General features: G+C 45.7%; 57 protein-coding genes (2 of these 57 cut by a window edge). 32 read left to right on the plus strand and 25 right to left on the minus strand.

Annotated features, from left to right (window positions below; translation table 11 throughout):
- On the plus strand, positions 1–76 hold the 3' end of the coding sequence (locus J7623_RS30820; protein ID WP_291928948.1) for a hypothetical protein. Its footprint begins 1,052 nt before the window's first position; only the last 76 of its 1,128 coding nucleotides appear in the window; its start codon lies beyond the left edge, outside the window; its stop codon occupies positions 74–76.
- Here the strand turns inward: J7623_RS30820 and J7623_RS30825 are convergent.
- Positions 65–634: an NAD(P)H-dependent oxidoreductase gene (locus J7623_RS30825; protein ID WP_291928951.1), complete on the minus strand. Its 570-nt coding sequence runs from the start codon at positions 632–634 to the stop codon at positions 65–67. The genes J7623_RS30820 and J7623_RS30825 overlap by 12 nt on opposite strands.
- Positions 635–689: 55 nt before the next feature.
- On the minus strand, positions 690–2,243 hold the full coding sequence (locus tag J7623_RS30830) for a hypothetical protein (RefSeq protein ID WP_291928954.1): 1,554 nt from the start codon (positions 2,241–2,243) through the stop codon (positions 690–692).
- A 153-nt stretch (positions 2,244–2,396) separates the two neighbouring features.
- Here J7623_RS30830 and leuC point away from each other — a divergent pair, with 153 nt between their 5' ends.
- From leuC to J7623_RS30855, 5 genes are all read left to right on the plus strand, one after another.
- Positions 2,397–3,806, plus strand: coding sequence for a 3-isopropylmalate dehydratase large subunit (gene leuC, locus J7623_RS30835; protein WP_291928956.1), 1,410 nt, complete (start codon positions 2,397–2,399; stop codon positions 3,804–3,806).
- A 68-nt stretch (positions 3,807–3,874) separates the two neighbouring features.
- Positions 3,875–4,627, plus strand: a complete 753-nt coding sequence (locus J7623_RS30840) for a class I SAM-dependent methyltransferase (protein ID WP_291928959.1) — start codon at positions 3,875–3,877, stop codon at positions 4,625–4,627.
- Positions 4,628–4,642: 15 nt separating this feature from the next.
- Positions 4,643–5,242, plus strand: a complete 600-nt coding sequence (leuD, locus tag J7623_RS30845) for a 3-isopropylmalate dehydratase small subunit (protein ID WP_291928962.1) — start codon at positions 4,643–4,645, stop codon at positions 5,240–5,242.
- Positions 5,243–5,318: 76 nt separating this feature from the next.
- Positions 5,319–6,398, plus strand: coding sequence for a 3-isopropylmalate dehydrogenase (gene leuB / locus J7623_RS30850; RefSeq protein WP_291928965.1), 1,080 nt, complete (start codon positions 5,319–5,321; stop codon positions 6,396–6,398).
- Positions 6,399–6,424: 26 nt separating this feature from the next.
- Positions 6,425–7,930: a 2-isopropylmalate synthase gene (locus tag J7623_RS30855; protein ID WP_291928968.1), complete on the plus strand. Its 1,506-nt coding sequence runs from the start codon at positions 6,425–6,427 to the stop codon at positions 7,928–7,930.
- 131 nt (positions 7,931–8,061) lie between these two features.
- Here the strand turns inward: J7623_RS30855 and J7623_RS30860 are convergent, their stop codons facing one another.
- Positions 8,062–8,739 (minus strand): M15 family metallopeptidase, encoded by a 678-nt coding sequence (locus J7623_RS30860; protein WP_291928970.1) that lies wholly within the window; start codon positions 8,737–8,739, stop codon positions 8,062–8,064.
- Positions 8,740–8,885: 146 nt separating this feature from the next.
- Between J7623_RS30860 and J7623_RS30865 the strand changes: the two genes are divergently transcribed.
- From J7623_RS30865 to J7623_RS30905, 9 genes are all read left to right on the plus strand, one after another.
- Complete coding sequence (locus J7623_RS30865; protein ID WP_291928973.1) at positions 8,886–9,668, plus strand: glucose 1-dehydrogenase; 783 nt, start codon at positions 8,886–8,888, stop codon at positions 9,666–9,668.
- A 75-nt stretch (positions 9,669–9,743) separates the two neighbouring features.
- Entirely contained in the window at positions 9,744–10,490 is a 747-nt protein-coding gene (locus tag J7623_RS30870) for a hypothetical protein (RefSeq protein WP_291928976.1), read from the plus strand.
- A 27-nt stretch (positions 10,491–10,517) separates the two neighbouring features.
- On the plus strand, positions 10,518–11,369 hold the full coding sequence (locus J7623_RS30875; RefSeq protein ID WP_291928978.1) for a fumarylacetoacetate hydrolase family protein: 852 nt from the start codon (positions 10,518–10,520) through the stop codon (positions 11,367–11,369).
- A gap of 5 nt (positions 11,370–11,374) precedes the next feature.
- Positions 11,375–11,704, plus strand: coding sequence for an L-rhamnose mutarotase (locus tag J7623_RS30880; protein WP_291928980.1), 330 nt, complete (start codon positions 11,375–11,377; stop codon positions 11,702–11,704).
- 120 nt (positions 11,705–11,824) lie between these two features.
- Positions 11,825–12,652 carry an amidohydrolase family protein gene (locus tag J7623_RS30885; protein ID WP_291928982.1) on the plus strand — a complete coding sequence of 276 codons (828 nt, stop codon included), beginning with the start codon at positions 11,825–11,827 and terminating at the stop codon, positions 12,650–12,652.
- 20 nt (positions 12,653–12,672) lie between these two features.
- Entirely contained in the window at positions 12,673–13,455 is a 783-nt protein-coding gene (locus J7623_RS30890; protein ID WP_291928985.1) for an SDR family oxidoreductase, read from the plus strand.
- A 60-nt stretch (positions 13,456–13,515) separates the two neighbouring features.
- Complete coding sequence (fucP, locus tag J7623_RS30895) at positions 13,516–14,820, plus strand: L-fucose:H+ symporter permease (RefSeq protein ID WP_291928988.1); 1,305 nt, start codon at positions 13,516–13,518, stop codon at positions 14,818–14,820.
- Positions 14,821–14,890: 70 nt separating this feature from the next.
- The gene (locus tag J7623_RS30900) at positions 14,891–15,652 is read left to right on the plus strand and encodes an MbnP family protein (RefSeq protein ID WP_291928990.1); all 762 of its coding nucleotides are present in this window, start codon (positions 14,891–14,893) and stop codon (positions 15,650–15,652) included.
- Positions 15,645–16,691, plus strand: coding sequence for a cytochrome c peroxidase (locus tag J7623_RS30905; RefSeq protein ID WP_291928993.1), 1,047 nt, complete (start codon positions 15,645–15,647; stop codon positions 16,689–16,691). Before J7623_RS30900 ends, J7623_RS30905 begins: the two co-directional genes overlap by 8 nt.
- A gap of 107 nt (positions 16,692–16,798) precedes the next feature.
- On the opposite strand, the gene J7623_RS30910 is transcribed toward J7623_RS30905, so the two are convergent.
- The 4 genes from J7623_RS30910 to J7623_RS30925 form a co-directional block, all read right to left on the minus strand.
- Positions 16,799–17,377, minus strand: a complete 579-nt coding sequence (locus tag J7623_RS30910) for a DNA-3-methyladenine glycosylase I (RefSeq protein ID WP_291928995.1) — start codon at positions 17,375–17,377, stop codon at positions 16,799–16,801.
- A complete protein-coding gene (locus tag J7623_RS30915; RefSeq protein ID WP_291928997.1) occupies positions 17,365–19,566 on the minus strand; it encodes a DUF4954 family protein in 2,202 nt (733 codons plus the stop codon). Before J7623_RS30915 ends, J7623_RS30910 begins: the two co-directional genes overlap by 13 nt.
- Positions 19,567–19,692: 126 nt before the next feature.
- The gene (glmS, locus tag J7623_RS30920; protein ID WP_291928998.1) at positions 19,693–21,528 is read right to left on the minus strand and encodes a glutamine--fructose-6-phosphate transaminase (isomerizing); all 1,836 of its coding nucleotides are present in this window, start codon (positions 21,526–21,528) and stop codon (positions 19,693–19,695) included.
- Positions 21,529–21,794: 266 nt separating this feature from the next.
- Positions 21,795–24,164 carry a prolyl oligopeptidase family serine peptidase gene (locus J7623_RS30925; protein ID WP_291929000.1) on the minus strand — a complete coding sequence of 790 codons (2,370 nt, stop codon included), beginning with the start codon at positions 24,162–24,164 and terminating at the stop codon, positions 21,795–21,797.
- Between the two features lie 102 nt (positions 24,165–24,266).
- Between J7623_RS30925 and J7623_RS30930 the strand changes: the two genes are divergently transcribed.
- Complete coding sequence (locus tag J7623_RS30930; RefSeq protein ID WP_291929003.1) at positions 24,267–24,803, plus strand: histidine phosphatase family protein; 537 nt, start codon at positions 24,267–24,269, stop codon at positions 24,801–24,803.
- A 113-nt stretch (positions 24,804–24,916) separates the two neighbouring features.
- Here the strand turns inward: J7623_RS30930 and mgtE are convergent, their stop codons facing one another.
- Both mgtE and J7623_RS30940 read right to left on the minus strand, forming a co-directional pair.
- A complete protein-coding gene (gene mgtE / locus J7623_RS30935; RefSeq protein ID WP_291929006.1) occupies positions 24,917–26,293 on the minus strand; it encodes a magnesium transporter in 1,377 nt (458 codons plus the stop codon).
- Positions 26,294–26,350: 57 nt separating this feature from the next.
- Complete coding sequence (locus J7623_RS30940) at positions 26,351–27,229, minus strand: bestrophin family ion channel (protein WP_291929009.1); 879 nt, start codon at positions 27,227–27,229, stop codon at positions 26,351–26,353.
- Positions 27,230–27,354: 125 nt separating this feature from the next.
- Here J7623_RS30940 and J7623_RS30945 point away from each other — a divergent pair, with 125 nt between their 5' ends.
- From J7623_RS30945 to hutG, 6 genes are all read left to right on the plus strand, one after another.
- Complete coding sequence (locus J7623_RS30945; protein WP_291929012.1) at positions 27,355–27,759, plus strand: SET domain-containing protein; 405 nt, start codon at positions 27,355–27,357, stop codon at positions 27,757–27,759.
- A gap of 258 nt (positions 27,760–28,017) precedes the next feature.
- On the plus strand, positions 28,018–28,497 hold the full coding sequence (locus J7623_RS30950) for a MarR family transcriptional regulator (RefSeq protein ID WP_291929014.1): 480 nt from the start codon (positions 28,018–28,020) through the stop codon (positions 28,495–28,497).
- A gap of 25 nt (positions 28,498–28,522) precedes the next feature.
- Entirely contained in the window at positions 28,523–30,091 is a 1,569-nt protein-coding gene (hutH, locus tag J7623_RS30955; RefSeq protein ID WP_291929017.1) for a histidine ammonia-lyase, read from the plus strand.
- Positions 30,069–31,742: a urocanate hydratase gene (hutU, locus tag J7623_RS30960; protein ID WP_291929020.1), complete on the plus strand. Its 1,674-nt coding sequence runs from the start codon at positions 30,069–30,071 to the stop codon at positions 31,740–31,742. The genes hutH and hutU overlap by 23 nt, the downstream gene beginning before the upstream one ends.
- A gap of 118 nt (positions 31,743–31,860) precedes the next feature.
- Positions 31,861–33,090 carry an imidazolonepropionase gene (gene hutI / locus J7623_RS30965; protein ID WP_291929021.1) on the plus strand — a complete coding sequence of 410 codons (1,230 nt, stop codon included), beginning with the start codon at positions 31,861–31,863 and terminating at the stop codon, positions 33,088–33,090.
- Positions 33,091–33,093: 3 nt separating this feature from the next.
- Entirely contained in the window at positions 33,094–34,098 is a 1,005-nt protein-coding gene (gene hutG / locus J7623_RS30970) for a formimidoylglutamase (RefSeq protein ID WP_291929025.1), read from the plus strand.
- Positions 34,099–34,159: 61 nt separating this feature from the next.
- On the opposite strand, the gene J7623_RS30975 is transcribed toward hutG, so the two are convergent.
- Positions 34,160–34,990, minus strand: a complete 831-nt coding sequence (locus J7623_RS30975) for a CHAD domain-containing protein (protein WP_291929028.1) — start codon at positions 34,988–34,990, stop codon at positions 34,160–34,162.
- 80 nt (positions 34,991–35,070) lie between these two features.
- Between J7623_RS30975 and J7623_RS30980 the strand changes: the two genes are divergently transcribed.
- Positions 35,071–35,658, plus strand: coding sequence for a hypothetical protein (locus J7623_RS30980; protein WP_291929030.1), 588 nt, complete (start codon positions 35,071–35,073; stop codon positions 35,656–35,658).
- Between the two features lie 125 nt (positions 35,659–35,783).
- Positions 35,784–36,392, plus strand: a complete 609-nt coding sequence (locus J7623_RS30985; protein WP_291929032.1) for a hypothetical protein — start codon at positions 35,784–35,786, stop codon at positions 36,390–36,392.
- A 43-nt stretch (positions 36,393–36,435) separates the two neighbouring features.
- On the opposite strand, the gene purU is transcribed toward J7623_RS30985, so the two are convergent.
- The gene (purU, locus tag J7623_RS30990) at positions 36,436–37,305 is read right to left on the minus strand and encodes a formyltetrahydrofolate deformylase (protein ID WP_291929034.1); all 870 of its coding nucleotides are present in this window, start codon (positions 37,303–37,305) and stop codon (positions 36,436–36,438) included.
- Between the two features lie 44 nt (positions 37,306–37,349).
- On the opposite strand from purU, the gene J7623_RS30995 reads away from it, so the two are divergent.
- Positions 37,350–37,823: a metallophosphoesterase family protein gene (locus tag J7623_RS30995; RefSeq protein ID WP_291929037.1), complete on the plus strand. Its 474-nt coding sequence runs from the start codon at positions 37,350–37,352 to the stop codon at positions 37,821–37,823.
- 22 nt (positions 37,824–37,845) lie between these two features.
- Entirely contained in the window at positions 37,846–38,898 is a 1,053-nt protein-coding gene (locus J7623_RS31000; protein ID WP_291929040.1) for a DUF4421 domain-containing protein, read from the plus strand.
- Here J7623_RS31000 and J7623_RS31005 read toward each other — a convergent pair.
- The 3 genes from J7623_RS31005 to J7623_RS31015 all read right to left on the minus strand — a co-directional run bounded on the left by J7623_RS31005 (position 38,895) and on the right by J7623_RS31015 (position 42,534).
- Positions 38,895–39,476 carry a TIGR00730 family Rossman fold protein gene (locus tag J7623_RS31005; RefSeq protein WP_291929044.1) on the minus strand — a complete coding sequence of 194 codons (582 nt, stop codon included), beginning with the start codon at positions 39,474–39,476 and terminating at the stop codon, positions 38,895–38,897. The two genes, J7623_RS31000 and J7623_RS31005, sit on opposite strands and share 4 nt — an antisense overlap.
- Before the next feature lie 9 nt (positions 39,477–39,485).
- A complete protein-coding gene (locus tag J7623_RS31010; RefSeq protein WP_291929047.1) occupies positions 39,486–40,103 on the minus strand; it encodes a hypothetical protein in 618 nt (205 codons plus the stop codon).
- A 163-nt stretch (positions 40,104–40,266) separates the two neighbouring features.
- Positions 40,267–42,534: an aconitate hydratase gene (locus tag J7623_RS31015; protein WP_291929050.1), complete on the minus strand. Its 2,268-nt coding sequence runs from the start codon at positions 42,532–42,534 to the stop codon at positions 40,267–40,269.
- A gap of 342 nt (positions 42,535–42,876) precedes the next feature.
- On the opposite strand from J7623_RS31015, the gene J7623_RS31020 reads away from it, so the two are divergent.
- The gene (locus J7623_RS31020; protein ID WP_291929051.1) at positions 42,877–43,098 is read left to right on the plus strand and encodes a PspC domain-containing protein; all 222 of its coding nucleotides are present in this window, start codon (positions 42,877–42,879) and stop codon (positions 43,096–43,098) included.
- Positions 43,099–43,176: 78 nt separating this feature from the next.
- Here the strand turns inward: J7623_RS31020 and J7623_RS31025 are convergent, their stop codons facing one another.
- Positions 43,177–43,578: a hypothetical protein gene (locus J7623_RS31025; protein ID WP_291929052.1), complete on the minus strand. Its 402-nt coding sequence runs from the start codon at positions 43,576–43,578 to the stop codon at positions 43,177–43,179.
- Positions 43,579–43,701: 123 nt separating this feature from the next.
- Positions 43,702–44,517 carry a 3-deoxy-8-phosphooctulonate synthase gene (gene kdsA, locus J7623_RS31030; protein ID WP_291929055.1) on the minus strand — a complete coding sequence of 272 codons (816 nt, stop codon included), beginning with the start codon at positions 44,515–44,517 and terminating at the stop codon, positions 43,702–43,704.
- A 351-nt stretch (positions 44,518–44,868) separates the two neighbouring features.
- On the opposite strand from kdsA, the gene J7623_RS31035 reads away from it, so the two are divergent.
- A complete protein-coding gene (locus tag J7623_RS31035) occupies positions 44,869–45,807 on the plus strand; it encodes an NAD-dependent epimerase/dehydratase family protein (RefSeq protein WP_291929058.1) in 939 nt (312 codons plus the stop codon).
- A gap of 74 nt (positions 45,808–45,881) precedes the next feature.
- On the opposite strand, the gene J7623_RS31040 is transcribed toward J7623_RS31035, so the two are convergent.
- The 9 genes from J7623_RS31040 to J7623_RS31080 all read right to left on the minus strand — a co-directional run bounded on the left by J7623_RS31040 (position 45,882) and on the right by J7623_RS31080 (position 53,754).
- Positions 45,882–47,129, minus strand: a complete 1,248-nt coding sequence (locus J7623_RS31040; RefSeq protein ID WP_291929061.1) for a GTP-binding protein — start codon at positions 47,127–47,129, stop codon at positions 45,882–45,884.
- A gap of 124 nt (positions 47,130–47,253) precedes the next feature.
- Positions 47,254–48,162 (minus strand): sulfate adenylyltransferase subunit CysD, encoded by a 909-nt coding sequence (gene cysD, locus J7623_RS31045; protein ID WP_291929066.1) that lies wholly within the window; start codon positions 48,160–48,162, stop codon positions 47,254–47,256.
- Between the two features lie 55 nt (positions 48,163–48,217).
- Entirely contained in the window at positions 48,218–48,901 is a 684-nt protein-coding gene (locus J7623_RS31050; protein ID WP_291929070.1) for a phosphoadenylyl-sulfate reductase, read from the minus strand.
- 284 nt (positions 48,902–49,185) lie between these two features.
- Positions 49,186–49,602 carry an Rrf2 family transcriptional regulator gene (locus J7623_RS31055; RefSeq protein WP_145671430.1) on the minus strand — a complete coding sequence of 139 codons (417 nt, stop codon included), beginning with the start codon at positions 49,600–49,602 and terminating at the stop codon, positions 49,186–49,188.
- Between the two features lie 223 nt (positions 49,603–49,825).
- On the minus strand, positions 49,826–50,536 hold the full coding sequence (dapB, locus tag J7623_RS31060) for a 4-hydroxy-tetrahydrodipicolinate reductase (protein WP_291929080.1): 711 nt from the start codon (positions 50,534–50,536) through the stop codon (positions 49,826–49,828).
- Between the two features lie 41 nt (positions 50,537–50,577).
- Positions 50,578–51,291, minus strand: a complete 714-nt coding sequence (locus J7623_RS31065) for a DUF5683 domain-containing protein (protein ID WP_291929083.1) — start codon at positions 51,289–51,291, stop codon at positions 50,578–50,580.
- The gene (locus J7623_RS31070) at positions 51,284–52,201 is read right to left on the minus strand and encodes a ParB/RepB/Spo0J family partition protein (RefSeq protein ID WP_291929086.1); all 918 of its coding nucleotides are present in this window, start codon (positions 52,199–52,201) and stop codon (positions 51,284–51,286) included. Before J7623_RS31070 ends, J7623_RS31065 begins: the two co-directional genes overlap by 8 nt.
- Positions 52,185–53,006: an AAA family ATPase gene (locus tag J7623_RS31075; RefSeq protein ID WP_291929091.1), complete on the minus strand. Its 822-nt coding sequence runs from the start codon at positions 53,004–53,006 to the stop codon at positions 52,185–52,187. The genes J7623_RS31070 and J7623_RS31075 overlap by 17 nt, the downstream gene beginning before the upstream one ends.
- A 67-nt stretch (positions 53,007–53,073) precedes the next feature.
- Positions 53,074–53,754, minus strand: a complete 681-nt coding sequence (locus tag J7623_RS31080) for a metal-dependent hydrolase (protein ID WP_291929094.1) — start codon at positions 53,752–53,754, stop codon at positions 53,074–53,076.
- Positions 53,755–54,246: 492 nt separating this feature from the next.
- On the opposite strand from J7623_RS31080, the gene J7623_RS31085 reads away from it, so the two are divergent.
- From J7623_RS31085 to lon, 4 genes are all read left to right on the plus strand, one after another.
- The gene (locus J7623_RS31085) at positions 54,247–55,515 is read left to right on the plus strand and encodes a metallophosphoesterase (protein ID WP_291929097.1); all 1,269 of its coding nucleotides are present in this window, start codon (positions 54,247–54,249) and stop codon (positions 55,513–55,515) included.
- Between the two features lie 113 nt (positions 55,516–55,628).
- Positions 55,629–56,537: a hypothetical protein gene (locus tag J7623_RS31090; protein ID WP_291929100.1), complete on the plus strand. Its 909-nt coding sequence runs from the start codon at positions 55,629–55,631 to the stop codon at positions 56,535–56,537.
- A 111-nt stretch (positions 56,538–56,648) separates the two neighbouring features.
- A complete protein-coding gene (locus J7623_RS31095; RefSeq protein WP_291929104.1) occupies positions 56,649–57,260 on the plus strand; it encodes a porin family protein in 612 nt (203 codons plus the stop codon).
- Between the two features lie 243 nt (positions 57,261–57,503).
- A protein-coding gene (lon, locus tag J7623_RS31100; protein ID WP_291929106.1) for an endopeptidase La crosses the window boundary here: on the plus strand, positions 57,504–57,671 show its start. Its footprint extends 2,235 nt past the window's final position; only the first 168 of its 2,403 coding nucleotides appear in the window; its start codon is at positions 57,504–57,506; the stop codon falls past the right edge of the window.

Consider the following 57,671-nt stretch of genomic DNA (forward strand, 5'->3'; position numbering starts at 1 on the left):
GTTACAGGCAGCATCGGCCATCATCTTCTTTAAAAAATATCGTCAGTACGAACCGTACATAGAATCAACTTCCTGAGCTCATTTTATCACTCAGCCTCACCAGCGATTCCAGTAACAGCGGGAATTGCGTGAGCAGGAATTCATCAGTCAGATTACCTGATTCGTCAAACTTATGTTGGGCATGACCAATCATAATTTCTGGCTTATTCACCACATAAGCATTCAGGAATACCATCACCTGGCGTAAATGATATTGCATTCTTGCAGTACCTATTTGTCCCTGAGACGCGCCCATGATAGCCACTGCTTTTTCAGAGAATGGTTTGTCAGGGTGCCTGGAAACCACGTCTATAAAGTTCTTCAGCGCACCTGGAATAGAGTAGTTGTATTCAGGAGAAACAATGATAACCCCATCGGCTTCCTTGATTTTCTTCACCAGCGGCACTACCTCTCCGGGTAATTGTTCCGTGTGTAAATCGGCATTATAAAAAGGAATATTGTCAAAATGTACCTGCTCAATTTTGATATGAGAAGGCGCCATTTGTTGCAGCGCTTTTAACGCCATGGTGTTGTAGGATCCTTTACGGAGGCTTCCGGAGATAGCAATAAAATGGTACTCTTTTTTAGCAGACATATGCTCAGTTGTTTTATGTCCGCGAATATAGACGTTTATTGATGGAAAAACCTATTTATATGCGCTTCTCTTTATTCACAAACTTCCGGTGAATCACTTCCTGTACAGGGATACTTTCAATTTTACTTTCCAGCCAGGAAATAATGTCCAGGTAAAGAAAGGAACGGCGCTCATAAGGATCCTGTGAAATCTGCTCCAGCCGGCTCTTCAGATCGGCGAAGGCACTGCGCAATGCTTTCGGATTTGCATAAATATAACGGCGCAAAAATTTCATAATTTCTTCCATCACCAATCCCAGGTCTTTGTGCTTCGAGATAAAGTGATACACCGATTTAATCAGGTATTCCACGAGGCTGTAATTTTCCAGCTCATAGTGTGCAATCAGGTGCAGTATGCGGGCAAAGCACTGTATATCGGCCCGCAGGTTACCGATTTTTAAATTGATGATCTTATTAAGATATACAATGGCTTTACTGTTATCTCCGCTACCAAAGTACAAACAGGCTATCTTATAATAAAATACCAGCACCCGGTGTTGATCTATTTTCAAGGTGTGGTTACTGATCTCGGTTTCCAGTTCCGGTACCATCGCCAAACCCTGACTGAACGTGCCTTCCAGGAAGTAGCGGTTGATTTTGGCGGTGTATAAATATACAAACGCTGACGTACGGGTATTCTCGTGGAAGTAATCCTGTTTTTCCTGTATAAACTCTTCCAGGTCCTGCAGGGCCGATTTAAATTTCTCGAAGTTGGAGGTATAAAAATGTGCAGTCAGCAGGTTGTGCTGGGCTTTGATGTACAGGTCCATATCCGTGTGTTGTAACGATGGATAGGTGCGGAACAGGTCCACCCATTTCTGGGTGTAGCGGTAATACATCACGAAGTCCTGCAAAATATAGTAATACCAGCTGGATGCCTGGTACATATACACTTTCTCATAAAAGCTCATGTGCGCATGCTGTAATGCCGGCAACTGGCTTTCAAAAAAGGATTTCACCATTTCCCCGTCACGCTCGTTGCGGGCATGTCCCAGCTTGAGGTACAGGCCGTACATACGTAGCGACAAAGTAGAAAGGCGACTGATATTTGTGAGCTGTTGCTCTATTTGCCTGGACTCAGCGCTTAATACTTCTGCGCGGTTTTCCAGGCTGCGGGTAATATGACGGGATTCTATCAGCTTTTCAAATTCCACTATTTCATATGTCAGCATTACTTCTTCCTGCTCCAGTGCCATGCTTTTGGCTTTGGCCAGGATCTTCAGGCTCTGGTTGTAGAGGCCTTTGTTGTAAAGTACCCGCGCATGATCCAGTTGCTCGCGGAGGTCGATCAGCGGATCTTTCTGCTTGTACAACTGCCGTAAGCTGGACAACAGGTGTTTGTAAAGATGTGCTTTTACATTCGATAACTGTTGCTTTTTAATATCGGTGATCTTCTTTAATATCTGCTCTTCATCGTATTCTTTCATTTTGTCCAGCGTATTGAAAAGCTGGATGAATAGTACATCTTCTTTGGTATTGTTTTTATTAAACGCCAGCTGAAAATTACGTTTTTCGGCTTTTGTTAGTGTTTTTATTAATATGAATAAGGCGTCACTTTGACTGTTGGGCATCGTTATTAAAGTCTTATAAAATGCTGATAAACAATAAGTTAATGTATATCGGAGGCTGTTAAAGGTTGTAATTAAAGCAAATTTAACGATATGTCAATTAATTAATGACCGTTAGATTTGAAGGTATAAATAATTCTAAAAGGAAGCAAAAGGATGGGAAAAACGTTATTTGATAAAATCTGGGATGGCCACATCGTGGTGAGTAAGCCGGGGCATCCCGATGCTGTGTACATCAATACACACTTTATTCACGAGGTAACCAGCCCCCAGGCATTTGACGGACTGCGTAAGCGGAATATCCCGGTATTTCGTCCTGCCAAAACCAGGGCCACCGCGGATCACAACGTACCTACCCTACACCAGGACCAGCCTATCAAAGAAGCATTGAGCCGCCACCAGGTAGAAATGCTCACTAAAAATACCGCCGAATTTGGGGTAGAACTGTATGGTCTGGGACATCGGTTCCAGGGCATTGTGCACGTGATCGGACCGGAACTGGGTATTACCCTGCCGGGCATGACCATTGTATGTGGCGACAGCCATACCAGCACCCATGGCGCTTTTGGCGCAGTAGCATTTGGAATCGGTACCTCCGAAGTAGAACAGGTACTGGCTACCCAATGTATCCTGCAATACAAGCCCAAACGCATGAAGATTGAAGTGAACGGGCAACTGGGCAAGGGCGTACTCTCGAAAGACATCATTCTTTATATTATCTCTAAAATATCCGCTTCCGGTGCTACCGGCTACTTTGTGGAATATGCAGGAGAAGCCATCCGCAGTCTCAGCATGGAGGCCCGCATGACCATCTGCAACATGAGCATCGAAATGGGTGCCCGTGGCGGATTGATCGCGCCGGATGAAACTACCTTTGAATACATCAAAGGACGTGAGTTCGCACCTAAAGGGGCCGACTGGGATCAGTCGCTCGCCTTCTGGAAAACGCTGTACTCCGATCAGGACGCCGAATTCGATAAAGTACTCACTTTCGATGCGGCCGATATTGAGCCGCAGATAACCTATGGCACTAATCCGGGTATGGGAATGGGCGTTACCCGCCATATTCCTGCCCTGGAACAACTGGACGAAAAAGAAAGACCTTCTTTCAAAAAATCGCTCGAATACATGGAACTCCAGCCTGGCGCCGCTTTGCTGGGTAAGAAAGTAGATTATGTATTCATCGGTAGCTGTACCAATTCCCGTATCGAAGACCTGCGTCTCGTGGCCGACTTCGTGAAAGGCAAACAGAAAGCCGATGATGTGGTGGTATGGATTGTACCCGGTTCCAAACAGGTAGAAGCCCAGGCCATAGAAGAAGGCATTGATAAAATATTTGCCGCCGCTGGCTTCCAGTTGCGTGAACCAGGTTGTTCTGCCTGCCTGGCCATGAACGAAGATAAAATACCAGCCGGCATGTATTGCATCTCTACTTCTAACCGGAACTTCGAAGGCCGCCAGGGACCCAATGCCCGCACCTTCCTGGCCAGCCCGCTCACAGCAGCGGCAGCAGCCATTACCGGTAAAGTAACAGATGTGAGGGAGCTGTTAGCTACTAGCCTTTAGCTTTTAGCCAGCGAATTGCAGACCAATTAAAAGAAACACTAAAAGCTAGCAGCTAAAAGCTAAAAGCTATGGATCAATGGAACGCCGATTTATATAAAGAGAAACACGCCTTCGTGTTTGAATATGGGAACAGCCTGGTGGATGCCTGGCTGCAACCACAAGCCGGAGAAACCATACTGGACGTAGGCTGCGGTACAGGCGAACTAACGGCGCAACTGGCACAGCAAGGCGCCATTGTTACCGGCCTGGATGCCTCTCCTGCTATGATACAAAGTGCCCGCGCCAACTTTCCGGAAGTGACTTTTGTAGTAGGAGACGCCACCCGCTTCTCTTTACCGCAACAGTTTGATGCCATCTTTTCCAACGCAGCCCTGCACTGGGTTCGTGAAAAAGAACAAGCCATCGAAAGGATGTATACCCACCTGAAACAGGGTGGCCGGCTGGTACTGGAAATGGGCGGTAAAGGCAATGTGCAGGAGATCCTGACAGCACTGGAAAGAGCGATGTCACAACGCGGATACACCTACGAACCATTCTGGTATTTCCCTTCTCCCGCAGAGTATACCACCCTGCTGGAAAAGGCCGGATTCAAAATAGACCGTGTGCATTTCTTTGACCGGCCTTCCAGGCTGGCAGATCCGGCAACAGGGATCAGCGACTGGCTGGAAATGTTTGGTGGCCACTTCTTTGCAAACGTACCGGAAAAAGATAAAGCCGCCATATTGCAACAGGTGCAGCAGGAGCTGGCACCTCGGTTGATGAGAAACGGTGAGCTGTATGCGGATTATGTACGTTTAAGAGTAGCTGCCACGAAAATTTAAATTGTAAAATTCACCATGAGTAAGATATTTGAACACCTCGTTTCACCTGCGGTACCTGTACCCATCGAAAATATAGATACAGATCAGATCATCCCGGCGCGCTTCCTGAAAGCGACTACCAGGGAAGGCTTCGGAGAAAATTTGTTTCGTGATTGGCGCTTTGATGCGGATAATCAACCGAAGGCAGATTTCGTGATGAACAACCCGATCTATGGCGGTAAAATCCTCGTAGCCGGTAAAAACTTTGGTTGTGGCTCTTCCCGCGAACATGCTGCCTGGGCCATTGCTGATGCAGGTTTTAAAGTAGTAGTGAGTAGTTTTTTTGCAGATATCTTCAAGAATAACGCCCTCAACAACTTCATTCTCCCTATACAGGTGTCTGAAAACTTCCTGGACAATATCTTCAAAGCCATCGAAGCTGATCCTAAAGCTGCACTGGAAGTAGACCTGGAAAACCAGTTCATCAAAATAGTGGCTACCGGCGAAAAAGAAAGCTTCGACATCAACCAGTATAAGAAAACCTGCCTGTTAAACGGCTATGACGATATTGATTACCTGCTCAGTCTCCGCAAGGAAATTGAACAATACGAAACTACCAGACCATTTAATTTTTAATAATCACTAACTGCTAAAGGCTAACCGCTGGCAGCTAATAGTTAAAAGGACAAACAGCTAAACACTAAAACTATATATGGGCGTTGAGAAGAAAATACTAGTAATACCCGGCGATGGAATCGGACAGGAAGTAACCGCATGGGGCCAGAAAGTGCTGATGACAATAGCCAAAAACTATCATCACACCTTCACCTTCGAAGAAGGTATCATGGGCCACGTTGCGATAGAAGCTACCGGAGATCCGCTACCTGAAGAAACACTACAGAAAGCAAAGAATGCAGATGCAATCCTGTTTGGTGCCATTGGTCACGCTAAATACGACAACGATCCTACACTGAAAGTAAGACCAGAACAAGGCTTGCTGAAAATCAGGAAAGAACTGGGATTGTATGCCAATCTTCGCCCTATAAAGCTATTTGATGAACTGCTGGAAGCGTCCAGCATTAAACCGGAAATACTTCGTGGTGCAGATATTCTCTTCTTCCGCGAATTAACCGGTGATGTATATTTCGGTGAAAAAATCAGAACAGCAGACCGCAACACCGCTTCTGACCTGATGATTTATCACCGCTATGAGGTAGAACGTATTGCCCGTAAAGCTTACGAAGCAGCACGTTCCCGCCGTAAAAAACTCTGCTCTGTGGATAAAGCCAATGTGCTGGAAGCCAGCCGCCTCTGGAGAGAAGTGGTGCAGGAAGTAGCGAAAGACTACCCGGATGTGGAAACAGAACACATGTTTATCGACAACGCTGCCATGCAGCTGATCAAAGATCCAAAACGTTTCGACGTAGTAGTTACCGGCAACCTGTTTGGAGATATCCTTACAGATGAAGCCTCCCAGATAGCGGGTTCTATGGGTATGCTGGCATCTGCGTCTGTAGGCGACAGCATTGGCTTCTATGAGCCTATTCATGGATCTGCGCATGATATTGCCGGTAAAGGTATTGCCAATCCGCTGGCATCTATTTTATCTGCTGCCCTGATGCTGGATATTTCCTTTGGTCTGAAAACAGAATCCCAACGTGTGATTAAAGCCGTGGAAGCTACGCTCAGACAAGGTTACAGAACAATGGATATTGCGAACAAGCACATTGTGAACGATTTCGTTATGGGGACCGATGCAATGGGTGCTAAAGTATTAGAGAATCTGAATTAATCATTCATAAAATTATTACACTTATCATGGATAAAAATCGTGTATACGTCTTTGATACCACCTTGCGTGATGGAGAACAGGTCCCTGGCTGTCAGTTGACTACTGTAGAAAAAATTGAAGTAGCAAAGAAACTCGAAGCCTTAGGCGTAGATATTATAGAAGCAGGTTTCCCCATTTCCAGCCCTGGCGATTTTCAGAGCGTGGTGGAAATTTCCAAAGCAGTAACGGAACCGGTAATTTGCGCTTTAACCCGCGCCAATAATAAAGATATAGATGCAGCCGCTGATGCACTCCGTTTTGCGAAACGTAGCCGTATTCATACCGGTATCGGATCTTCCGATATGCACATCAAATATAAATTCAACAGCACCCGTGAGGAAATACTGGAGCGCGCTGTAGCCGCTGTTAAGTATGCCCGTAAATTTACCGATGATGTAGAATTTTATGCAGAAGATGCAGGCCGCGCAGATAACGCTTACCTCGCTCAAATGATCGAGGCGGTGATTGCGGCTGGTGCCACCACCGTTAACATTCCCGACACCAACGGTTATTGCCTCCCGGATCAATATGGTGCTAAAATCAAGTACCTGGTAGATCACGTCTCCAATATCGACAAAGCCATCATTTCTGTTCACTGTCATAACGACCTCGGATTGGCTACTGCCAATACCATTGCCGGTATTATCAACGGTGCCCGCCAGGTGGAATGTACCATCAACGGTATCGGTGAACGCGCTGGTAACACTTCTTTGGAAGAAGTGGCCATGATCCTGAAAACGCATCATGCCATGGGCTATCATACCCAGATCAATTCCAAAGGCATTTATGAAATCAGCAACCTGGTAGAAACCATGATGCACATGCCGGTACAACCTAACAAAGCAATTGTTGGCCGTAACGCGTTTGCACACAGCTCCGGTATCCACCAGGATGGTGTACTGAAGCACCGCGAGAACTACGAAATCCTGAACCCGGAAGATGTAGGTATCAACTCCAACGCCATCATCCTGACCGCCCGCAGCGGCCGTCATGCATTGAAGCATCACCTGAGCCGCCTGGGTTATAACCTGGAGCGTATCAACGTAGATGAAGTGTACCAACGCTTCCTGCTGATGGCAGATACCAAAAAAGAAATCAACGATGCCGACCTGTTGGAACTGATGGGCGATGGCGACGCCAAAACATACGATGAAAATGCGATCAAGGTAACTTTATTGCAGGTAGTATGTGGTGATCCGCTGCGTCCGATGGCTACCGTAAAACTGCGCATCAAAGGGGAAGAAAGAGAAGCCAGTGCTGCTGGTAATGGTCCTGTAAACGCTACTATCAACGCCATTCATAATATTATCAGCGATGACATTGAACTGGATGAATTTAATATTCAGTCTATGCGCGGTGGTAGCGATGATGTGAGCAAAGTGAACATGCGCGTAAAGCATAACGGGCAATCTTACTATGGTTTCGGTATTTCCACCGATATCGTAAATGCCTCCGTTCATGCTTATGTGGATGCGCTGAATAAAATATATTAAGAAGCAGAAAGCATAAAGCGGAAAGCAAAAAGCGATTGAAGCGATTGATCAAGGCGAATGATTAAATATGATAATATCCGCTCTGGTCAATCGCTTCAATCGCTTTTTGCTTTCCGCTTTATGCTTTCTGCTCAGAAAAATATATCCATTAAAGGATATCTCTTATAATCCGGCAAATAGTAATGCCACCATTCGGTGCTGCTGCCTTTGAACCCAAATTGCGTCATGGTGTCGCGTAGTAGTTTGCGATTGGCCGCTACTACCGGATCTGCAGGGTTATAATTTTGATGTGCTTTGAAGGTGAAGTCATCGAAGTCGGTGGGCATGGCTACAGGCTGATTTGTTTTGAGGTGTACCATGCTCAGATCTACGGCTACTCCCCGGTTATGTCCTGATCCTTTCCTGGGATCGGCGGCATACAGGTCGTTCGGAACAATTTTAAACATCGCTTCTGTTACGTGATAGGGGCGATATGCATCGTATATTAATAATCCATAGCCTTTTTTACGCAGTGCTTCCTGCACGGCTTTCAGCGCTTTGGCGGCTGGTAGCCGCAGGTAGATATCTGTTTTGGTATAGAGCCGTTGCTTCGTGAAGTTGTTGGTAGTGGCATACCGCACATCTTTGCGGATGCCTGGTATATAATGTTCCAGGTTTACCAGCCGTTGATTACTGTCTGCTTTGATCAGCTGGTCATATTGTTGTTTGCTGCTTAATACGGCCAGTCCATACTTATTAAGCGGTATATTTTGTGCGGTTGCCTGGCAAAATAAGGCGCACAGGCCAGTGATGATCCCGAATATTCTCATGGGCTAAAAGTCAGGAAAAAGGCCCAAATTCGCACTTTGTTATTGAATTTTGCGAAAATTAGGCAAGAAAGTACAGAATACGGTGAAAATAGGATTGCAATCACCTCGTTTTAATAGGTATTTTAGAACCCTTAAAATTTTTAAAGATGGAACTGTTCAGATTAGATAATAAAGTGGCAGTTATCACAGGTGGTGGTAGCGGTATAGGACAGGCAATAGCGAAGACATTTGGTTCACAGGGTGCACAGGTGCATATTATAGAACTGAATGAGGAAGGTGGTAAAGCTACAGCGGACGACATTAAGGCGGCTGGTGGCCAGGCAACCGTACACGCCTGCAATGTGGCCGACCAGGCTGCCGTGAAAAGCGTGATGGATGGTATTGTAAAAGCAGCAGGAAAACTGGATATATTGGTGAACTGCGCAGGCATCGCCCACGTGGGAAGCCTGGAAAACACTGCTGAACAGGATTTCGACCGGGTATACCAGGTAAATGTAAAAGGTACTTATAACTGTATGTACGCGGTGATTCAACAAATGAAAGCACAGGGCGGTGGGGTAATCCTCAACGTGGCTTCTATTGCTTCCAGCGTAGGTATACCAGATAGATTCGCTTACTCCATGAGTAAAGGAGCAGTATTGACGATGACCTTGTCTGTAGCAAAAGATTACCTGGGTGCTAATATCCGTTGCAACTGTGTATCTCCTGCAAGAGTGCATACACCATTTGTAGATGGATTTATTGCCAAAAACTATCCGGGTAAAGAAGCAGAGATGTTTGAAAAACTGAGCAAAACCCAACCAATTGGCCGCATGGCAAAGCCGGTGGAAGTAGGACATCTGGCCTTGTTCCTGTGCTCTGATGAGGCCGGATTTATTACCGGTACCGATTATCCAATTGATGGTGGATTTATCAGGCTCAATAATTAATAGAATGACCGTGTTAAAGTGCGGACGATTACCCGTATCTTTCAAGATATTCATTCATTAATTTTTATTTACACCATGCAACAATTCCGAATAGGGCTGGCCATTGCAATAGCCGTATTATCTGCTTGTAACTCAGGAAATCAAAATGTAAATGGTACTACCGGCAAAGAGGAAGCCGCTGTACATCCGGCTACTCCGGCAGGTACCATAGACGTTACTATTACGGACCGCGACAAGGATACTTCACAGGTAACCATTAAGTTTAAAATAAACGGTCAGGAGAAAGAAAAGACCTTTGAACAAAGCCTGTTGAAAGATGCTGCAGATGCAGATCTGTTTAAGGTACTCTGGGATGCTCCCAATAGTGCGTATGTAGGCGTTATGAAAGCGAATCATCAGCCACGTTATTATCACGCTTCTATCAGTGATAAAAATGACCTGAAAATATTATGGTTTGCATCTCCCGACAAACGTATCTGGAGTTACATGGAAGATTCTATGGGACTGGGTAAAGTGGCTGCCAGCGGTGAAATGGTACAGCAATATAAAAAGAGCTTCCAGTCAGGAAAAATCCTGGCAGACTTTATTGCCAACATTAAACCAGGCGCTGCTGCGGACAATGTGGAACTGTATGTGGAATATGGTGGGTTTAATAAAAGCATGACCATTCCTGTTCCTAAAGGATCCAAAGCGGTGATTAAGCCAACAGCAGAACAGGATCACGTGTATTTCTCTTTTGTAACAGGCAATAAAGTGGAACCTGTGATAGACCTGCATGTAGAAAATGGAAGGCTCCAGGTAAAAGCATTGAAAGAACTATAGTAAGCATAACAATCAAAAAATATTGAAATGAAACTGATCAGGTTTGGTTTACCGGGAGAAGAAAAACCGGGTGTTGTAACAGATGCAGGCATGTTTGATGTAAGCGCATTTGGAGAAGATTTCGGCGAAAAATTCTTTGGTACCGATGGGCTCAACCGCCTGTCAACATGGTGGGCAGCACACGCTAAAGAATGCCCGCAGGTACCTGCCGGTACCCGTCTGGGACCACCACTGCAGCGTCCTTCCAAAATTATCTGCATTGGTTTGAACTATGCAGATCACGCGAAGGAAACCAATGCACCTATTCCGGTAGAACCTATTGTATTCTTCAAAAGTACTTCCGCACTGGTAGGTCCTAATGATGATGTAGTGATTCCACGTAACAGCCAGAAAACAGACTGGGAAGTGGAACTGGCAGTAGTGATTGGTAAGAAAACCAGCTACGTGGAAGAAAAGGATGCACTGGATTATGTGGCTGGTTACTGCCTGCACAACGATTACAGCGAAAGAGCCTTCCAGATCGAAAGAGGCGGACAATGGGTGAAAGGAAAGAGCTGCGATACGTTTGCTCCCCTGGGTCCATGGTTAGCTACCAAAGATGAAATCGCTGATGTAAATAATCTTCGTTTATGGCTCACCGTTAATGGCCAGAAAATGCAGGATGGTAACACGTCTAACTTCATCTTCAATGTACCATTTGTAGTGTCTTACCTGAGCCAGTTTATGACCCTGCTCCCGGGAGATGTGATTTCTACCGGTACACCGGCAGGCGTGGGGCTGGGTATGAATCCGCAGGTATTCGTGAAACCCGGCGATGTGATTGAATTAGGTATTGATGGCCTGGGTACTTCCAAACAAACAGCAGTAGCTTATAAATAAGGATTATGAAAAGATATTGTCTGGCATTAGACCTGGTAGATGACCCGCAGCTGATTAGTGAATATGAAGCCTATCACCGCAACGTATCCGCTGAAATTAAAAAGAGCATCACAGATGCCGGCATTACCGTGATGGATATTTATCGTGCAGGTAACCGGCTGTTTATGATTATGGAAGTAGACGATACCTTCTCTTTTGAGCGTAAAGATGCCATGGATGCCGCAAATCCGGCCGTAAAGGTATGGGAGCAGCTGATGTGGAAATACCAGCAGGCATTGCCGGTAGCGAAAGAAGGAGAGAAGTGGATTATTATGGATCAAATCTTTGCATTATAAGGTAATTACGAATTACGAATTACGAATTACGGAGTTGTGGGTAGGTTATAGCAAGTAATCTTCCCGTTCATCTTCGCTACAGGCTGTAATTCGTAATTTGTAATTCGTAATTTTTTTTACATGGTTATTGACGCACACCAACATTTCTGGCAATATGAGCCTGTCCGCGATGCCTGGATCGATGAGTCCATGCAGGTGATCCGCCGGGATTTTTTACCGGGAGATTTGACACCCGTGCTTGAACAAAATGGTGTTCATGGCTGCATTGCTGTACAGGCAGACCAGTCGCCGGATGAAACCGCCTTTTTATTATCGCTGGCAGACCAGCATGAGATCATTAAAGGAGTAGTGGGTTGGGTAGATCTTCGTGCTGATAATATTCATGAACAACTGCAACAATATACCGCATATCCAAAGTTGAAAGGATTCCGGCATATTGTACAGGGAGAAAAAGATAACCGGTTTATCCTGGGCGAACATTTTTGCCGTGGTGTGAAAGCACTGGCACAACATCAGTTCACCTATGATATTCTCGTATATCCGAAACAGTTACCTGCTGTAGAAGAATTTGTATTGCAGTTTCCGGAGCAGGCCCTGATCATTGATCACCTGGCCAAGCCCGATATCAAAGCCGGTGAACTCCAGGCATGGGCCGCACATATGCGCCGTATTGCACAGTCGCCGCACGTATACTGCAAGTTAAGCGGCCTTGTTACAGAAGCCGACTGGCAGCAGTGGGAGCCTTCACACTTCAAACCATTCCTGGAAGTGGCGCTGGAAGCCTTTGGAGCAAATCGTTTAGTATATGGCTCCGATTGGCCCGTATGCCTGGTGGCTGCGGAATACCACGAGGTAAAGGGAATCGTAACCGATTTTATCAGCACCTTATCAACAACAGAACAATATCAGATTATGGGAGGAAATGCGCTCTCATTCTATCATCTATAAAAAATAACATCATACTGACTATGGATTTAGGATTACAGGAGAAAGTGATTATCGTTACCGGCGGCGCTAAAGGCATCGGAGAAGCAATTTCCCGGCTGATCACCGCTGAAGGTGGCATTGCAGTAATTGCTGGCAGAAGCACGGCAGACAACGAAAAAACAGTGAATGAAATTATTGCTGCTGGTGGAAAAGCACTGGCTATTACTGCAGAACTGGGAAAAGTGGAAGATTGTAAGAAAGTGATCGCTGAAACTGTAGCTGCGTATGGTAAAATTGACGGCCTGGTAAATAATGCCGGCGCCAACGATGGCGTAGGACTCGAAAACGGTAGCCCGGAAAGGTTTATGGCCTCTCTCCAAAATAACCTGTCTCATTACTACAACCTCGCTCATTTTGCATTGCCTTACCTGAAAGCTACTAAAGGTAATATCGTGAACATTGGCTCTAAAGTAGCCAGCACCGGTCAAGGTAATACCAGCGGTTATGCTGCCTCCAAAGGTGCTATCAATGCACTGACCCGCGAGTGGGCCGTAGAAATGCTGCCTTATTCTATCCGTATCAACACCGTGATTCCTGCAGAAGTATGGACACCACTGTATGAAACATGGATCAACTCTTTACCGAATCCTGAGGAAAAACTGGCTTCTATTACCGCCAAAATTCCGTTGGAAAAAAGAATGACTACTTCAGAAGAAATTGCCAACGCAACCGTATTCCTGCTGTCACCACGTTCATCACATACAACCGGACAAATAGTATACGTAGATGGGGGTTACACTCATCTCGACAGATCCATCAGCTAAGCATTAGGAGCCGACACACGTTATCATTTTACATTCACCTGAAACATTAAATTCTTCGTTATGGCCGGAGGCGCAGTAAGTAACTCTACCTATACCAGCAATACTAATACCGGTGCAAAGCCGGGTAGTTACCTGTTCCCGTTTATTTTAGTAACCAGCTTGTTCTTTTTATGGGCGCTGATCCATAACCTGAGTCCGGTATTGATTCCGCATTTAAAAAAAGCATGTCAGTTAACAGATTTGCAATCCTCACTGATTGACTCCGCTGTATTTGCAGCCTACTTCCTGATGGCGTTGCCAGCGGGAGCTGTGATGCGCCGGTATGGTTATAAAGCAGGTATTATTTTCGGTTTATGCCTGTATGCAATAGGTGCTTTTTTATTTATTCCTGCGGCAAACAGCCGGGAGTATACGTTTTTTTTAGGTGCATTATTTGTAATTGCAAGTGGGCTGGCTTTCCTGGAAACGGCAGCCAATCCATATGTAACGATATTGGGAAACCCTGAAACAGCTACTACCAGGCTTAATCTTGCCCAGTCTTTTAATGGAGTAGGCGCGGTATTAGGGCCTGTATTAGGAGCTAAGTTTATTCTTTCCGGAACAGAACTGACCAAAGCGCAAATGGATGCGATGTCTCCGGTTCAGATGCAGGAATACCTGACAGCAGAAGCAGGAACGGTAAAAGTACCTTACATGATCATCGGTTTGGTGGTATTAGTGATCGCTTTACTTTTCGTGGTGACCAAAATGCCAGATGTGCAGGAAGTAGCCGACGAGTCGATAGATACTAACAAAAGTACAGGAAGTATTTTCAGGCATAAACACTTAATTGCTGCAGTTGCTACACAGTTTTTTTATGTGGGTGCACAGGTAGGAGTAAATGCGTTCTTTATACGTTTTGCAAAATACTCTGCCGGAATACCGGAAAGAGAAGCTGCTATTTTACTTGGCTGGGTTGCTGGTTTGGGCTTTATGATAGGTCGTTTCTTTGGAACCTTCCTGATGAGTAAAGTGAAACCGCAGATACTATTGACTATCTATGGATTGATCAATGTAGCGCTTATCCTGTTGGCTATGGTCACCAAAGGTTATGTAGCTATTGGGGCGGTATTGTTTGTTCCGTTCTTTATGTCTATCATGTTCCCGACTATCTTTTCACTGGGTTTACGCGGTTTAGGAAAGGATACTAAGTTTGGTTCTTCCCTGTTAATCATGTCTATTGTAGGTGGCGCTATTTGCCCTCCGTTGATGGGATTGATTTCTGATGCTTCGAATATTCAGATGGCATATGTGGTTCCATTAATCTGCTTCGCAGTAGTAGTATGGTTCGGCGCAAGAGGCTATAAGCTGGATGCAGCAGCCTAAGATATTATCATTGACTTCTTTTTAATACTTAATCCGCAAAATCATGTAACTTTCTTACAAAAGGAGTTCCATGGGTTTGCGGATTTTTATTTCCTATGCTTGCTGCTGCCTGCTGATAAACGCATTGTTGGCGCAGTCGCAGCAGCCTGCTGCTCCGGCAGTTGCTTCCCTGCAACTGTCTGTCACGCATGTGGTAGGAACGCAGCCACTGGTCCGGAAAACCGTCACTTATATCAACCCCTCCGGCGAGCCATTTACGATTACCCGTTTCCGTTATTTTCTCAGTAACTTCTCTTTGGAAAATGTTAATGGGGAAAGGGTGGTTTTGCCCGTTAGTTATTTTTTGGTAGATGATGGACTCGATATGTCTAAAATAATACGGTTAGACAGCGTGCCTGCCGGCCGTTATAAAAGCCTTCAGTTCCTGATCGGGGTAGACAGTATCCGCAATATGAGCGGCATACAATCCGGCGCGCTGGCCGTTGAATCCGGCATGTTCTGGACCTGGAACAGCGGGTATATTATGGCGCAGATAGAAGGGCATTCCCCTGTGATCAACACACCAATGCAGGAGTTTCTGTTTCATGCAGGTGGTTATAAATCAAAAGACCAGGTGTTGAAATATGTATCTTTGCCGTTCCCACAAACGCTGACCATTGCGGGAAACAAGCAACCCCGTGTACATCTCACCGCTGATGTGGAAAAGTGGTTTTTGCCTGATACCGTCAGTTTTAAAAATACGGTAGTGATCATGGCGCCGGGTGTAAAAGCCAGGCAGCTAGCAAATAATTACCAGCATATGTTCCAGATAACCGGCATTATCTATGAATAAAGGCATCTATATCATCATCATTTTCTGCGGATGGTTGCTACTGGTGCAGGCCGGAACAAAGAAGAAAGCTATCGGTGGCCCTGACCCTTATTTGCTGCAGTTGCCAGCCAATTTTCCTAAGCCGTTGTATGATTTTTCGCGTAATCCACTCACTAAACAAGGCGTAGCCCTGGGGCGGTTTATGTTTTATGATTATCGTCTTTCGAAAGATAGCACTGTTTCCTGTGGTTTTTGTCATCAGCAGTTTGCGGCTTTCGGTCATTTCGATCATGCGCTGGCGCATGGCGTAGCCGGGCAACAAGGCACCCGCTCCGTACCGGTATTGTTTAATATGATCTGGCAAAAAGCTTTCATGTGGGATGGAGGAGTGAATCACCTGGAAGTGCAGCCATTAACGCCACTGACAGATCGCAACGAAATGGCAATGGATTTGAAAGAGCTGCTGGAAAAAATGCAGGCTGATCGGGACTATCGCAGTAAATTCAAAGCAGCATTTGGTTCAGAGGAAATTACCAGTGAAAGAATGTTCAAGGCATTCACGCAGTTTATTGCTACCATGATATCTGCCGGTTCCCGGTATGATAGTGTGATGTTGAAGCTACCGGGTGCTGTTTTTACAGAAGAAGAGAAAGCGGGATATGCTATCTTCCAGGAGAAATGTGCCGGTTGTCATAAAGAACCGCTGTTTACGGATCTTACCTACCGCAGTAACGGGTTACCTTATCTCCCGGCATTAAACGATGTAGGCCGCATGAAAATCACTGGCAATACGGACGATAATCTTCGTTTTAAGGTACCTTCCCTGCGCAATATCCTGAAAAGCGCCCCATACATGCACGACGGGCGTTTCTTCGATATTTACCAGGTTTTTGACTTCTACGATCATGGTGTGCAAGCTACTGTTACTACTGATCCGCTGGTGAAGAAAGGGATTCCATTATCAGATAGGGAAAAGCGGCAATTGTATTTCTTTTTGAATACGCTGACGGACTACACGTTTATTAATAATCAGGGGTTAAGCGAAATACTGATTGATTAACAGTTAGGTTTTAGCAGTTAGCTTTTAGCTTTTAGTAAATGCAGCGAAGATTATCTTAGTTGGTCTTCGCTGCATTTACTAAAAGCTAACTGCTAAAAGCTAAATCACTATTTTTTCTTTTTCGTCTTTTTCCAGCATTCTTCCAAATGATCATCTACCATGCCTACTGCCTGCATATACGCATAACAAATAGTAGATCCGACAAACTTAAACCCACGCTTCAGTAAATCCTTACTCATCGCATCTGATATCGCGGTTTTAGCCGGTACGCCAGACATGCTTTTATAATGATTCACGACGGGTTGGTGGTTGACAAACGACCAGATATATTTATCGAAGCTGCCGAATTCTTTCTGTACTTCCAGGAAGGCTTTCGCATTGGAGATAACGGAATTTATTTTCAGGCGGTTGCGGATGATGCCTTCATTGGCCATCAGTTCTTCCACCTTTTTCTCATCATACTTCACAATTTTTTTCACATTCCATTTATCAAATGCTTTGCGGTAGTTTTCTCTTTTGGTGAGCACGGTATACCAGCTCAGTCCGGCCTGAGCGCCTTCCAGGCAAAGCATTTCAAAGAGATGCTGGTCGTCATGGTTAGGGACGCCCCATTCTTCATCGTGGTAGTCCTGGTACAGTTTATCTTTGGTAGACCAGGCACATCTTGTTTTTTCTACAGTTCCCATTCTCGTATAATTTGGTTAACCTTTGATTTATAGGTCTCAAGATCGGAAATTGTTTGGTTAATGAAGCTATTATCTTCCAGGCTGCCTATTACGGCATTCATTTCTTTTTCGCTTTCATAGGTCATCTGGCGGAAAGGATTTTTGTAGTCTTTTTCCCTGGAACGTTTTATTTGCCCGGTGATCCACTCCATAGTGGCGATAGAATCCTGCATCCATTGCGCCAGGTTTGCAGTGGTCATACTTTTAAGGGGGACTTCCTTGATTTCCAGCAAGCAGGCAACGGCGTGCTGCAGTTTCTCTGCAGCATATTCATTGCCTATTTCCTCGTAAGCTGTATGCAGTTGTGGCCAGCCACTGATTTTATTCTTTTTGATTTTAGTTTTAAGGGTTGCCACTGTTTCTGCTTTCATGAGCTGTCCGCCTATGTTAAGCCAGTCGCTGCGTTTAGCTGTACTAACGGCTGCCTGTAAAGCCAGGAAGGATGGTTTGTTGGCGGCCAGGATATTTTTGATGCCGTATAATACAATCATTTCGCGGAACAGGGGATATGCACGATGTACTTTCAGCAGTTCCACTTCCCGGGAGCTGTTTTCCATCCCTTTGGTGAGGATGGTCAGCTTAGCCACTTCTTCTAAATTATTTGTTAATAATTCTTTTCCCTTTTTACGTATATCCTTTTCCGTTAGTTCCTTTTTTGGCGTGTTTTCCGGCAATGCATACCAGGCTTTCCCGGTGGTAGTTTCCATGATAGCCAATGCCTGGAACATTTCCTCCACGGAGTCGGGCGCCAGGTAATCGTATTCTATCTGTTGAATTTTTTCAGTGCGTTTATCACGATCCACATACTTCCACGAGTTTCTGGCGATGGCATACATATTATAAAGGAACCAGTAGCCAGGCATTACTTTCAGGCGGTTTTCATGCTCATCATTCACTACCAAACTGAATGGAATGGAGATGTGTAGTTCCGACATGTAATTGCCTTTGGAAATAAGGGTGAAGCAGGCAAAGCGGGAATTATGTTTGAGGCTTACACAAAGCCCCGGCCAGAATCCCCTGCCGGCAATGATTTCACCATCAGCACCGCGGGAGTTGTGATTAGAGCCAATGGTAGCACCGGCAGCCATATTACTTTGGCCCATGATCAGTGCGGCGCAAAGGAAAGAGTTGTTATGATGCTGCTCATGTGCGGGGAAGATCAGTGAATTCAACACTTCGCAGCAGGAAATAGTGGCGTTGTTGCCCAGGTAGGAGTTGATCAGCCGGGCGCCATACTTCAACTGTGAGTGGGAAGCCATCACAAAGCGAACGGCCTTTACGCCATAGAAAACGCGGCAGCCGTAGCCCACCACACCGTTCACCAGTTCACAGCCTTCCCCGATTTGCGACGACGCTTCGCTGCTACTGTTGATGGTCAGGTTTTTCAGCTTATTGGCGCCTTTGAGATAGGCATCGGTACCAATAGTAACGTCTTTGATCATTTTACAATTCTTGATCACAGTGCGGTCGCCTACCATACCATAGTAGCCTCGTCTTTTATCGAATTGTTTTTCCGTGAATAATTTAAACTGTTGCTGCAGTTGAACATCGTCGCGGTAGCGGGTCCACAGGTAAGCATCTCCGGGCAGCATACCATCAAATGGCATCACACTTCTGCCGCCATTTTCGTTACACAGTTCCATCCATATACGGCCGCTTTCATTTTCACCTTCTTTCAAAATACCATTCCCGAATTTGGCATAATCTGTTGTAGCCATTTCATTTACATTGGCTACAATCACTTCATTACCGAGTATATAGTGAGAAAGGTAGTTAACATTATGTACAACTACATTGTCGCCGAAATCGCAGGCACAGATAGTACTGTTGTACAAACCTACCGGCATGCGGAGGTTGTGGAATTCGAGATAGTAGGGTTCCAGTTTACCGATACGCACCATCCCAAAAAAGTGGCAGTGCTGTACCAGTTGTGGATTGAATTCATTGGAAACAAAAATAATATTCCAGTCGTCGGAAGTGTTGTCATTACGAACCAGCGCTTCTACTTCATATGCGGTTAATTTCCTGTACTGATCTTGTCTGCTCCATTGTTCATTGCGGAGATAATATTCGTCTTTGCCTTTCGGTAACGTGGTTTCAATGAAATGATACCCCAGTTCGGAGAGGGGTCTTTTTTGGATATTATTCATGAGGATGGTCTTTGGAGCTTTTAGCCATTAGCTTTTAGCTATTAGTAAATGCAGTGAAGGCCAACATATCATCCTCTTCGCTGCATTTACTAATAGCTAAAAGCTAATGGCTAAAAGCTGTTTTAACTATTCTACTGTAACAGATTTTGCCAGGTTCCTGGGTTTATCAACATCCAGCCCTTTTAACACGCCGATATGGTAGGCGAGCAGTTGTAAAGGAATGACAGATACGATAGGAGCTACCAGTTCATCTGCCGCAGGCACAAAAATAACGTCATCCGCCATAGGAGGAATGGTGTGGTCGCCTTCTGTTACTACTGCTATTACCTTGCCTTTACGGGCTTTAATTTCCTGTATGTTCGACACTACTTTTTCGTAGTAGCTGTCTTTAGTAGCTACGATTACAACGGGTAAATGTTCATCTACCAGTGCAATGGGGCCATGTTTCATTTCCGCTGCCGGATATCCTTCTGCGTGGATATAAGAAATCTCTTTCAGCTTCAATGCGCCTTCCAGGGCTACGGGGAAGTTATATCCACGGCCCAGGTAAAGGAAATCGCGTGCGTCTTTATATTTGGCGGCCACCTGTTTAATCTGGTCATCCAGTTTGAGGGCGGTCGCTACTTTTTCGGGAATTTGTTCCAGTTCGTCCAGCAGGTGCTGAAAACGTTGCGGGGTAATGGTGCCTTTGTCTGCTGCCAGTTTCAGCCCCACGAGACAAAGTACCGCCAACTGGGCGGTAAACGCTTTGGTGCTGGCCACGCCAATTTCAGGGCCGGCATGTGTGTAAGCACCGGCATGCGACAAACGTGCAATAGAAGAACCTACCACGTTACAAACGCCCAGGATGATAGCGCCTTTTTCTTTTGCGCTCTCAATAGCAACAAGGGTATCGGCCGTTTCACCGGATTGTGATACCGCAATGATAACGTCACCGGGACCTACCACCGGGTTGCGATAGCGGAACTCAGAAGCGTATTCTACTTCCACCGGTATGCGGCATAATTCTTCAATCATGTATTCAGCCACCAGTCCGGCATGCCAGGAAGTACCACAAGCCACCACAATAATACGTTTGGCATTGCTCAGTACTTCAGCATATTCCCGCATACCACCCATGGTCAGCGTGCCTTTTTTGGCGTCCAGGCGGCCACGTAAACTATCGAAGATGGTTTGTGGCTGCTCAAATATTTCTTTCAGCATGAAATGATCATACCCGCCTTTTTCAATCGCTGCCAGTTCGATGTCCAGCTTTTGAATGTATGGGGTTTGTCTTTCATTGGAAATATTTTTCAGGATCAGTTCATCTGCTTTGATGATGGCGATCTCGTAGTCGTTTACATACACTACTTCTTTGGTGTATTCCACAATGGGAGAAGCATCAGAGGCGAGGAAGTGTTCTCCTTTGCCCACGCCTATTACCAGCGGGCTGCCTTTACGCGCGGCAATGAGAGTATCCGGATTATCTTCATCTATCAGTACAATCACATACGCACCTACTACGCGCTTTAACGCGATACGCAGGGCCTCTTCCAGGGAACACTCATTCTGTTTTTTAATTTCTTCGATGAAGTGTAACAACACTTCTGTGTCGGTATCACTCTGGAAAACATGGCCCTCTTTTATGAGTTCCTGTTTTAGTTGTACGTAGTTTTCGATAATACCGTTGTGGATCATGGCCAGTTTGCCATCACCGGATAAGTGGGGGTGGGCATTACGATCGCAGGGTTCTCCATGGGTAGCCCAGCGGGTATGACCAATGGCGATATGACTACGCATATCCTTGCCTGCCACAAATTCTTCCAGGGCAGCCACTTTATCTTTTCTTTTGTATACCTGCAGCCCATTATTAATAAGGGCTACGCCCGCGCTGTCATAGCCGCGGTATTCCAGTCTTTTGAGGCCTTTCAATACGACCGGGTAGGCTTCTCTCTGCCCGATGTAAGCTACTATTCCACACATAAGGTTTTTGGATTTGTACTAAGGTTTATCATTGCAATATCGCATTAATTGTTAAAATCACATCAGGAAATGTGAATATTGTTTAAGTTAAGATATGGTCAGCATAGCATTCTACATACATTCAATGTAAAATGAAAAAGGGAACACAGGAAACGATTCCGGTAAAGATTAAGATAACTTAATATTCACCGGCATCATTCACTGTGTTCCCTTTTCTATTTCTTTTATCGCGCGTCTACTAAATAAAAAAAATTAAAAATGCTCCATTATTTCAAGAGCGTACTCTCGAATAACAAAAGTATTCTTTTATATTCATCTGTCCAGCTGCCAGGCGTAATAAATCCGTGATCTTCTACCGGATACACTGCCAGCTCCCAGTTGTTTTTCCCCAGTTCAATCAAACGTTGTGATAAACGTACAATGTCCTGGAAGTGTACATTGGTATCTACCATACCGTGGCACATCAGCAATTTGCCTTTGAGTCCATCTGCAAAGTAGATGGGCGATGAACGACGATAGGCGATGCTGTCTGTAAATGGTTCATTCAGTATATTGCTGGTATAACCATGGTTATAATGTGCCCAGTCGGTTACGGAGCGCAAAGCTGCTCCTGCAGCAAATACGCCGGGTTTGGTAAACATGGCCATCAGGGTCATGAAGCCACCATAACTACCACCGTAGATACCGATGCGTTGCGCGTCCACGTGCAATTTCTCTGCCAGATATTTTGCACCATCTACTTCATCATCCAGGTCTTTGCCTCCCATATAGCGATAAATACCGGTCCGCCAGTTACGGCCATAGCCTGCACTGCCGCGGTAATCCATGTCTAATACCGTATATCCTTTATCCGTGAGTAGATTGTGAAACATATATTCACGGAAATAGCTGCTCCACCATTTGTGGGCATTTTGCAGGTAGCCTGCGCCGTGCACAAAGATTACGGCAGCACCGTTACGCTTCGCGGGATCAGGCGTATACAGGCGTGCATACACTGGTTGCTGGTCGCGGGCCATGAAGGTAATCACCTGCGGATCGCGCCAGTTGTAAGTTTTGAACTCGTCCGATTGTGCCAGTTGCGTTACCTGAACGGCTTTCGAACCAGGGGTATTCGGCTGCAGGTACAGCTCCCAGGGCTTGTTGGAGTAAGAGTAACGGAAAGCAATCCACTTTCCATCAGGTGATATACTTACCTCATTGGCGCCCGGAAGGGTAGTAATCCTCTCTGCCTTGCCACCGTTAATGCCTATACGATAAAATTGTTTTTCTCCGGGATGTACTTCATTGGTACTGATATAAAAATATTTTTTATCAGGAGATAACTGCGCCTCCTGTACTTCATAATTACCGCTGGTGAGCTGGGTAACGGCGCCGGTGCTTACATTGCTGGTATACAGATGCGAATAGCCGCTGGCTTCCGACTGGAACCAGCAGGTATTTTCATCTATCCAGCCAATATTGCCGCCGCCTTCCGTCCAGCCGATGCCGGGGCCCGCTACCCAGGCCTCGTCACGTTGACGGTTCACTGTTTTTAAAGTACCCGTAGCAGCATCCAGTAGTACTATCCAGCGATCTTTATTATCGAGTGCGCGGATATCGAGGATGGCATGGGTGCCCCGGTCCGACCAGTAGGGACCATTTATTACTACGCTTCTGACTTGTGGACTGTCTTTCCGCGTATAGTCTTTCACGTAATCCGGCTGGTCTTTGATCCCCGGCAACGTGGCTGTATTAATGGACAACACCGTATCTGCCTGCCGGTCGTAGATGTAGCTTTCATAGCTACCCTGCGGTGTGCCTACCTTTTCGCGGGCAGGGATATCGGTAGTATAGCCGGAAGCGGTCACAAATGCGGGCACCGTAGTACCGGGCGCATCTGCGGGGGCGGTGAAAAGGTGATAGGTAATGAAACGGCCATCCGGGCTGATTTGCAGGTTGCTTAGTTGTTTCCCCTGCAGGTACAGGGGGCGTAACGTTTTATGTTCGTGAGCCGTGTTAAACGCTGTTGCCGCATCTTTTTTAGCTTTTTTATCCCGGATCACTTCCATCAGTTCCAGTTGCTGTGCTTTCAGGAATTGTTGTTCCGCGTTACCGGTTTGTTTTTCGTCTTTTTCTGCCGGTTTATGGCCGTTATTAAAGCTGGTTAGTTGACTAATCAGCCCGGACGCCCGATCCCAGGCATACAGGTCCCGGTTCTGCTGAAACACTACCTGTTTGCCGCCGAAGCTGAATACAGGGTTGAGGGAAGTGGCCGTTGTTTGCGTGATGCGGGTGATCTTGCCGGTTTTTATCTCCAGTAAATAAATATCCCCTTCATAGCTATAAGTCAGTAAGGTTTTATCCGTGTTATACGTACCGGTTGCCTGGGCATTGATCAGGGCCCGGTCGGCAGCTGCTGTTTTGCGGGGTGTATTGTTTTTAATGCCCGTATAGTACAGCGAGTCCGCCAGGTTTTTATCGGGATTCCAACTGAAATAAACGGTTTGGTTATCTGCGCCCCAGAAAACATTATCTGGAGAAGTTCCTATCCATTTTGGATCGCGCATGATCTTTTCTACAGTGAGCGGGCTTGCCTGTTGGGCATAGATGCGGTTGGCTGATAAAAAAATAATGGCGGGTAATACCCATTTTCTCATAGCGGTTCATTAATTTGTTGGGGAATAAATGTAACGGTTTAATCATAAATTGCCGTAACTTTTGGATGGGCGTATAGCCATCCGCTGCTCTAAATCCGCTTTATGCGCATACTGCCAATCTTACTTTCCCTCTTGCTCTTTGTGGCCTGTAAGCCCAAAAGGTCTGCCCGGCAGCCAATACCCGTATCGGAAGATACCACCTTTCTAACCGGTACCTTTTATATTATCAGGCACGCCGAAAGGCATCCCGGCTTTGATTCCACTTTAACACCAGCAGGACAGGAAAGAGCGGGTGCCTTATACCGCCTGCTGAAAGACTCAGGGCTGAATAAAATCTATACTACTCCTTTTAAACGCACCATCGCTACTGCTGATAGTCTCCGGATATACCAGCACCTCGATACCTGTATCTATGCAGCAGATACCAGCGGTGAATCCTTCATCTACCAGGTAACCCGTCATGAGGACTGGGGCAAACGCATCCTGGTGGTAGGACATTCCAATACGATTATTCCGTTGTTACATAGCTTGCGCGCCACAGCGCCACGCGTGGATTCTATCGGAGAACAGGAATATGACAGGATGTTTATAGTGCGGAAGAATAAAGACGGTACTACGCTGAAGGAAATATGTTATTAGAGCAGAAAGCAGAAAGCAAAAAGCTATTGAGGCGAATGATTAAAGCGGATAATAAAAATCGCTTATATCATTCGCCTCAATAGCTTTTTGCTTTCTGCTTTTTGCTTTCTGCTCTACAACAAAATGCCTTTCATTAGCGTATACGCCACGGTAAAGTAAATCAACAACCCTGTTACATCCACCAGGGTGGCTACAAAAGGAGCGGAAGACGTAGCCGGATCCGCGCCGCATTTCTTTAATACCAGCGGTAACATAGAACCGGAGAGGGTTCCCCAAAGCACTACTCCTACGAGCGAAATCCCTACGGTGGCACCTATCAGCACGGTATGATCTCCATAAGTATGGAAGAATGTATTCCATAGCAGGATGCGGATAAATCCAATCATGCCCAGGCAGCCACCTAATATCAACCCGGAAATGATTTCCCTGCGCATTACCCGCCACCAGTCGCCTACGGTGATTTCACCGAGCGCCATGGCCTGTATAATTAGTGTAGAAGCCTGGGAGCCGCTGTTACCACCACTGGAAATGATGAGTGGTACAAACAGGGCCAGTACAACTGCCTTGGCAATTTCGTCTTCAAAAAAGCCCATAGCCGTAGCCGTCAGCATTTCGCCGATAAACAATACCACCAGCCAGCCTACACGTTTCTTGATCAGTTTGAAGATGGGCATGTCGAGGTAAGGCTCATCCAGGGCCTCGGTACCACCTATCTTCTGAATATCCTCGGTATGTTCTTCGTTTGCGATCCACAACATATCGTCGATGGTCACAATACCCAGCAGAACGCCCTGATCATCCACTACCGGTAAGGCTACCCTGTTTTCCATCCGGAAAACCTGTATGGCTTCTTCCTGGTCATCGTTGGCATGAAGTGATACAAAGCGGTCATCCATCAGGGTATGCACCACCGTATCCGGCGATACCAGCAGGAACTCCCGTATCCGGAAGTCATCCAGCAGGTGGCCTTTTTCGTCGATTACATATATAACATCAATCGTTTCACTGTCTTTACCATGCTCCCGGATATAATTCAGTACCTGCTTCACCGTCCATTCTTCCCTGACAGCAATGTAGTCGGGCGTCATGATACGGCCTACACTGTTTTCCTTGTAACCCAGCAGGGAAAGGGTTATCCGCCGCTCTTCCGGATCGAGTAACTTAATGAGTTCTTTTACGGCTTCGCTGGGAAGCTCTTCCAGGAAGGCGGTACGGTCATCCGCCGGCAACTCGTTCATGAGTTCCGCAATCTTACCCGCCGATAAAGTGCGGATCACATCTTCCTGTAATGGAAAGTCCAGGATACGGAAAGCCGCCGCCGCTCTGCTGATCGACAGGTTATTGATGATGACATCGGCCTGATCGGGATCCTCGTGAATCAATTCGGCTATATCCGTTATCAGCTGGTCATCCAGGTATACTGACAGTTCACGGTAACTTTTCTCATCTGTCAGTGTCTGGAATTTTTCCAGTAAAGCTTCATTTTCCATGTACAATTGCCTCTATCTGCGAAAATAAGTTAAAATAGCACGCTGCCGGGACAGTCATTATAATAATTCTGATACATGCAGGCGGATATTGCTGCATATGGTATCAATGGGCAGATCATTGGCATCTTTACCAAAGGGATCCTCAATTTCTTCTGCAATCAGCTCCAGGCTCGCCAGTACAAAGAAGATAAACACTACCATCGGAATGATCAGGTATCCCAGACTGAATACATACGCGAAAGGCATGGTCATGATGTAGAAGAATATAAATTTTTTTATAAAAACACTGTAGGAGAAGGGGATAGGCGTGTTCTTGATCCGTTCACAGGCGCCGCATACATCGGCGAACGTTTGCAGCTCTGTATTCAGCACAATCAGCTGATCGCCGGATAATTGCCCGTTGCGGTACAATTCCATGGTTTTGCTGACAATCAACTGTGTCAGCTGATTAGGCACGTGCTTACTGATGTCCATATGCAGCGATTCCTGTCCGGGCAACACTTCTATCTCATTCGACAGGTAAGTTTTACGCAGGTGATTTTTCAGGCCATAGGCGAAATTGGGAATCATCACTTTGAAAAAGTGGCGGTCGGCCTGGTTCTCCGCTGGTAACATGGCCTGTATTTTTATAGCCAGGTTGCGGCTGCTGTTCACAAGCGCTCCCCATTGCCGGCGCCCTTCCCACCAGCGGTCGTACGCGGTATTGGTCCGGAATACCAGTAACAGGGAAATCACAAAGCTCAGCAACCCATGCATCAATGAAATCTTGGATACCTCACTGTTGGCCGACAACTTCCATACCTCCAGCTCCAGCCATGCAATCAACCCTGAATAGATGGAAAGCGCGATGAACATAGGAAACAGCTTTCTTACTGTGTCCGCTTTATGAATGCGAAAAATAAAGGTAAACCACTCTTTTGGGTTGTAATTGATCATATGTATTGCTTGATATTCCGCAAAAAAAATAATTTCCGGGCCGCAAACCTAAATTTTTTAAACATGATTTTGATAACTTCTTCCTTTAACTTTACTTTACGTCTTCTTTTATTTGAAATTGAGCTATGATTAAGCCATACTTGTACGTTGATAAGTCTAAGGGAAGAGGCAGAGGAGTGTATACCAAAGAAAATATTCCAGCCGGCACGAGAATCGAAACTTCCCCTGTACTTGTCCTCTCTTATGATGATACAGAAATCGCAGATAAAACCAGACTCCATAATTACCTTTTTCTCTGGGGCGCAAAAGAAACACGTTCCTGTGTGGCTTTAGGTTTCTGTTCTATCTATAACCACGATTATCAGCCCAACTGCGAGTATGAAATGGACTTTAAGGAAGAAACCATGAGCATCATTACCCGCCGCGATATTAAAAAAGGTGAAGAATTATCCATTAACTATAATGGTGATGTGACCGATACCTCCCCCCTGTGGTTTGATATCAAAAAGAAAAAAGCTGTAAAAAAGTAAACGGTGCGAATGACGAAAGGCAGGTGCCAATAGCGTAAATTAACGGCCAGCCTGCGTATTTCGTCTTTCTATTACTAAAATATATAAGTGCTTATATATTTTCCTGGATGTGATCAGATTTTCATTTTTCTTTCGTAATATTGTATAAGTACTTATATAAATTTAAACAGGAATTATAAATATCGTCTTTGGAGAAGTATTCGCTTATATCTACTCACAACTCCGTAATTCGTAATTCGTAATTCGTAATTCTTTCCCATGTCGTTCTATCCATCATTAGGCTATCTTGTTTTTGGCAGCCGCCTGCGCCGCCTGAGTGAATACTTCCTTATGGAAGTCAACAAAGTATATGAACAGGCAGGGATTCCCTTTGATGCCAGCTGGTTCCCGGTATTTTACCTGTTGTCCAAACAACAGCCGGTTTCTATGATCGATATCTCTGATCAGTTGGAAATTTCCCATTCCGCCGTTAGCCAGATGGTGACCAACCTTAAAAAGAAAGGACTGCTGAAAACCACGCCCTGCAAGGAAGATGGCCGTCGCCAACTGGTAGCCTTCTCTAAAAAAGGAGAAGAACTGCTGCAACAAATCCAACCTGTTTGGGAAGCCATCACCCAGGCGATGGAAGCACTGGCTACCGAGAATAAACAAAGCCAGCAAATATTGACCGCTATTGCACAAATAGAACAGGCCGTACAACAAACACCACTATCTGAAAGAATCAAACAACAGCTATAATCATACACCAAAAAAATAACTGACCATGAGTGATATTTTTAAGTACGGTATAGACCAGCTCACTGTTGCCACCGCCATTGATATCGCGGCCGGCAAAGTGAAAGGGATCCTGGTACCGGAAGTGATTGCCCGTGTACAAACCAGCTTCGGGTATGTACAAACCATCGTATCACAGCATACAACGGTATACGGTATCAACACCGGATTTGGTCCCTTGTGTGATACCAAAATTTCAGAAGAAGATACCCGCGCCCTGCAGTATAATATCCTGCAAAGCCATAGTGTAGGAGTGGGAAATCCTATCCCGGAAGAAATTGCCCGCATTATGCTTATTACCAAAGTACATGCGCTGGCACAGGGTTTTTCAGGTGCTGCATTGTCTACCCTGGAACGTATCATCTGGCATATCGATCATCAGGTAACACCATTGGTGCCTGAAAAAGGCTCTGTTGGCGCCTCCGGCGACCTCGCGCCATTATCGCATCTCTTCCTGCCATTGATTGGTCTCGGACAGGTATACTATAAAGGACAGCAAACCAGCACCGCTGCCATGATGCAACAGGAAGGTATTGCCCCGGTAGTACTGGGACCAAAAGAAGGCCTGGCGCTGATTAACGGCACACAGTTTATCCTATCGTTTGCAGTGAAAGCGGTTCAACGTCTGCACAACGCCCTGGAAGCGGCAGATATCATCGGCGCTTTATCCCTCGAAGGACTCATGGGTACTGCTAAACCTTTTGATCCCCGCTTACATGCTATTCGCCCGTTTCCCGGTAACCAGCTGGTGGCACACCGCCTGAAAACAATGCTGGACCATTCTGAAATTATGTCGTCGCATGTGGACTGCGGCCGCGTTCAGGACCCTTACTCCCTGCGCTGTATGCCACAGGTACATGGCGCTTCCCGTACCGCCTGGCAGCACCTGATGGAACTCACTACCATAGAACTGAATGCAGTAACCGATAACCCGATTATTTTCAGTGCAGAAGATACCATCAGTGGTGGTAACTTCCATGGTCAGCCAATGGCCTTGCCGCTGGACTACGCCACTGTAGCGGCTGCGGAGCTGGGTAATATTTCCGACAGACGTTGTTATATGATGATTGAAGGAAGATATGGCCTGCCGAAATTGCTGATACAGGACGCTGGTTTAAACTCAGGATTCATGATCCCGCAGTATACCACCGCGGCCCTCGTTACCGAAAATAAAACCCTGTGTTTCCCTGCCAGCGCAGATAGCGTGCCTACTTCCCTGGGTCAGGAAGACCACGTATCCATGGGTTCTATCAGCGGTCGCAAACTGAACCAGGTAATCGGTAACCTCGAATATATACTGGCGATAGAACTACTGTATGCCGCACAGGCAGTAGATTTCCGCCGTCCGCTGAAGTCAGGCCCGGTGCTCGAAGCGGTGCATCAATACACCCGCAGAAAAGTAGCGTTCGCCGACAAAGACCGCATCTTCTCGGAAGACATTGCCGCTTTACACACCATCATCGCAGATCAGTCACTGGTGCGCGTAGCCAACGAAGCTGCGGCCCAACATCAACTTAACTTAAACGGAATTTATAATGACCAGTTCGGACTTTATTAAAACATACGCAGCGCACCCACATTATAAAGCTCCCCGTGGTCCGCAGTTGCACGCTAAATCATGGCAAACCGAAGCGCCGTTGCGCATGTTGCTCAATAACCTCGATGCAGAAGTAGCTGAAAACCCCGATGAACTGGTGGTGTACGGCGGTATCGGTCAGGCAGCACGTAACCGCGAATCACTGCAAAAAATTATTGAAATATTACTGGAGCTGGATGATCATCACTCTTTACTGGTGCAATCCGGTAAACCGGTAGGTATTGTTCGTACGCATCCGCAGGCTCCGCGTGTTATGCTGGCCAACAGTAACCTGGTGCCTAAATGGGCCACCTGGGAACACTTCAACGAGCTGCGTGCAAAAGGTTTGATGATGTACGGCCAGATGACCGCCGGTAGCTGGATCTATATCGGTACACAAGGTATCCTGCAGGGAACCTATGAAACCTTTATGGAGTGCGGCCGCCAGCATTTCAATGGCAACCTCGCCGGCAAGTTACTGGTTACCGCAGGTATTGGCGGTATGGGTGGCGCACAGCCACTGGCCGCTACCATGGCCGGTGCGGTGTTTATTGGCGCCGACATTGATCCTACCCGTATTCAGAAAAGACTGGATACCCGCTACATTGATCGCATGACTTATTCCTACGAGGAAGCCATCCAGTGGGCGAAAGAAGCGCAGGCCAAAGGTCAGGCGCTGTCTATTGGTTTGGTAAGTGATGCCGGTGATATGCTGGAAAGGATGTTGAAAGATAACATCATCCCGGATATCCTGACCGATCAAACTTCTGCCCATGATCCGCTGAACGGCTATGTGCCTAACGGTATCACACTGGCGGAAGCACTGGCGCTGCGTAAAAGCGATGCGGTGAAGTATCGGGAGCTGTCGCTGAAAAGCATGGCCCGCCACGTAGGCCTGATGTTGCAGTTGCAGCAAAAAGGTGCGGTCACTTTTGACTATGGTAACAACCTGCGTGAGTTTGCCCGTGAAGGTGGTGAACCCAATGCCTTCAACTTCCCCGGATTCACCCCGGCGTATATCCGTCCGCTGTTCTGCGAAGGAAAAGGACCGTTCCGCTGGGTAGCACTTTCTGGCGATCCGGAAGATATTTATACCACAGACCAGGCGCTGATAGAGGCGTTCCCGGAAAATACCCACCTGATCAACTGGCTGAAAGAAGCCCGGGAGAAAGTGGCGTTCCAGGGATTACCTGCCCGCATTTGCTGGCTGGGACTGGGCGAAAGAGAAAAAGCAGGCCGCATTTTTAATGAGCTGGTGAGAACCGGTAAAGTGAAAGCACCGATTGTGATTGGTCGTGATCACCTCGACTGTGGCTCTGTAGCGTCTCCTAACCGGGAAACAGAATCCATGAAAGATGGTTCCGATGCGGTGAGCGACTGGACGCTACTCAACCTGATGGCCAATACCGGTGGCGGTGCTACCTGGGTATCCTTCCATCATGGTGGTGGTGTGGGTATGGGTTACTCTCAACATGCCGGCATGGTAGTACTGGCCGATGGTACCGACCGTGCAGCAGATTGCCTGAGCCGTGTGTTGTTTAACGATCCAGCCCTTGGTATTTTCCGTCATGCCGATGCCGGTTATGAAAAGGCACAGGAATGGGGAAAGAAATTTAACATCAATATTTACTAAGCTTTTAGCAGCTAGCTTTTAGCTTTTAGCAAATGCAGCGAAGATTAATATAACAGGGTCTCCGCTGTATCTGCTAAAAGCTAAAAGCTAGCTGCTAAAAGCTAAAAAGCAACAGCTAATGAAAACCTTACTCGGTCCATTTGCACAGATGCTTCCTATGACGGGATTATCGCTGAAAGGCACGTTGCAGGATGAACAGTTAGCGGTAATAGAAAAAGGCGGGGTAGTATTGGAAGATGGGGAAATCATTGCCGTAGCGGATTATAAGTCATTGCTCAAAAAGTATCCGGACAGCGAAATTGCTTTCATCGATACGCCAATGGTGCTGTTGCCCGGCTTTATTGACTGTCATACACATATCTGTTACGATGGTACCCGCAACCGTGATTACGCCATGCGTATAGCCGGTAAGAGTTACCTGGAAATTGCACGTGCGGGTGGCGGCATATGGGATTCTGTCACTAAAACACGTATAGCCGATATCGTTACACTCACGGAGAATACGGTGGCGCGTGCTAACCGTCACCTGAAAGAAGGGGTAACTACCATAGAGGTGAAGAGTGGCTATGGGCTTAACCTGGAGGGGGAGCTGAAAATGCTGCGCGCCATACAACAGGCGGGCCTGCACACCAAAGCTACGCTGATCAGCACCTGCCTGGCCGCACACATGAAGCCACGTGACTACACTGGTTCGGAAACGGAATACCTGCAATGGGTGTCTGACGAACTGCTGCCGTTATTGCAACAGGAGCAGTTAACAAACCGCGTGGATATTTTCATCGAGGAAACCGCTTTCTCAGTGGATGCAGCCACGGTATTTCTGAAGCAGGCGATGCAGCAGGGCTTTGCGGCCACGGTGCATGCCGACCAGTTCAGCGCCGGCGGAGCAGCAGTAGCCGTAAATACCGGCGCCTTATCTGCCGACCACCTGGAGGCCAGCAATGAAAAAGAAATTGCTTTACTCGCAAATTCAAATACAGTTGCTGTAGTTTTGCCGGGTGCTTCATTAGGGTTGGGGATGCAATATGCACCCGCCAGGAAGTTGCTGAATGCGGGCGCCAGTGTGGCCATTGCCAGCGACTGGAACCCAGGGTCCGCGCCTATGGGCGATTTGCTGATCCAGGCAGCCGTAATGAGTGCCGCAGAAAAATTATCCACAGCAGAAGTGCTGGCAGCGCTTACCGTAAGAGCTGCCCCTGCATTACAACTGAAAGATGCAGGTATGATGCTGGCCGGATACGCCGCGGACCTGCAGGCTTATCCAACCAGCGACTACCGTGATATCCTCTATTACCAGGGGAAGATGAAACCTGCTATGGTGTGGAAAAAAGGAGAATTAGTATCGTAATGTATGATAACAAAGGATAGCTATCAGCCAACGGCCGCCAATGTATGGACCGGACGTATAGATGGAACAACGCCCGACCTGTTGCGTTGGCACCAGGTCATCAGCGTAGTGGACCTGTTGCAGGGCGCATTGCCTGTACTGCCACCACAAGGCAAAGGAATTATATTGCTGGGCTTTGCCTGTGATGAGGGGGTGCGCCGTAACAAAGGCAGAACCGGTGCAGTTGCAGGTCCCGCAGCATTGAGGAAAGCCATCGCCAACTTCCCCGTTCATTTCAGTGAACAAACCGTAATACTGGATGCCGGAGATATTCTTTGTGTAGATGGTGAGCTGGAAAACGCCCAACAGGTGCTGAGTGAAGCAGTACATGCTATCCTCACTGCCGGATATCTGCCACTGCTGCTGGGTGGTGGTCATGAAATTACGTATGGTCATGCCAGTGGGTTGCGCCGTTTTGCGGGCAGGCAGAAGGTTGGCTTTATCAACTTTGACGCACATTTCGATATCCGTGTACCAGAGGAAGCTGGTGCCAGCTCTGGTACCGGGTTCTGGCAACTATCGCAGGACTGTAAGCAGTCCGGCACCCCATTTAATTATCTCGCACTGGGTATCCAGAAAAACGGGAATACCCGGCAGTTGTTTAACATAGCGGGAGAAGCAGATGCCACTTACGTGAGCGCAGATGCTTTCCATCTGCAGGATAAAGACACTTTATTTGCTGCTATCCAGCATTTCCTGGGACAGGTGGATAAAGTATACCTGACCACCTGTTTAGATGTATTTGCGGCACCTTTTGCACCTGGCGTAAGTGCTACGGCCTATAATGGTATTATGCCCGGAGGCTTATTCCTCCAGTGCTACCGCCGGATATTGCAAAGTGGAAAAGTAGCAGCTACAGATATTGCAGAATTGAATCCTTCATTGGATATAGATAATCGTACCGCTAAACTGGCGGCCTCCCTGATCTTTGAAATTGTGATGGCTTATTCGGGGGAAGAACCGTTTTAGTCTCGCAAAGAAGCAAAGGAGCGGAGATAATTTTCTTTTGCTTCTTTGCTTCTTTGCGAGACTAAAAGCTAATGACTAAAAGCTCCTTCAACTGCTTCGAACACAGTGCCAGTTGCTCTTTCATATCTACCTGTAGTAATTGTACCAGTTGTGATGCATTCACCGGCAATACAATTTTCTCCTTCTTCAGTTGTGCTATCGTAGCTTTTGTAAATAATAATAATTCACTGGTATCATGCCATTGTCCTAATAGTTCGCCGGCCTTTTTGGTGTGTGGAATCAGCACTTCGGTTTGATGGGAGGGAAGCACCTGTTCCATGATAGTGAGTTGGTAGTATAATGATTTGGTATCTTTCCTTACGCTGTGCCATACGTCGTGATGCGCCCTGCTGGCTGGCGGAGTAATGCGCTGGTGTTGTTGTTGCAGGTATTTTTCCAATGCAATGGTAGCTGCAACTGCATCTATATCAGCAATAGCTTCTTTAAATTTTTCCGGCAGGGTCCCTAACTGCTTCAGGGAGCTATGCTTCACAGTGGCTTGTAGCAGTGTATTAGCCGTAGTTTGTTTATTGCGTAATAATAAATGAGCAAAAGCGAAACGCCATTTGACTTTTAGTTCATAGCTGCGCAGGTGTTTTTCCTGCAGGTGCGTATCCCGGGCAGCCCCACCCACGGCCTGTATCAACCGTACCGCGCGCAGATGCTTACCAGCACCGAAGCTGTAACCCGGTAGTTGCTTTGCCAGGGCAAAAAAGGCACGAAGTTTTTTCACGCCTACCCGTAACACATGCACGGCATCGGCATCGCCGGGAACCTGCTGTAGCGTAGTATAGGCGGCAATAACATTGTCGCATTCCCTGCGGAGATAGTGATATAAAGCAGCGTGTAGCATCTCTCTAAAGATAAAATAAAATTTCCGGCCCTGACCGGAAACTGAATAATTTCAATATTTTTGCGTCAAATTGTTATGTTATGCAACTAATCCCAAAAGTAGCAGTTACCGTACTGCTGGCAATGCTTTGTATTCCCGCCATCGCGCAAAAAATTAAACTGGTAGACGGCGACCTCGCTACCCTGAAAGATCAAAAAGAAATCAATGTGGAATTCACGTATGATCATCTGTCTGTAGGCAAAGACAGCGAAGAAGATTATATAAAGAAGAAAACAACGGAGTACAACAACAAGGAAGCCGGAAAAGGCGACACCTGGGCCAAAGCCTGGAAAGACGATCGTGCCAACAGGTTTGAACCTAAATTTGAAGAATTGTTCAATGAGAATGGAGATCTCAAAGCTGGTAAATTCCCTAATGCAAAGTACACCCTGGTTTTTCACACCACTTTTATTGAACCTGGATTTAATGTAGGAGTAGCCCGTAAAAACTCTTATATCGATGCAGAAATCAGTATTGTAGAAACAGCTAACCCGGGTAAAGTGGTGGCTAAAATATCGCTCGATAATGCGCCAGGTCGTATGATGGGCTTCGATTTTGACACCGGCATGCGGATCATGGAATCTTATGCAGTAGCAGGAAAAAAACTCGCTAAGTTTATAGAGAAATAAAATGGATTAACATCGTATCGCCGGGGCTACAAGATAAGCTCCGGCGATTTTGTATATAAAATACAACTTTCTTTGTAGCGAGATATATTACATAAGTTATAAGTTTGCACAAAACTTATACCTATATGAAATTAATCCCCAGGACCTTGTCTCTGGTAACCCTCCTTGCGATCGGCGTTTCAGCAAGCGCACAAAAGATCAAACTAGTAGAAGGTAGCCTCGGTGTACTGAAAGGTCAAACCCAAATGAATGTAATCTATAACTACGACAGCTTAGGCGTTGGAAAATTTGCCAATGAAGCAGATTACATTGAAAAAAAAGTAACAGAGTACAATAAGAAAGAACCCGGTCGTGGAGATAGCTGGGTGAAAGCCTGGAAGTCTGACAGAGCCCGGAGATTTGAACCTAAATTCAATGACCTGTTTAATGAATATGGTGATCTGAAATTGGGTAAAAGCAAAAAAGCGAAGTATACGCTGATTTTGAAAACTACCTTTGTTGAGCCGGGCTGGAATATTGGAATATCCCGTAAGAAAGCGTCTGTTAATACAGAAGCTTTGATCGTTCCCAATGAAGATCTTACAAAAGTATTAGCGAGAGTAACCATTACCAAAGCACCAGGCGGTACTTTCGGTGGATACGATTTTGATACCGGTACCCGTATAGCAGAATCTTATGCTATCACCGGTAAAAAACTTGCGAAGTTCATTAAGAAGAAAGCTAAGAAAGGCTAATATGGAGAAGGGCTGACAAATGATTGTCAGCCCTTTTTCTTTATCAGAATACAATTGTTTTGTTACCATGTAAAATCACGCGGTGGCTCACATGTGCTTTTACTGCCCTGGTCAGCACCTGCCGCTCAATATCACGGCCCAGCATCACCAGGTCTTCTACGGTATGCTTATGGCTTACCCTTGCTACATCCTGCTCAATAATAGGCCCTTCGTCCAGTTCATTGGTCACATAGTGGGCAGTGGCACCAATCAGCTTAACGCCTCTCGTATAGGCGTTAAGGTAAGGTCTGGCGCCAGCAAACGCGGGCAAAAAGGAGTGATGAATATTAATGATGCGTTGTGGATAAATACTGACAAACTCCGGAGATAATATTTGCATGTATCTTGCCAACACCGTGAAATCAATATGATGCTCTTCCAGCAGCCGGATTGCCGTACGTTCCTGTAGCACTTTGGTAGTGCTGGTAACCGGGAGGTAATGAAACGGAATATCCATAGCGGTGCACTCTTTTTCCAACAACGAATGATTGGAAATAACGAGCGGAATATCAACAGGTAATTCCCCGCTTTTCCATCTCCATAAAAGCTCCAGCAGGCAATGATCATAGGCAGATACCATGATAGCCATCCGCATCCGCTGGTCGCTGTAATTAATTTTCCAGTCCATTTGTAACGGGGTGGCTACCTGCTGCTGAAAAGCGGTTTCCAGCTCGGACTTGTCCAACTGATCGAGCTGGAATTCCATGCGCATAAAAAATAAACCTTCCCGGGGATCGGTACTGTGTTGACTTGCATCAAGTATATTTGCACCCAATTGGTATAGGAACTGGGATACGCCCGCTACTATGCCGGGACGATCAGGACAGCAAATAAGTAAACACGCAGTAGTGTTAGGAGCGTTTTCTTTTGACATATAACTACCAAATTAATATTTCTCCCTTGAAAAAAATAGGACTCATGTCGGATACGCATAGTTATTTGCATCCGCAGGTATTTAAATACTTTGAAGACGTGGATGAAATCTGGCATGCCGGCGATATTGGAAATGTGGAACTGGCAGATAAACTCGAAGCGTTTAAACCATTCAGGGCCGTGTTCGGTAATATCGACGGTGCGGATATCCGTATCCGTTACCCGGAAACCCTGCGCTTTAACCTGGAGGGAGTAGAGGTGATGATGACACATATTGGTGGTTATCCGGGGAAATATGCCCCCGGTGTAAAGGAACAGCTACAACGACATCCTGCCAAACTCTTTATCAGCGGGCATTCCCATATTCTGAAAGTAATGCCTGATGCGGCACTGCATTTGTTGCACATGAATCCCGGGGCATGTGGGCAACAAGGATGGCATAAAGTGAAAACTCTCCTGCGCTTTCAACTGGACGCAGGCAATATTCAACAGTTGGAAGTCGTTGAACTACCTGGCTGATCTAAATTAACCTACAACAGTTATGAATCTACGAATTATAGTATGGGGCATCATATTGCTAACCGGAACTACGCAACTACAGGCGCAGGGAAGGTTTTGGAAATGGTTGAAAACCGAAAATGACACGGCATATATAGAAGACCATACGGAAGATATCACCGCCAGGCTCTATGGGTCGCGTAAATATACCAAGTTTGATATCATTGACCGTAAGCAGAAGAAAGATATTTTATACCGCCCCAATACGCCGTTTAACATCGGTTTTGGCGCTAACTATCGCTTCGTGGGATTGAACCTGGGCTTTAATCTGCCATTCATTAACCGGCAGAATGACAAATACGGCAATACAAAATACATCGATCTCCAGTCACATATTTATCTGCGTAAAATTGTGGTAGACTTTTATGGCCAATATTATAAAGGCTACTATGTTGCCAATCCTGAAAAGGTATTTGGTAAGGAATATGCTGCGCTCCATCCTTACCCGCAGCGGCCGGATATCCGGAACATTGATTTCGGACTCAATGTGCAGTATATTTTCAACGATAAACGTTTTTCCTACCGGGCACCTAACCTGCAGAATGAATACCAAAAGAAAAGCGCCGGCTCTTTCCTCTTAGGCGGCGAAATGTTTTTAGGAAGAATAAAAGGAGATTCTTCTCTCATACCTTCCAATATGGCGGATACCTTTTTCCTGCGGGATGAACACTATTACAAAACGGGCATCTCTTCGCTGGCGGCCAATGCGGGGTATGCATATACTTTTGTTGTTAAACAGCATTTCTTTTTATCGCTGTCGCTTACTTCCGGGTTGGGTGGAAATGTTACCAGTCTTTTCATGGAAAACGGCACTATCAGCCGCAAAGTAGGTGTTCAGTTCAGTAATACCGTGCGGGCCTCCCTGGGCTACAATTCCAGCCGTTACTTTGCAGGGATACACTATGTAGCCATGACCACCCGCAGTGGTATGCCGATACCAAATACCTATCAGACATTTGGTACCGGTAACTTCAGGGTGAGCCTGGTGCGCAGGTTTACGCTTGAAAAGCCGTTATGGAAAACACGTTCTATTTAGCTTTGTTCTTTCGAAATCCACTTGATATCCAATGAAGGTTGATATTGCTCCATTTGCTGCAATAATTGTTCGATATTGTTGCTATGAAGCAATCTATCCTGGTTGGCAGCAGACAGGAAGCCGTTGTTGGTCATGGTGGTGGCTAATGCGATGAGGTGATCATAAAAACCGTTCACATTGAGCAGGCCAATAGGTTTTTGATGCAGTCCGAGTTGGCCCCAGGTAAGCATTTCAAACAATTCCTCCATAGTGCCAAATCCACCGGGCAGTGTAATAACACCATCGGATAATTCATTCATTTTGGTTTTGCGTTCATGCATAGTATCTACCAGGATTAACTCAGTGAGTCCTTTATGTGCCAGTTCTTTTTGTTGCAGAAAATGAGGTAATACGCCAATCACTTTGCCGCCTGCCTGCAAAGCGCCATCTGCAACAGCCCCCATGAGTCCTACTCTGGCGCCACCGTATACCAGCGTCAACTGGCGCTGTGCCAGTGAAGCTCCCAATAATTTAGCCTGTTCCATGTACACAGGTAATTCGCCTGCGCCTGAACCACAAAAAACAACGATACTTTTCATTTGACTTGTTTATAAGGTATTGATTTCCGTCTGAATATTTTCCCGGGCCTGTGCTTCATATAGTTCCCGGAATACGGGCGTATGATAGATAGCTGGCGCTTCCAGGAAATGTTTTAATAGCTTTTTCCGGCCTGGTTTATACAGCAGGTCGGGATAGATGCTGTATTCCTGCCTGATTTGCCGGGAGTAAGTTTTGTATGCTTCCAGTGCAGTTCCCAATATTTGCAGGTCAAAATCCAGGAAATAATCCAGGTCTTTATTGTTTAGGGTATTGATATGTGTTTTAGTAGCCACAATAAACTCGCTGACCAATGTTATTTTATTTTCCGGGTAACCGATTTTCTGCAGGTATCTTTCTGCTGCTTCCGCACTGTCGGCCTCATTGTTTTTCATCAATGGATTATAAACAAGATCATGGAAGAAAATGGCCCAAAGCACTACTTCCGGGTCTTGCAGGTGAGCAACAAATTCTTCCCAAAGCAGGATCATCTGCGTGATATGCGACAAGTTGTGATAGGTGCGTTGTTCCCCGCTATACATCATGGTGAGATATTCATATTGATAGGTAACGAGGGAGGGATCTTCGTTGTGGCTGGCATGCAGTTGAATCCATTTATCGTGCAGCATACAGGTGGGTTTAAAAACAGTTACTAAAGATAATAATGCAAGATAATGTGATAATGTCTATAAAACTATTATAGCGAATGCTCTTCACGGAAATCCGCTTAGATCATTCGCTATAATAGCTTTTTGCTTTCCGCTTTATGCTTTCCGCTTATTTCTTTGCTGCTTATTTCTTTGCTGCTTCAGCGCGGATAACGTTCAACGCACCACCTGCTTTAAACCACTCGATCTGTTGTTCGTTGTACGTGTGGTTTACAGGGAATTCGCTGGTGCTGCCATCTTTATGATGCAGTACAACGGTCAGCTGTTTGCCTGGAGTGAAAGTAGTCAGTCCAAGGATATCGATGGTATCGTCTTCCTGGATTAAATCGTAATCTTCTTTGTTAGCGAAGGTCAGACCCAGCATACCTTGTTTTTTCAGGTTTGTTTCGTGGATACGGGCGAAAGATTTCACCAGGATTGCACGAACGCCGAGGTGACGTGGTTCCATTGCAGCGTGTTCGCGGCTGGAGCCTTCACCGTAGTTTTCATCACCCACTACTACAGCGCCAAAGCCTTTCGCTTTATAGTCACGCATAGTGGCAGGAACTGCACCGTATTCGCCGGTTAAGGCGTTCTTAACGGTATCAGTTTTATCGTTGAATGCGTTTACCGCACCAATGAGCATGTTGTTGGAAATGTTATCCAGGTGGCCACGGTATTTCAGCCATGGACCAGCCATAGAGATATGATCCGTAGTACATTTACCTTTTGCTTTGATGAGGAGTTTCAGTCCTTTCAGGTCTGTACCTTCCCATGGAGCAAATGGCGCCAGGAGTTGTAAACGGTCGGAAGTAGGAGATACAATTACCTGTACACCGCTACCATCAGCAGCAGGCGCCTGGTAACCTGCATCTTCTGCAGCAAAACCATTTGGAGGCAGTTCGTAACCTACTGGTTCATCCAGCATTACTTCTTCGCCATTTTTGTTCTTCAGCTTATCGGTCAGCGGGTTGAAGGTCAGATTACCTGCAATAGCCAGCGCAGTAACGATTTCCGGAGAAGCTACGAAAGCGTGGGTAGAAGCATAACCATCATTTCTCTTCGCGAAGTTACGGTTGAAGGAAGTGATGATAGAGTTTTTGCGGTTAGGATCATCGATGTGACGTGCCCATTGACCGATGCAGGGGCCGCAGGCATTTGCCAGTACCACACCACCTACCTGGTCGAAAGTATTCAGCAGGCCATCTCTTTCGATGGTGTAGCGTACTACTTCAGAACCTGGAGTAATGGTATATTCAGATTTCATATCCAGCTGCTTGTCGATCGCCTGTTGAGCCAGAGATGCAGAGCGGGAAATGTCTTCGTAAGAAGAGTTGGTGCAGGAACCAATCAGGGCTACATCCAGTTTCTCAGGCCAGTTGTTTTCTTTTACTGCCTGTGCAAATTTGGAGATAGGCCATGCCAGATCCGGTGTAAACGGACCGTTTACATAGGGTTCCAGTTCGTCCAGGTTGATTTCAATCACCTGGTCGTAGTATTTGGCAGGATCAGCATATACTTCAGCATCCGGACGGAGGTGTTCTTTTACCTGGTCAGCCAGGGCAGCTACTTCCGTTCTGCCGGTTACTTTCAGGTAATCTGCCATTTTGGTATCGTAAGCAAAGAGAGAGCAGGTAGCACCGATTTCAGCACCCATGTTACAGATAGTACCTTTACCGGTAGCGCTGAAGCTATCAGCACCTTCGCCAAAGTATTCCACGATAGCGCCTGTACCACCTTTTACAGTGAGGATACCAGCTACTTTCAGGATAATGTCTTTTGCAGAAGTCCAGCCACTCATTTTACCAGTCAGCTTCACACCGATCAGTTTCGGCATTTTCAGCTCCCATGGTAAGCCAGCCATTACGTCTACTGCATCAGCACCACCAACGCCAATTGCTACCATGCCTAAACCGCCGGCATTAGGAGTGTGGGAGTCGGTACCGATCATCATACCACCTGGAAACGCGTAGTTTTCCAGTACTACCTGGTGAATGATACCTGCGCCTGGTTTCCAGAAACCAATGCCGTACTTATCAGAAATAGAGGAAAGGAAATCGTAAACTTCTTTATTGGTGTCAATAGCAGTCGCAAGATCTTGTGTAGCGCCTACCTTGGCTTGAATGAGGTGATCACAGTGTACTGTGGAAGGAACCGCAACTTTATCACGGCCGCAGGTCATAAACTGGAGCAATGCCATCTGGGCAGTTGCATCCTGCATAGCTACGCGATCCGGCGCAAATTCAACATAGGATTTGCCTCTTTCGTAGGGCGTGGTAGTAGGTGCATACAGGTGAGCGTACAAAATCTTCTCGGCAAGCGTGAGCGGGCGACCTAACATTTTGCGGGTCGCTTCCACCTTACCCGGTAGTGCCGCATACACTTTTTTAATCATGTCAATATCAAACACCATGGGAAAAAAATTATTTAAGAGCGGTTAAAAATTGCACGCAAAATTAACTAAAAACAACAAGTTTTTAAATTAAATACTTAAGATATAGCCAACTGTGCATAAACTTCCTGTACTTTAACAGTTCCTTTAAATACCCACAGATCAAGGAAATGAACGGATTCTGTCTGCCTAAAAAATTATTAAAAATCGTTATATTAAATTTATACGGCCTGCTTTTTTACCGTAATCATGAGCAGAAACACGCAACCGCAGCAAAGATGCTGATATTCAACCGCCTAAACAGGCAATGCCCTGCCCCGTTTTTCGTTTGTTTTTCCAGCCGGAATTTGATAAATTTGATCTATGAACCGGATTAAAGATTTCGTGGAATGGAAGGCGTTCGGTGTTTGTGCTGCTATTGGAGAAAAACTGGGAGTAGCCACCTACCGTATACGCATCTTTTTCATCTATGCCACCTTTCTGACAATGGGATCCCCTCTCATTGTATATATGATTCTTGCGTTCTGGGTTAATATGAAAAATTATATCCAGAATGCCCGGAGAAATCCCCTGCGTTATTTATAGTATATCAAGATAAAAAAACCGGATGACGACACCGCCATAGCAGTGCATCATCCGGTTTTTTATTTATACTATTGTCGTTTATTCCATATGGAACAAGGTCATACCATGATAGTGATTCTGCAATTCATTCAGCGTAATCGGGTTATTCAAATTCCTTGTTTCATCCCGGTAGTGCAGCTGTAAAAGCGGTTTGTGACCAGCCTCAAACATACGCACCGAGAAAGGCCCTCTTACGTACAGTGTACCACCCGCCGGAGACGATGCTGCCTCATCTTTGTGAAACTGCCATTTTAACAAGGTGGCTTCCGTTAAATGAATCGGTAAGAGATTGTCCAGGTCGTACCAGTACTCATTTTCATCCGTCGCTACCAACACTTTTTTGTCCTCATGATCTACCTGTAAAATCTTCCCTTCTTTTTCTTGCCCTGCGTAGTTTGTGATAACGGTATCACCTGATTTTAAATCGTGGATATTAATCATAGTGAGCAGAATTTTGTGTGAAATGAATTTACGGAAAAAAGGCACGCAAAGAAACAAAGGAGCGAAGGCGCAAAGAAAATATTATTCTTTGCGCCTTCGCCCCTTTGTTTCTATATGAGATACTTATCTTACTACTTTACGAATCTCCACCAGTTTCTCCAGCAGTTCTTCCAGCAGGTCTAAACGCAGCATGTTAGCACCGTCAGATTTAGCTTTGGAAGGATCCGGATGTGTTTCAATGAACAATCCGTCTGCGCCGGTGGCAATAGCAGCCTTGGCAATAGTGCTGATCATTTGCGGATTACCACCGGTTACACCACTACTTTGGTTAGGCTGTTGCAAAGAGTGTGTACAATCCATTACTACCGGCTCTCCTAGGTGTTTCATGATAGGGATATTGCGGTAGTCTACTACCAGGTCCTGGTAGCCAAAGGTGGTACCACGCTCTGTTAGCATGATGTGATCGTTGCCGGCGCCTTTGATCTTTTCCACCGCAAATTTCATGGATTCACCACTCAGGAACTGCCCTTTCTTTACATTCACTACTTTACCTGTTTCGGCGGCGGCCAACAGGATATCTGTTTGACGGCACAGGAACGCCGGAATCTGCAATACATCCACGTAAGCAGCTGCCATCGCAGCTTCTGCAGCAGAGTGAATATCGGAGGTGACAGGTACGTTAAATGTTTTACCAACCTTCTGCAGCAGTTCCAGTCCTTCTACATCACCTATACCAGTAAAGGAATGTACACTGGTACGGTTGGCTTTACGGTAAGATGCCTTGAAAATATAAGGAATGTTTAATCGTTTACAGATGCTCGTTACTTTCTCTGCTACTGTCATCAGTATTTCTTCCTCTTCAATTACACAAGGGCCCGCAATCAGGAAAAAATTTTCAGGGTTGTATTGTTCCTTGAATAATGATTTTAAGTGCTTCATATCTTGAAAAAATTGGGTCATTTAATAGAAGGTGCAAAGATAGGCATTTATGTAGTGCATAAAGCATAAAGCGGAAAGCAAAAAGCTATTGAAGCGATTGATCAGCGCGGATATTTAAATTATCAATTTGCTTTAAACACCCGCTTCACTCGCTTTTTGCTTTATGCCTTATGCTTTATGCTCTTTTTTTCTTAATTGTCATAATATTGTAATCCGGAACGATGCATAAAGCACATGGTTATTTTTATTGTTATAGCATTGTCATGCGCTGAGCTATCATGAACGGAAATAGCGGCGAACCCGTTAATATTACGGTCCGATTTAAAAAATAGCTTACAATTATATTTTTGTATGAAGAAAGACAAGATTCTGGTCATTGGGGCCTGTGGACAAATTGGCGTAGAGCTGACGCTGGCTTTAAGAAAGATGTATGGAGATGCCAATGTAGTGGCTTCAGATCTTCGCGAAGAGCACGATTTGCTGAAAGGAACCGGCCCTTATGTGTCGCTGGATGTAATGAACAAGGAAATGCTGCACGTATTGGTGATCCGTCATAACATTACCCAGATTTACCTGCTGGCGGCGATCCTGTCTGCTACCGGTGAAAAAAATCCTTTACTGGCCTGGCATATCAACATGCAAAGCCTGTTGAACGTACTGGATATTGCGAAAGAAGAGAATCTTGATAAAATATACTGGCCTAGTTCCATCGCGGTATTCGGGCCTAATTCACCGGCAGCGGAAACACCACAGCACACTATTATTGAGCCAACTACCATTTACGGTATCAGCAAATTTGCCGGTGAACGCTGGTGCGAATATTACAACCACCGTTTTGGCGTAGATGTAAGAAGCCTGCGCTATCCTGGTTTGATCAGCTACAAATCAGCGCCAGGTGGAGGTACTACAGATTATGCGATCGAAATTTTCCACGAAGCAAAAGAGCATAAAAAATACAGCAGCTTTTTATCAGAAGACACGTACCTCCCGATGATGTACATGCCGGATGCTATCAGAGCTACTATTGAACTGATGGAAGCGGATGCATCTAAGATTGCTATCCGTTCTGCGTATAACCTTTCCGCCATGAGCTTTTCTCCGAAAGAGATCGGTGCGGAAATTAAAAAACATATTCCTGAATTTACAATGTCTTACGCGCCTGATTATCGTCAGCAAATTGCAGATGGCTGGCCTAACAGCATTGATGACAGCCAGGCTCGTCAGGATTGGGGCTGGAAACCAGAGTATGATCTGGCCCGGATGACGGAAGATATGCTGAAAAACATCTAAAGCATATCTATAAAAAAGGAAAGCAGCCTAAGTTATCCCATCTTAGCTGCTTTCCTTTTTATAATAATGGCTGATTACTCAATAAATCCTACTGCCACTGTGGTGTTGTTAAACTCGTCGATGAGAATAAAAGCACCGTTGGCAGGGTTGATATGATAAGCATCCGCAAATACCGGTGCGGCGGTTTTCAGCGATATTTTACCGATATCATTCAAGCCCATTTCAGTTTTGCCCGTAACCTGTACGTGATTGGTTACATCCGTTACATAATGAATCTGCTGTACTTTGGCTTTTACCCGGTTTACGCCGTGTTGCAGTAAATAGGTTTTACCCGCTACCAGCTTTTGCTGATCCATCCAACAGATCTGAGCACTTACTTCTTTCAGTTGTGCAGGTACTTCACTGCTTTTCACCAGCATGTTACCGCGACTGCTGTCTATTTCATCTTCCAGTGTAATCACCACGCTTTCACGTGCATGCGCCACCGTTAGTTGTTTTTCAAACTGCTCAATAGTTTTAATACGGCTTTTGGTACCGGCAGGCAGTGATACTACTTCATCGCCTACTGCAAAATGGCCACTGGCCACTTTACCGGCGAAGCCGCGGAAATCGTGGTATTCAGTGGTTCTGGGCCTGATCACGCTCTGTATCGGGAAACGCGATGGGTGCAGGCGATCTTCATGATCAAATGATACCTGTTCCAGGTATTCCAGCAAGGTATCGCCCTGGTACCAGGTGATAGCGCCGGTGCGGGAAGCTACATTTTCGCCATACAGGGAAGAGATGGGAATGAACTTCACTTCCTGTCCTTTAAAGCCTGCGTTGTCCAGCATTTGCTGGAAATCTTCCACTATCTGGTTAAAACGGGCTTCACTGTATTCTACCAGGTCCATTTTATTTACACATACCACCAGGTACGGAATACGCAGGAGGTTGGCAATAAAAAAGTGACGATGTGTTTGTTCAACAATTCCCCTGCGGGCATCAATCAGAATCAGTGATACCTGTGCATTGGAAGCGCCGGTCACCATGTTACGGGTATATTCAATATGCCCGGGCGTATCTGCAATAATATATTTACGCGTAGGAGTAGAGAAGTAAATGTGTGCCACGTCAATGGTGATACCTTGTTCCCGTTCGGCAACGAGGCCGTCGGTGAGCAGCGAGAGGTCTGTAAAGTCCAGGCCTTTGCGCTTGCTGGCGGCATGGAGCGCCTCCATTTTATCCTGGGGAATAGAATTGGTATCGTATAATAAACGGCCTATTAAAGTACTTTTACCATCATCAACACTACCGGAAGTGGCTATACGTAAAACCTCCATTGTTTTTTAGCTTTTAGCTTTCAGCGGTTAGCAGTTAGTGCTGCCGCTAAAAAGTTTGTTCAAAATTAATTAAGGACTCCTTGCAGAAAAAGGCTAATAGCTAACAGCTAATAGCTAACGGCTGTTAAAAATATCCTGCCTGCTTTCTCTTTTCCATGGCGGCTTCGGAGCGTTTATCATCGATACGTGCGCCCCGCTCTGATATTTTTGCTTCCATGATTTCGGCAATAATATCTTCAAGTTTATCCGCTTCAGAAATCACTGCAGCGGTACAGGTCATATCACCAACGGTACGGAAGCGTACTTTCTGGCGATAAGGTACTTCATCAGCGGTGGTATTGAGGAAAGGGGAGTAAGGCCAGTATAAGCCATCTCTTTCTATAATTTCTCTTTCATGAGAGAAGTAGATAGATGGTATTTCCAGTTTTTCACGAACGATGTAGTTCCATACATCCAGTTCAGTCCAGTTGGAAATAGGGAATACTCTTACGTTTTCGCCTATATTAATTTTTCCGTTGAGGATATCAAATAATTCGGGGCGTTGCATTTTGGCATTCCACTGGCCAAATTCATCCCGAACGGAGAAGATTCTTTCTTTGGCGCGGGCTTTTTCTTCATCTCTGCGGGCGCCACCGATGCAGGCATCAAATTTTCCTTCTTCGATGGCATCCAGCAGGGTCACCGTTTGCAATGCGTTTCTGCTGGCGTATTTGCCGGTTTCTTCCTGTACTTTTCCCTGGTCAATGCTGTCCTGTACATTTCTGACAATGATATCCAGTCCCAGTGAATTCACGAGCCAGTCGCGGAACGCAATGGTTTCGGGGAAGTTATGACCGGTATCCACATGCAGTAACGCAAAAGGAATTTTACCGGGGTAAAAAGCCTTTTGAGCGAGGCGTACAAGGGTGATGGAGTCCTTTCCACCGGAGAACAACAGTACCGGTTTCTCGAATTGTGCAACGGTTTCACGAAGTATATAAATGGCTTCATCTTCCAATGCCTGCGGAAATTCCCAATTTATTTGATGAGTCATGGACTATAATAATTTATGCTAAAAACCTGATTTTCTAACGGCGATGTATGCACGATTACCCGTGCAGGCCGCATTCTTTGTGTGACTGTTCCCACCACCAACGGCCGGCGCGGGGATGTTCACCTGCTTCAATGGCCCTTGTACAGGGGGCACAACCAATGCTGACAAAGCCTTTGTCGTGCAGCTTGTTATAAGGCACTTTATATTTCTCCAGGTAAGCCAGTACTTCGTCATAGCCCCAGTGGATCAGCGGGTTGTATTTATACAGATGGCGTTGTGCGTCCCATTCCAGGGTTTCCATGCCCTGCCGGTTATCGGATTGTTCTGCCCTTAGGCCGGTAATCCATACTTTCACGCCTTCCAACGCCCTGTTGAGAGGAACTACTTTGCGGATACCACAACACTCTTTGCGGTTTTCCACAGATTCGTAAAAGCTGTTAGGTCCTTTGGCGGCGAGTAATTTTTCGACGGCAGCGGTTTCGGGGTAAAATACTTCTACTGGTTGTTTGTAACGGGCCATAGTGAGGTCCATTACATCGTATGTTTCCTGGAAAAGGCGACCCGTGTCAAGGGTAAAAACTCTAACCGGCAAGTGGTTACGCCAGATAATATCTGCTATTACCTGGTCTTCCTGGCCAAATGAGGTAGAAAAGGCTACAGCGCCCGGGTATTGCTCCAACAGGTACTGTATGGCTTCTTCCACTGACTTGTTGGCCAACGCAGTGGTAATGTCTGTCATGTAGATCTTCCTTATTGATTGATATGTCTAGTGCCAGCGGAGCAATTACGGTCACTCCTGTAACAAAAATACATAAAACCTATAAAAAAGATAGACTAATAAAATAAAAAAAAGCAATTTTCTTACAAAGTGGCCATGATGGTGGATATTATCCGGTAGGTAATATGCTGTTTATTTTTAATAATTGTGTTTGGGGAAAGGAATATAGGGAGATGGGAAAGGCAATAATCATTAGCACCAGCCGGCCATATCAGCCAGCTGGTGCCTGTACGTGAAACCCGGTATTAGCTCCGGGTCAGGATATCTTTTAATGTTTTGTTTTCCAGTATTTTAAGAGCGGAATCCCTTACTTTTCCCATCACTTCATTCAACCCGCAAACGGCTTCATCACGGCAGTTTTCGCAACGCTCGTAATAGTTGAGGCTCACGCAGGGAAGCAGGGCGATAGGGCCGTCCAGTAAACGGATGATTTTAGCCAATGCAATCTCCTTGGGAGGACGCATCAGGTAATACCCGCCACCTTTTCCTTTTTTACTGCCAAGGATACCGGCATTCTTCAATTCCAGCAAAATATTTTCCAGGAATTTGATAGAGATATTTTTCTCCTGTGCAATCTCAGAGATAAGGATGGGGCCTTTATCTACATTCTCTGCTAGGTGTACTAATGCGTGAAATGCGTATTGTGTTTTTTTTGATAACATACTGACTGGTTTGCATCCCTCCCGGATGAAAAAATGGTGCGGTGCGCACTTAATATTCCTGTAAAGATAAGCAGTTTTTAGCTGTTAGCCATTAGGTAGAGCAGAAAGCATAAAGCGGAAAGCAAAAAGCTATTGAAGCGAATAATATAAACGGAAAGAATAATTTAAATATTCGCTCTTGATCATCCGCTTTAATAGCTTTTTGCTTTCCGCTTTATGCTCTCTAAAATCCGAGTACCTCGCTCATGGTGAAAACGCCGGTTTTGCCTTTGAGCCATTCTGCTGCCACTACAGCGCCGGCAGCAAAGCCTTCCCTGGAATGGGCGGTATGGGTAATGGTAATATCGTCGATGGGGGAGGTGTAGTTGATGATATGGGTACCTGGCGCCGGGTCTATTCTTTTGGAAATAATAGACAGCTGTTCGGGCTGACTGGTTTCCTCATTTACCCAGCCGGTTTTGCGGGTAACAGAAGCCAGCAGTTGTTCTGCCAGGGAGATAGCGGTGCCGCTGGGGGCATCCTTTTTTTGTGTGTGATGAATTTCTTCCATCCACACATTGTATTGTGGCTGATTGGCCATAAGGGCCGCCAGTTTCTTATTCAGTTCAAAGAAGATATTAACGCCTACACTGAAATTGGTGGCATGTAAAAAGGCCTGCTTTTTTTCGATGCAGCGGGCATTAATTTCGGGTAATTTATCGAGCCAGCCGGTGGTGCCGGAAACAACCGGTACATTGGCTTCAAAGCACTTTAATACGTTTTCGTAGGCAGTTTCAGGTACGGTAAACTCGATGGCTACATCTGCCTGGCTCAGTGCCTCCTTTGTCAGGATATCTTTACTGGTAGCCCGGATAACAATTTCATGTCCTTTAGCAGTAGCAATAGCATCTATTGCCTTTCCCATTTTACCATATCCGATGAGCGCAATTTTCATGACCCTTAAAAGTTGTATTTAGATTGATTGATAAAGATTGATTAAAGGCCGGCAACGTAGCGGATACCCTTGCTTTTTTTGCCGCCTATAGACAGGTGCACGCCTATGCCCAGTGTACGGTTGTTGATCAGTGTAGGGCTAACACGCATACTGAGATCGTCAGACATATCGAAATTGCGCAGGTGTGCAAATACGGTGGCATCCACAATGTTCAGTCCATAAGCCAATATGAAAAACAGCACGGAATAGTCTACGTATTGGCGATATTGGTCACGATTTACCTTTAGCCCCTCATTAGAAAATCGTTTGATCCGTTCATCTGTTGTTTCCGTATCCGGGTTACCATCCATCCGAAGGCGGTAGGCATCACGGAATAGCTTATAGGTATTCATGTTGTCAATAAAGAAGTAGGTACAGGTACCAAGGGCAGCATATACCAGTGGCATTTTCCAGTACTCCCGGTTGTAAGCCTGTCCCAGGCCTGGTACTACGGCTGAATACAGCGCTGCTTTACGTGGGCTGTGGGGTAACCGGCTATTGGGAACGTAAGCAGAATCGGTAAAGATGGCTTTATTTGCTTTCACCGTATCCGTTCCCGGAGCAGGTATAGGCCGTATCAGCGTATCCATTGTTTTGGCGATGGGTCGCAGGGTATCCTGTTGTGCCCTGAGGGGAGCAGCAATTACCATTGCAAGCAAAAACAATAAACAGCCACGTTGTAATAGATGAAGTATGTATTCCGACTTATTAGCCACCGTATATATCTATTTTTTCCAGGATGCTATCCAGCTCTTCATCTGAATAGAATTCAATTAAAATACTTCCTTTGCCGCTTTTGCCTCTGTCCAGTTTTACTTTAGTCGAGAAATGAGAAGCCAGTTGGTCCTGAATTTTCTGGAAAGCAGGGGCCAGCTTCAGTTTAGCAGATTTCTGCTGAGGATTTTTGTCAGATTGATTAATTCTACGTGCCAGCTCTTCTGTTTGACGAACAGACAGGCCACCTTTGAGGATTTCGTTGTAGAGGAACAGTTGGTTTTCTACATTTTCCACACCGGTGAGTACACGGGCATGTCCCATGCTGAGTTGGCCATTGCGTACTGCTACCTGGATATCCGGTGGCAGTTTGAGTAAGCGTATATAGTTGGTAACGGTACTTCTTTCTTTGCCCATGCGGTCGGCTACCTGTTCCTGTGTGAGGGAACATTCTTCCATTAACCGTTTGTAGCTTAATCCCACCTCAATAGCGTTGAGGTTTTCACGTTGCAGATTTTCCAGCAGCGCGAGTTCCAGGAGTTCTTGGTCGTTTACCTGGCGAACATAGGCTGGAATATCTTTCAGGCCGGCTAATTTGCTGGCTCTGAGGCGTCGTTCACCGGCAATCAGCTGGTATTTTTTCAGGCTGATTTTAGCAACGGTAATCGGCTGTATAATGTCATGGAGCTTAATAGACTGGCTTAACTCCTGCAAGGAAACCTCATCGAAGTCACGACGCGGCTGTTTCGGATTGGTAACAATCTGATCGAGCGAAATGCGTTCAATACCGGTAGCAGTAGCTACTACCTTATCACCCAGGGTACTGGCAGTCTGCTTCAGATCTGTGTCGATGTTTTGAAGCAGTGAGCGGATGCCTTTACCCAATGCCTCTTTCTTACTTGGATTGGTCATCGTTGATAGCTAGGATTTTGTCTTTGGATTTAATTTTAGTGTAGTTATGTTTCTGCAGAATTTCTTTCGCCAGGTTCAGGTAATTAATAGCACCGGTACTGGCGGCATCATACATAATTACAGATTTACCAAAGCTGGGAGCTTCACCCAGTTTGGTATTACGGTGAATGATGGTGTTAAACACACTTTCTTCAAAATGTTGTTTTACTTCATCCACCACCTGGTTGCTGAGACGCAAACGACCATCGTACATGGTCATCAGGATGCCTTCAATTTCCAGGTCAGTATTCAGGCGGCTTTGTACAATTTTGATGGTATTGAGTAATTTACCCAATCCTTCCAGTGCAAAAAATTCGCATTGTACAGGGATGATCACGGAGTTAGATGCTACCAGTGCATTTACGGTGATCAGGCCGAGGGAAGGGGAACAGTCTACAATTACAAAATCATAATCCGCTTCCACGCTATCTATTACCTGTTTCATCACTCTTTCCCGGGTAGGGTGATTGATGAGTTCCAGTTCAGCACCTACCAGGTCAATATGGGAGGGCAGCACTTTCAGGTTAGGAGTATCTGATTCCAGTATCACGTCTTTGGCATGCACATCGTTCACCATACAATCATACAAGCTCTGCTGCACATTACGCAGGTCGAAACCCAGTCCTGTGGTGCTGTTTGCCTGAGGATCCGCATCTACCAGCAATGTTTTAAATTCCAGCACAGCCAGGCTGCTTGCCAGGTTTATTGCACTTGTAGTTTTTCCTACGCCACCTTTCTGGTTAGCGATTGCGATTATTCTAGCCATTGTGTAATTTAAAAATTCAAAGGTTATTTATAGGATAAAGGATAAATCATGAATGATCACTTCTTCCTCAAACCTCTATAGTACTGCCTATTTCAGGAAGTATCAAATCCAGCCCCGCATCTTCAAATTGTTGTAATGCTTCTTTCACATCAATCTTAACGTAGCCAAATGTATTGTAGTGTACACCAATTATTTTGTCGCATTCAATTAACTCCGCGGCTGCAATTGCATCTTCAATACCCATCGTGAAATTATCACCGATGGGCAGTACCGCAAAATCCAGAGAGGCAATGGCCGGTACCAGCTCCATGTCTAACGTGAGCGCAGTATCGCCGGAATAATAAAAATTACCTTCTTCCGTCATAAATATAAATCCCATCGGATTGCCACCATAAGTACCATCTGGTAAACTGCTGGAATGCTGTGCTGTTACACATTTCACGGTACCAAAATCAAATTTCCATTTACCACCGGTATTCATGGGATGCAGTTTTTCCACCCCCTGTTTTCCCGCCCAGGTCACAATTTCATAATTGGATACTACCGTAGCATTGGTCCGTTTTGCCAGGTCCAGCAAGTCTGCCGTATGATCCTCATGACCATGCGACACAAATATATAATCCGCCGTAATGGCATGGATATCTACTTTTTGGGCCAGTTCATTGTGGGTGATAAAAGGATCAAAAAGAATCTTTTTACCCTTTATTTCCACTGCAAAACAGGAATGTCCATAGCAAGTATACTTCATATTAACCGTTTTATTGCGGAATTACGAATTACAAATTACAAATGACGGATTTGTATGGAGATAGTAAACGGGAAGAATTTTCGCTATTATCTCCCCACAAATCCGTCATTTGTAATTTGTAATTCGTAATTCTTTCTAAAAGTAGCTTAATCGGACAAAAATACAACGATTACATAAAAATCGGGTGCTGTAGTATATTTATTTATACACAAACTATTCGCAGAACAGGCCACTCAATTTGTTAACGGGTTCGTTTCTAACCAGTTTAAGCAGGGGTAAGTTTAATATATTATTAAAATATTAAAATTATCTATTGTATACCGGCCAGCCAGCAAATGTACTGTTTCTGCCAGCTTAATAAAAAAAATAAAAACATACAATGTTCTCCTTTGTTATTCGTCTGTATACCAGCAGGTAACCAGTTTTAACTTTTATAACCAGATTACTTGCATTAAATTGGCTGATTATTATATACTATATTAAAATTTTATAATGCGACCTGGGTTAAATTCTGTTATTCTCATTGTTTTTCTCCTATTGTTGGACATATACGTGTTTCAGGCGGTGAGAGCCATGGTGTATATGTCGGCCCCCCGGGTAAGAAACATCACCTTCTCTGTTTACTGGTTTATATCCATTACCATCCTGCTGACCATTGCCCTGCTGCCGTATATCAACTGGCACAACTGGCCTGCTCCGGTTAAATCTACCCTGACCGCTATTTTCATGGGATTGGTAGTGGCAAAACTGCTGGTAACGGTATTCCTGCTGCTGGACGATGTAAGAAGAGGCATTGTATGGGTCATCCGCCGTTTCTCCGGCACACCCACCGCGGATGTAGCGCCGGGCGTAGTGAGTGGTATTACCCGTTCCCAATTCCTGAGCCGCCTTGGATTAATTACCGGCGGTGCTTTCTTTGGCACCCTGATGTACGGCTTTTCCAATAAGTACAACTACCGTGTGCATAAAATAAAGCTGGCATTTAAGCAACTACCTGAAGCCTTTAAAGGGCTGCGAATTGTACAGATTTCGGATATTCACTCCGGCAGCTTCGCCGACCATAACGCGGTACTGAAAGGAATCAAATTGATCAACGATCAGAAGCCTGACCTGGTGCTGTTTACCGGCGATCTTGTGAATGACCGGGCCGATGAAATGAACCAGTGGATGGATGCCTTCCGCCAGGTGAAAGCCCCGATGGGCGTTTATTCTTCTCTCGGCAACCATGATTACGGTGAATACTATCCATGGCCCGATAAAACACCCAATGGCTACAGTGCTATGCAACGCGCCAACCTGGAACGCCTCAAGGCTGTACACGGGGAGCTGGGTTGGAAACTGATGCTGAATGAGAACGTGGTACTGGAACGTAACGGGCAGCAAATTGCCCTGCTGGGAGTGGAGAACTGGAGTGCTATTAAGCGTTTCCCCCGCTATGGTGACCTGAAACGCGCCTATGAGGGAATCGATCATATTCCGTTCAAGATATTATTGTCGCACGACCCTACCCACTGGAATGCACAGGTGCGCCCGGAATACCCTGATATTAACCTGATGCTGGCCGGCCATACCCATGGTATGCAGTTCGGCGTGGAAATCCCGGGCCTGAAATGGAGCCCGGCCCAGTACTTCTACAAGGAATGGGCGGGATTATACAGGAAGGGAGAGCAATTCCTGTACGTAAACCGTGGTTTCGGTTTCCTGGGTTACCCGGGAAGAGTAGGTATTTTACCGGAAATCACGGTGATAGACCTGGCATAAGGAAAGGTTGACCGACAGAAAAGCAGTGTTTAACCCCACAATCGTCCTATTCATGGGATCTGCGGTGTTTAATGGTGAATTACGCTTATCTTGCAGGTACGTACTCATTAAACATGCGCCTATACTTCTTAACCTTCCTGTTGTTATGTAGCCGTGTTGCAGCGGGACAAACTTTGGCAGAGCTGGAAAAACAGCTGGATTCGCTGCTGCAGAAGCAGCAGAAGAGTGAAGTAGTGGCTGGTATCGGCTATGGCAATAATCCGGCTTATGGAAGTAAAGTGGCCAACTTTGAGACGCCGATCATTTTAAAAACATTTCTGTCTCCTTCGCTGAGTTATTATCACAAGAGCGGTTTTTACGCCGGCGTTAGCAGTTATTATCTCTTCAATGCTAATAGTAACCCCTGGTTTGAATGGGACCTGACTGCTGGTTACGACTATACGAAAAACAAGAATTTCCTTACCGGGATTTCGTATACCCGTTATATATATGCTGATTCCAGTGACGTACCCGCTACGCCGATTAAGAATGAAATATTTGCTTATTTCTATTACCGCAAATGGTGGCTGCAGCCGGGTTTGAGCCTGGATTACGGATGGGGAAAAGATGTGGCAAAGGGCATGCATGTTCGGGAAACGCTCCGTGGAAACGACTTTAACGTTATTGCCGCCATCCGGCATCCATTCATTTATTCCGGCGTATTAGCCCGGACAGACGTGATTATGTTCACTCCTTCTGTAAATTTTACATTGGGTACTGCCAACTATTACAGTAATCTGAAAGCATTCCAGTATATCTCCCGGTCAACGAAGCTGATGAAAGCAAAAAGGCATCCGGGTAAGGAATTAAATTTTGAAGATCATACCGATTTTGAACCCCGCGCAGTGGATGTTACCCTGAATCTTTCCTACTTTATAGGCCGTATTAACCTGGCGCCTTCTTTCACTGTTTTCAAGTCTCTCGGCGGAACCGACGAGGGAATTATGAGTTACTTCACCGCCCGTATGGCATACAGTTTTTGATTTCCTTTAACAAATAGCACGGAATTTGTATTTACGGCCAGCGTAATTGCAAGATAGGGGTATCATGTTCCAGAGACGTCTATATTTTAACCATTACTAACAAATGTTTTTATGAAAAAACTGTTTTTAGCCGTAGCAGTGCTGATGATCGCTGCCGTATCGACCGTTAATGCGCAGAGTTCCAAATTCCTCCGCTTTGGTGTTAAAGGAGGTGCAAACCTCGGAAAGCTGGACGGAACGGGTTTCCAGGATGGATTTAAACTCGGATATCACCTGGGTGCATTTGCACAGGTAAACCTGGCAAAAGGATTTGGCGTACAGGGAGAAGTGATCTTTTCTTCTACCAAAGCTGAAACAACAGATGACTACAGCAAAATCTACCAGGGTGTAAGTACTGCTGAAGATCGTAAGAAAATCAATCTGAATTATCTGAGTATTCCATTGTTAGCCAATATCGACTTAGGTACCCCACGTTTGAAACTCCAGGTGGGTCCTCAGTTCGGCGCTTTGGTAAGTGACAAAAAAGTACTGGGTGCTGCCAATGAGGCTTTCAAAGGTGGCGAAATTTCCGGTGTAGCTGGTTTATGGCTGCAATTACCAATTATTAACATCAGTGCCCGTTACATTATCGGCTTTAATGATGTTAAGAATGCAGAAAGCGTTGTTACTACCAGCAACTGGAAAAATCAGAGCATACAATTAGGCGTTGGGGTTAGCTTCTAGCCCTTAGCTGTTAGCTTTTAGCAAAAATGCCGCGGAGAAGAATGTATTTTACGTTCCTCTCCGTGGCATTTTTATTTGAGGCAAATAGTCAAAAGCTGACAGCTAATTGCTAAATGCTGTTTAGCTGCGGACTGACGCTTCGTCACTTGGCATCAAACTTGACAATGTAGGGATACATAAAAAATAGAGGACTTACACAGGATTGTCTGACAGAATGTCCTCATGAGGCTTTAAATAACTCAGATGAACAGATTTTATTTAGGAAATTCGGAAGATGAAATGGAGTTCATGCCTATTATCCCTTTGAATGAAGATGGGGAAGGACAGGAGGATGAAAAGATTCCCGATGAACTGGCATTATTACCATTAAGAAATACGGTATTATTTCCGGGTGTTGTCCTGCCAATTACG

The organism is Chitinophaga sp., assembly GCF_017745275.1.
GTDB lineage: Bacteria > Bacteroidota > Bacteroidia > Chitinophagales > Chitinophagaceae > Chitinophaga.

Excerpts from the sequence above, each read along its gene's own strand:
- J7623_RS30825 (WP_291928951.1), bottom strand. The coding sequence starts at position 634 with ATGTCTGCTAAAAAAGAGTACCATTTTATTGCTATCTCCGGAAGCCTC.
- J7623_RS30830 (WP_291928954.1), bottom strand. The coding sequence starts at position 2,243 with ATGCCCAACAGTCAAAGTGACGCCTTATTCATATTAATAAAAACACTA.
- leuC (WP_291928956.1), top strand. The coding sequence starts at position 2,397 with ATGGGAAAAACGTTATTTGATAAAATCTGGGATGGCCACATCGTGGTG.
- J7623_RS30840 (WP_291928959.1), top strand. The coding sequence starts at position 3,875 with ATGGATCAATGGAACGCCGATTTATATAAAGAGAAACACGCCTTCGTG.
- leuD (WP_291928962.1), top strand. The coding sequence starts at position 4,643 with ATGAGTAAGATATTTGAACACCTCGTTTCACCTGCGGTACCTGTACCC.
- leuB (WP_291928965.1), top strand. The coding sequence starts at position 5,319 with ATGGGCGTTGAGAAGAAAATACTAGTAATACCCGGCGATGGAATCGGA.
- J7623_RS30855 (WP_291928968.1), top strand. The coding sequence starts at position 6,425 with ATGGATAAAAATCGTGTATACGTCTTTGATACCACCTTGCGTGATGGA.
- J7623_RS30860 (WP_291928970.1), bottom strand. The coding sequence starts at position 8,739 with ATGAGAATATTCGGGATCATCACTGGCCTGTGCGCCTTATTTTGCCAG.
- J7623_RS30865 (WP_291928973.1), top strand. The coding sequence starts at position 8,886 with ATGGAACTGTTCAGATTAGATAATAAAGTGGCAGTTATCACAGGTGGT.
- J7623_RS30870 (WP_291928976.1), top strand. The coding sequence starts at position 9,744 with ATGCAACAATTCCGAATAGGGCTGGCCATTGCAATAGCCGTATTATCT.
- J7623_RS30875 (WP_291928978.1), top strand. The coding sequence starts at position 10,518 with ATGAAACTGATCAGGTTTGGTTTACCGGGAGAAGAAAAACCGGGTGTT.
- J7623_RS30880 (WP_291928980.1), top strand. The coding sequence starts at position 11,375 with ATGAAAAGATATTGTCTGGCATTAGACCTGGTAGATGACCCGCAGCTG.
- J7623_RS30885 (WP_291928982.1), top strand. The coding sequence starts at position 11,825 with ATGGTTATTGACGCACACCAACATTTCTGGCAATATGAGCCTGTCCGC.
- J7623_RS30890 (WP_291928985.1), top strand. The coding sequence starts at position 12,673 with ATGGATTTAGGATTACAGGAGAAAGTGATTATCGTTACCGGCGGCGCT.
- fucP (WP_291928988.1), top strand. The coding sequence starts at position 13,516 with ATGGCCGGAGGCGCAGTAAGTAACTCTACCTATACCAGCAATACTAAT.
- J7623_RS30900 (WP_291928990.1), top strand. The coding sequence starts at position 14,891 with ATGGGTTTGCGGATTTTTATTTCCTATGCTTGCTGCTGCCTGCTGATA.
- J7623_RS30905 (WP_291928993.1), top strand. The coding sequence starts at position 15,645 with ATGAATAAAGGCATCTATATCATCATCATTTTCTGCGGATGGTTGCTA.
- J7623_RS30910 (WP_291928995.1), bottom strand. The coding sequence starts at position 17,377 with ATGGGAACTGTAGAAAAAACAAGATGTGCCTGGTCTACCAAAGATAAA.
- J7623_RS30915 (WP_291928997.1), bottom strand. The coding sequence starts at position 19,566 with ATGAATAATATCCAAAAAAGACCCCTCTCCGAACTGGGGTATCATTTC.
- glmS (WP_291928998.1), bottom strand. The coding sequence starts at position 21,528 with ATGTGTGGAATAGTAGCTTACATCGGGCAGAGAGAAGCCTACCCGGTC.
- J7623_RS30925 (WP_291929000.1), bottom strand. The coding sequence starts at position 24,164 with ATGAGAAAATGGGTATTACCCGCCATTATTTTTTTATCAGCCAACCGC.
- J7623_RS30930 (WP_291929003.1), top strand. The coding sequence starts at position 24,267 with ATGCGCATACTGCCAATCTTACTTTCCCTCTTGCTCTTTGTGGCCTGT.
- mgtE (WP_291929006.1), bottom strand. The coding sequence starts at position 26,293 with ATGGAAAATGAAGCTTTACTGGAAAAATTCCAGACACTGACAGATGAG.
- J7623_RS30940 (WP_291929009.1), bottom strand. The coding sequence starts at position 27,229 with ATGATCAATTACAACCCAAAAGAGTGGTTTACCTTTATTTTTCGCATT.
- J7623_RS30945 (WP_291929012.1), top strand. The coding sequence starts at position 27,355 with ATGATTAAGCCATACTTGTACGTTGATAAGTCTAAGGGAAGAGGCAGA.
- J7623_RS30950 (WP_291929014.1), top strand. The coding sequence starts at position 28,018 with ATGTCGTTCTATCCATCATTAGGCTATCTTGTTTTTGGCAGCCGCCTG.
- hutH (WP_291929017.1), top strand. The coding sequence starts at position 28,523 with ATGAGTGATATTTTTAAGTACGGTATAGACCAGCTCACTGTTGCCACC.
- hutU (WP_291929020.1), top strand. The coding sequence starts at position 30,069 with ATGACCAGTTCGGACTTTATTAAAACATACGCAGCGCACCCACATTAT.
- hutI (WP_291929021.1), top strand. The coding sequence starts at position 31,861 with ATGAAAACCTTACTCGGTCCATTTGCACAGATGCTTCCTATGACGGGA.
- hutG (WP_291929025.1), top strand. The coding sequence starts at position 33,094 with ATGATAACAAAGGATAGCTATCAGCCAACGGCCGCCAATGTATGGACC.
- J7623_RS30975 (WP_291929028.1), bottom strand. The coding sequence starts at position 34,990 with ATGCTACACGCTGCTTTATATCACTATCTCCGCAGGGAATGCGACAAT.
- J7623_RS30980 (WP_291929030.1), top strand. The coding sequence starts at position 35,071 with ATGCAACTAATCCCAAAAGTAGCAGTTACCGTACTGCTGGCAATGCTT.
- J7623_RS30985 (WP_291929032.1), top strand. The coding sequence starts at position 35,784 with ATGAAATTAATCCCCAGGACCTTGTCTCTGGTAACCCTCCTTGCGATC.
- purU (WP_291929034.1), bottom strand. The coding sequence starts at position 37,305 with ATGTCAAAAGAAAACGCTCCTAACACTACTGCGTGTTTACTTATTTGC.
- J7623_RS30995 (WP_291929037.1), top strand. The coding sequence starts at position 37,350 with ATGTCGGATACGCATAGTTATTTGCATCCGCAGGTATTTAAATACTTT.
- J7623_RS31000 (WP_291929040.1), top strand. The coding sequence starts at position 37,846 with ATGAATCTACGAATTATAGTATGGGGCATCATATTGCTAACCGGAACT.
- J7623_RS31005 (WP_291929044.1), bottom strand. The coding sequence starts at position 39,476 with ATGAAAAGTATCGTTGTTTTTTGTGGTTCAGGCGCAGGCGAATTACCT.
- J7623_RS31010 (WP_291929047.1), bottom strand. The coding sequence starts at position 40,103 with ATGCTGCACGATAAATGGATTCAACTGCATGCCAGCCACAACGAAGAT.
- J7623_RS31015 (WP_291929050.1), bottom strand. The coding sequence starts at position 42,534 with ATGGTGTTTGATATTGACATGATTAAAAAAGTGTATGCGGCACTACCG.
- J7623_RS31020 (WP_291929051.1), top strand. The coding sequence starts at position 42,877 with ATGAACCGGATTAAAGATTTCGTGGAATGGAAGGCGTTCGGTGTTTGT.
- J7623_RS31025 (WP_291929052.1), bottom strand. The coding sequence starts at position 43,578 with ATGATTAATATCCACGATTTAAAATCAGGTGATACCGTTATCACAAAC.
- kdsA (WP_291929055.1), bottom strand. The coding sequence starts at position 44,517 with ATGAAGCACTTAAAATCATTATTCAAGGAACAATACAACCCTGAAAAT.
- J7623_RS31035 (WP_291929058.1), top strand. The coding sequence starts at position 44,869 with ATGAAGAAAGACAAGATTCTGGTCATTGGGGCCTGTGGACAAATTGGC.
- J7623_RS31040 (WP_291929061.1), bottom strand. The coding sequence starts at position 47,129 with ATGGAGGTTTTACGTATAGCCACTTCCGGTAGTGTTGATGATGGTAAA.
- cysD (WP_291929066.1), bottom strand. The coding sequence starts at position 48,162 with ATGACTCATCAAATAAATTGGGAATTTCCGCAGGCATTGGAAGATGAA.
- J7623_RS31050 (WP_291929070.1), bottom strand. The coding sequence starts at position 48,901 with ATGACAGACATTACCACTGCGTTGGCCAACAAGTCAGTGGAAGAAGCC.
- J7623_RS31055 (WP_145671430.1), bottom strand. The coding sequence starts at position 49,602 with ATGTTATCAAAAAAAACACAATACGCATTTCACGCATTAGTACACCTA.
- dapB (WP_291929080.1), bottom strand. The coding sequence starts at position 50,536 with ATGAAAATTGCGCTCATCGGATATGGTAAAATGGGAAAGGCAATAGAT.
- J7623_RS31070 (WP_291929086.1), bottom strand. The coding sequence starts at position 52,201 with ATGACCAATCCAAGTAAGAAAGAGGCATTGGGTAAAGGCATCCGCTCA.
- J7623_RS31075 (WP_291929091.1), bottom strand. The coding sequence starts at position 53,006 with ATGGCTAGAATAATCGCAATCGCTAACCAGAAAGGTGGCGTAGGAAAA.
- J7623_RS31080 (WP_291929094.1), bottom strand. The coding sequence starts at position 53,754 with ATGAAGTATACTTGCTATGGACATTCCTGTTTTGCAGTGGAAATAAAG.
- J7623_RS31085 (WP_291929097.1), top strand. The coding sequence starts at position 54,247 with ATGCGACCTGGGTTAAATTCTGTTATTCTCATTGTTTTTCTCCTATTG.
- J7623_RS31090 (WP_291929100.1), top strand. The coding sequence starts at position 55,629 with ATGCGCCTATACTTCTTAACCTTCCTGTTGTTATGTAGCCGTGTTGCA.
- J7623_RS31095 (WP_291929104.1), top strand. The coding sequence starts at position 56,649 with ATGAAAAAACTGTTTTTAGCCGTAGCAGTGCTGATGATCGCTGCCGTA.